Source organism: Psychroserpens sp. Hel_I_66, assembly GCF_000799465.1.
GTDB lineage: Bacteria > Bacteroidota > Bacteroidia > Flavobacteriales > Flavobacteriaceae > Psychroserpens.
In genome coordinates this window covers 1,211,100-1,268,770 of sequence record NZ_JUGU01000001.1, presented here as the reverse complement: position 1 = coordinate 1,268,770, position 57,671 = coordinate 1,211,100, and the positions used below count along the sequence as shown (strand labels likewise).

At 33.9% G+C, this 57,671-nt stretch carries 60 protein-coding genes and 2 tRNA genes (2 of these 62 cut by a window edge); 26 read left to right on the top strand and 36 right to left on the bottom strand.

Annotated features, from left to right (window positions below; all coding sequences use genetic code 11):
• The 10 genes from GQ40_RS05750 to recF form a co-directional block, all read right to left on the bottom strand.
• Positions 1-15, bottom strand: partial view of an NAD(P)H-binding protein gene (locus GQ40_RS05750; protein ID WP_047546563.1) — the 5' end (the start) only. Its footprint begins 885 nt before the window's first position; only the first 15 of its 900 coding nucleotides appear in the window; it begins with the start codon at positions 13-15; its stop codon lies beyond the left edge, outside the window.
• 289 nt (positions 16-304) lie between these two features.
• The gene (locus GQ40_RS05745) at positions 305-1,186 is read right to left on the bottom strand and encodes a T9SS type A sorting domain-containing protein (protein WP_047546561.1); all 882 of its coding nucleotides are present in this window, start codon (positions 1,184-1,186) and stop codon (positions 305-307) included.
• 154 nt (positions 1,187-1,340) lie between these two features.
• Positions 1,341-1,895, bottom strand: coding sequence for a hypothetical protein (locus tag GQ40_RS05740; protein ID WP_156115523.1), 555 nt, complete (start codon positions 1,893-1,895; stop codon positions 1,341-1,343).
• Between the two features lie 137 nt (positions 1,896-2,032).
• Positions 2,033-2,758 (bottom strand): hypothetical protein, encoded by a 726-nt coding sequence (locus GQ40_RS05735; protein WP_156115522.1) that lies wholly within the window; start codon positions 2,756-2,758, stop codon positions 2,033-2,035.
• A 111-nt stretch (positions 2,759-2,869) separates the two neighbouring features.
• The gene (locus tag GQ40_RS05730) at positions 2,870-3,223 is read right to left on the bottom strand and encodes a hypothetical protein (protein WP_047546555.1); all 354 of its coding nucleotides are present in this window, start codon (positions 3,221-3,223) and stop codon (positions 2,870-2,872) included.
• A gap of 1 nt (position 3,224) precedes the next feature.
• Complete coding sequence (locus GQ40_RS05725; protein WP_047546553.1) at positions 3,225-5,639, bottom strand: penicillin acylase family protein; 2,415 nt, start codon at positions 5,637-5,639, stop codon at positions 3,225-3,227.
• A gap of 57 nt (positions 5,640-5,696) precedes the next feature.
• Complete coding sequence (locus GQ40_RS05720) at positions 5,697-6,509, bottom strand: metallophosphoesterase (RefSeq protein WP_047546551.1); 813 nt, start codon at positions 6,507-6,509, stop codon at positions 5,697-5,699.
• 189 nt (positions 6,510-6,698) lie between these two features.
• The gene (locus GQ40_RS05715; RefSeq protein WP_047546549.1) at positions 6,699-6,995 is read right to left on the bottom strand and encodes a DUF721 domain-containing protein; all 297 of its coding nucleotides are present in this window, start codon (positions 6,993-6,995) and stop codon (positions 6,699-6,701) included.
• 54 nt (positions 6,996-7,049) lie between these two features.
• Positions 7,050-7,487: a hypothetical protein gene (locus GQ40_RS05710; protein WP_047546547.1), complete on the bottom strand. Its 438-nt coding sequence runs from the start codon at positions 7,485-7,487 to the stop codon at positions 7,050-7,052.
• Entirely contained in the window at positions 7,484-8,563 is a 1,080-nt protein-coding gene (gene recF / locus GQ40_RS05705; protein ID WP_047546545.1) for a DNA replication/repair protein RecF, read from the bottom strand. Before recF ends, GQ40_RS05710 begins: the two co-directional genes overlap by 4 nt.
• A 120-nt stretch (positions 8,564-8,683) precedes the next feature.
• Here recF and GQ40_RS05700 point away from each other — a divergent pair, with 120 nt between their 5' ends.
• The 8 genes from GQ40_RS05700 (at position 8,684) to GQ40_RS05670 (ending at position 15,275) form a co-directional block, all read left to right on the top strand.
• Complete coding sequence (locus GQ40_RS05700; RefSeq protein WP_047546543.1) at positions 8,684-9,463, top strand: tetratricopeptide repeat protein; 780 nt, start codon at positions 8,684-8,686, stop codon at positions 9,461-9,463.
• A 24-nt stretch (positions 9,464-9,487) separates the two neighbouring features.
• Entirely contained in the window at positions 9,488-9,970 is a 483-nt protein-coding gene (gene ribH / locus GQ40_RS05695) for a 6,7-dimethyl-8-ribityllumazine synthase (protein ID WP_047546541.1), read from the top strand.
• Between the two features lie 260 nt (positions 9,971-10,230).
• Positions 10,231-10,443 (top strand): hypothetical protein, encoded by a 213-nt coding sequence (locus GQ40_RS17570; protein WP_156115521.1) that lies wholly within the window; start codon positions 10,231-10,233, stop codon positions 10,441-10,443.
• Positions 10,444-10,447: 4 nt separating this feature from the next.
• On the top strand, positions 10,448-10,735 hold the full coding sequence (locus tag GQ40_RS05690) for a hypothetical protein (protein WP_047546539.1): 288 nt from the start codon (positions 10,448-10,450) through the stop codon (positions 10,733-10,735).
• Positions 10,735-12,594, top strand: a complete 1,860-nt coding sequence (gene mutL / locus GQ40_RS05685; RefSeq protein ID WP_047546537.1) for a DNA mismatch repair endonuclease MutL — start codon at positions 10,735-10,737, stop codon at positions 12,592-12,594. The genes GQ40_RS05690 and mutL overlap by 1 nt, the downstream gene beginning before the upstream one ends.
• Before the next feature lie 6 nt (positions 12,595-12,600).
• Positions 12,601-13,353 carry a rhomboid family intramembrane serine protease gene (locus tag GQ40_RS05680; protein WP_047551538.1) on the top strand — a complete coding sequence of 251 codons (753 nt, stop codon included), beginning with the start codon at positions 12,601-12,603 and terminating at the stop codon, positions 13,351-13,353.
• Positions 13,350-14,237 (top strand): rhomboid family intramembrane serine protease, encoded by an 888-nt coding sequence (locus GQ40_RS05675; protein ID WP_047546535.1) that lies wholly within the window; start codon positions 13,350-13,352, stop codon positions 14,235-14,237. Before GQ40_RS05680 ends, GQ40_RS05675 begins: the two co-directional genes overlap by 4 nt.
• Before the next feature lie 9 nt (positions 14,238-14,246).
• Positions 14,247-15,275 (top strand): endonuclease/exonuclease/phosphatase family protein, encoded by a 1,029-nt coding sequence (locus GQ40_RS05670; RefSeq protein ID WP_047546533.1) that lies wholly within the window; start codon positions 14,247-14,249, stop codon positions 15,273-15,275.
• A 13-nt stretch (positions 15,276-15,288) separates the two neighbouring features.
• On the opposite strand, the gene GQ40_RS05665 is transcribed toward GQ40_RS05670, so the two are convergent.
• The 18 genes from GQ40_RS05665 to GQ40_RS05580 all read right to left on the bottom strand — a co-directional run bounded on the left by GQ40_RS05665 (position 15,289) and on the right by GQ40_RS05580 (position 33,738).
• The gene (locus GQ40_RS05665) at positions 15,289-15,597 is read right to left on the bottom strand and encodes a DUF6122 family protein (RefSeq protein WP_047546532.1); all 309 of its coding nucleotides are present in this window, start codon (positions 15,595-15,597) and stop codon (positions 15,289-15,291) included.
• Entirely contained in the window at positions 15,597-16,217 is a 621-nt protein-coding gene (locus GQ40_RS05660; protein WP_047546530.1) for a WbqC family protein, read from the bottom strand. The genes GQ40_RS05665 and GQ40_RS05660 overlap by 1 nt, the downstream gene beginning before the upstream one ends.
• Positions 16,214-17,446, bottom strand: coding sequence for a tetratricopeptide repeat protein (locus GQ40_RS05655; protein WP_047546528.1), 1,233 nt, complete (start codon positions 17,444-17,446; stop codon positions 16,214-16,216). The genes GQ40_RS05660 and GQ40_RS05655 overlap by 4 nt, the downstream gene beginning before the upstream one ends.
• Position 17,447: 1 nt before the next feature.
• On the bottom strand, positions 17,448-18,755 hold the full coding sequence (locus GQ40_RS05650; protein ID WP_047546526.1) for an AAA family ATPase: 1,308 nt from the start codon (positions 18,753-18,755) through the stop codon (positions 17,448-17,450).
• 15 nt (positions 18,756-18,770) lie between these two features.
• The gene (gene lepB / locus GQ40_RS05645; protein ID WP_047546524.1) at positions 18,771-20,351 is read right to left on the bottom strand and encodes a signal peptidase I; all 1,581 of its coding nucleotides are present in this window, start codon (positions 20,349-20,351) and stop codon (positions 18,771-18,773) included.
• 62 nt (positions 20,352-20,413) lie between these two features.
• Positions 20,414-21,115, bottom strand: a complete 702-nt coding sequence (dapB, locus tag GQ40_RS05640) for a 4-hydroxy-tetrahydrodipicolinate reductase (RefSeq protein WP_047546522.1) — start codon at positions 21,113-21,115, stop codon at positions 20,414-20,416.
• 2 nt (positions 21,116-21,117) lie between these two features.
• Positions 21,118-21,717: a DUF5683 domain-containing protein gene (locus GQ40_RS05635; RefSeq protein ID WP_047546520.1), complete on the bottom strand. Its 600-nt coding sequence runs from the start codon at positions 21,715-21,717 to the stop codon at positions 21,118-21,120.
• On the bottom strand, positions 21,707-22,606 hold the full coding sequence (locus GQ40_RS05630; protein ID WP_047546517.1) for a ParB/RepB/Spo0J family partition protein: 900 nt from the start codon (positions 22,604-22,606) through the stop codon (positions 21,707-21,709). Before GQ40_RS05630 ends, GQ40_RS05635 begins: the two co-directional genes overlap by 11 nt.
• Positions 22,606-23,370, bottom strand: coding sequence for a ParA family protein (locus GQ40_RS05625; RefSeq protein WP_047546514.1), 765 nt, complete (start codon positions 23,368-23,370; stop codon positions 22,606-22,608). The genes GQ40_RS05630 and GQ40_RS05625 overlap by 1 nt, the downstream gene beginning before the upstream one ends.
• Positions 23,371-23,532: 162 nt before the next feature.
• Entirely contained in the window at positions 23,533-26,376 is a 2,844-nt protein-coding gene (locus GQ40_RS05620; RefSeq protein ID WP_052184160.1) for a M16 family metallopeptidase, read from the bottom strand.
• Between the two features lie 187 nt (positions 26,377-26,563).
• Positions 26,564-27,058, bottom strand: a complete 495-nt coding sequence (locus GQ40_RS05615; RefSeq protein ID WP_156115520.1) for a hypothetical protein — start codon at positions 27,056-27,058, stop codon at positions 26,564-26,566.
• A 7-nt stretch (positions 27,059-27,065) separates the two neighbouring features.
• On the bottom strand, positions 27,066-29,180 hold the full coding sequence (gene scpA / locus GQ40_RS05610) for a methylmalonyl-CoA mutase (protein WP_047546510.1): 2,115 nt from the start codon (positions 29,178-29,180) through the stop codon (positions 27,066-27,068).
• Positions 29,181-29,185: 5 nt separating this feature from the next.
• Positions 29,186-29,848, bottom strand: a complete 663-nt coding sequence (locus tag GQ40_RS05605; RefSeq protein WP_047546508.1) for a hypothetical protein — start codon at positions 29,846-29,848, stop codon at positions 29,186-29,188.
• A gap of 12 nt (positions 29,849-29,860) precedes the next feature.
• Positions 29,861-31,222 (bottom strand): methylmalonyl-CoA mutase subunit beta, encoded by a 1,362-nt coding sequence (locus GQ40_RS05600; RefSeq protein WP_047546506.1) that lies wholly within the window; start codon positions 31,220-31,222, stop codon positions 29,861-29,863.
• Positions 31,215-31,484: an FtsB family cell division protein gene (locus tag GQ40_RS05595; RefSeq protein ID WP_262501133.1), complete on the bottom strand. Its 270-nt coding sequence runs from the start codon at positions 31,482-31,484 to the stop codon at positions 31,215-31,217. The genes GQ40_RS05600 and GQ40_RS05595 overlap by 8 nt, the downstream gene beginning before the upstream one ends.
• 35 nt (positions 31,485-31,519) lie before the next feature.
• A complete protein-coding gene (gene udk, locus GQ40_RS05590) occupies positions 31,520-32,128 on the bottom strand; it encodes a uridine kinase (RefSeq protein ID WP_047546502.1) in 609 nt (202 codons plus the stop codon).
• A gap of 51 nt (positions 32,129-32,179) precedes the next feature.
• Positions 32,180-32,635, bottom strand: a complete 456-nt coding sequence (locus GQ40_RS05585; RefSeq protein WP_047546500.1) for a c-type cytochrome — start codon at positions 32,633-32,635, stop codon at positions 32,180-32,182.
• Positions 32,632-33,738 (bottom strand): PQQ-dependent sugar dehydrogenase, encoded by a 1,107-nt coding sequence (locus GQ40_RS05580; RefSeq protein WP_047546498.1) that lies wholly within the window; start codon positions 33,736-33,738, stop codon positions 32,632-32,634. Before GQ40_RS05580 ends, GQ40_RS05585 begins: the two co-directional genes overlap by 4 nt.
• Positions 33,739-33,860: 122 nt before the next feature.
• On the opposite strand from GQ40_RS05580, the gene GQ40_RS05575 reads away from it, so the two are divergent.
• From GQ40_RS05575 to GQ40_RS05565, 3 genes are all read left to right on the top strand, one after another.
• Positions 33,861-33,935 (top strand) — tRNA-Pro (locus GQ40_RS05575).
• Between the two features lie 10 nt (positions 33,936-33,945).
• A tRNA-Arg gene (locus GQ40_RS05570) sits at positions 33,946-34,019 on the top strand.
• A 219-nt stretch (positions 34,020-34,238) separates the two neighbouring features.
• Complete coding sequence (locus GQ40_RS05565; RefSeq protein ID WP_047546497.1) at positions 34,239-34,661, top strand: hypothetical protein; 423 nt, start codon at positions 34,239-34,241, stop codon at positions 34,659-34,661.
• Positions 34,662-34,671: 10 nt separating this feature from the next.
• Here the strand turns inward: GQ40_RS05565 and GQ40_RS05560 are convergent, their stop codons facing one another.
• From GQ40_RS05560 to GQ40_RS05540, 4 genes are all read right to left on the bottom strand, one after another.
• A complete protein-coding gene (locus GQ40_RS05560; RefSeq protein WP_047546495.1) occupies positions 34,672-35,853 on the bottom strand; it encodes a THUMP-like domain-containing protein in 1,182 nt (393 codons plus the stop codon).
• A 7-nt stretch (positions 35,854-35,860) separates the two neighbouring features.
• Complete coding sequence (locus GQ40_RS05555) at positions 35,861-36,949, bottom strand: AI-2E family transporter (RefSeq protein WP_047546493.1); 1,089 nt, start codon at positions 36,947-36,949, stop codon at positions 35,861-35,863.
• Between the two features lie 20 nt (positions 36,950-36,969).
• Positions 36,970-37,470, bottom strand: a complete 501-nt coding sequence (locus GQ40_RS05550; RefSeq protein WP_047546491.1) for a TrmH family RNA methyltransferase — start codon at positions 37,468-37,470, stop codon at positions 36,970-36,972.
• A 221-nt stretch (positions 37,471-37,691) separates the two neighbouring features.
• The gene (locus GQ40_RS05540; RefSeq protein ID WP_047546487.1) at positions 37,692-38,363 is read right to left on the bottom strand and encodes a DUF4159 domain-containing protein; all 672 of its coding nucleotides are present in this window, start codon (positions 38,361-38,363) and stop codon (positions 37,692-37,694) included.
• A gap of 25 nt (positions 38,364-38,388) precedes the next feature.
• Between GQ40_RS05540 and GQ40_RS05535 the strand changes: the two genes are divergently transcribed.
• Positions 38,389-39,120 (top strand): DUF1223 domain-containing protein, encoded by a 732-nt coding sequence (locus GQ40_RS05535; protein WP_081990178.1) that lies wholly within the window; start codon positions 38,389-38,391, stop codon positions 39,118-39,120.
• On the opposite strand, the gene GQ40_RS05530 is transcribed toward GQ40_RS05535, so the two are convergent.
• The 4 genes from GQ40_RS05530 to GQ40_RS05515 all read right to left on the bottom strand — a co-directional run bounded on the left by GQ40_RS05530 (position 39,115) and on the right by GQ40_RS05515 (position 43,737).
• Positions 39,115-39,822 (bottom strand): 16S rRNA (uracil(1498)-N(3))-methyltransferase, encoded by a 708-nt coding sequence (locus GQ40_RS05530; protein WP_047546483.1) that lies wholly within the window; start codon positions 39,820-39,822, stop codon positions 39,115-39,117. The two genes, GQ40_RS05535 and GQ40_RS05530, sit on opposite strands and share 6 nt — an antisense overlap.
• On the bottom strand, positions 39,822-40,460 hold the full coding sequence (locus tag GQ40_RS05525) for a peptidylprolyl isomerase (protein ID WP_047546481.1): 639 nt from the start codon (positions 40,458-40,460) through the stop codon (positions 39,822-39,824). The genes GQ40_RS05530 and GQ40_RS05525 overlap by 1 nt, the downstream gene beginning before the upstream one ends.
• A gap of 108 nt (positions 40,461-40,568) precedes the next feature.
• Positions 40,569-40,949, bottom strand: coding sequence for a Rid family detoxifying hydrolase (locus GQ40_RS05520; protein WP_047546479.1), 381 nt, complete (start codon positions 40,947-40,949; stop codon positions 40,569-40,571).
• A 10-nt stretch (positions 40,950-40,959) separates the two neighbouring features.
• Positions 40,960-43,737, bottom strand: a complete 2,778-nt coding sequence (locus GQ40_RS05515) for a putative LPS assembly protein LptD (protein WP_047546477.1) — start codon at positions 43,735-43,737, stop codon at positions 40,960-40,962.
• A 119-nt stretch (positions 43,738-43,856) separates the two neighbouring features.
• Here GQ40_RS05515 and GQ40_RS05510 point away from each other — a divergent pair, with 119 nt between their 5' ends.
• The 14 genes from GQ40_RS05510 to bshA form a co-directional block, all read left to right on the top strand.
• On the top strand, positions 43,857-44,975 hold the full coding sequence (locus GQ40_RS05510; protein WP_047546475.1) for an N-acetylmuramoyl-L-alanine amidase: 1,119 nt from the start codon (positions 43,857-43,859) through the stop codon (positions 44,973-44,975).
• 54 nt (positions 44,976-45,029) lie between these two features.
• On the top strand, positions 45,030-45,983 hold the full coding sequence (locus GQ40_RS05505) for an MlaD family protein (RefSeq protein ID WP_047546473.1): 954 nt from the start codon (positions 45,030-45,032) through the stop codon (positions 45,981-45,983).
• Between the two features lie 14 nt (positions 45,984-45,997).
• Positions 45,998-47,326, top strand: coding sequence for a 4Fe-4S dicluster domain-containing protein (locus tag GQ40_RS05500; RefSeq protein ID WP_047546471.1), 1,329 nt, complete (start codon positions 45,998-46,000; stop codon positions 47,324-47,326).
• 40 nt (positions 47,327-47,366) lie between these two features.
• Positions 47,367-47,669, top strand: coding sequence for a hypothetical protein (locus GQ40_RS05495; RefSeq protein WP_052184159.1), 303 nt, complete (start codon positions 47,367-47,369; stop codon positions 47,667-47,669).
• A gap of 64 nt (positions 47,670-47,733) precedes the next feature.
• Positions 47,734-48,525: a (Fe-S)-binding protein gene (locus GQ40_RS05490; RefSeq protein WP_047546470.1), complete on the top strand. Its 792-nt coding sequence runs from the start codon at positions 47,734-47,736 to the stop codon at positions 48,523-48,525.
• Positions 48,509-48,730, top strand: a complete 222-nt coding sequence (locus GQ40_RS17565) for a hypothetical protein (RefSeq protein WP_156115519.1) — start codon at positions 48,509-48,511, stop codon at positions 48,728-48,730. Before GQ40_RS05490 ends, GQ40_RS17565 begins: the two co-directional genes overlap by 17 nt.
• On the top strand, positions 48,723-49,397 hold the full coding sequence (locus tag GQ40_RS05485; RefSeq protein WP_047546468.1) for a hypothetical protein: 675 nt from the start codon (positions 48,723-48,725) through the stop codon (positions 49,395-49,397). Before GQ40_RS17565 ends, GQ40_RS05485 begins: the two co-directional genes overlap by 8 nt.
• Before the next feature lie 32 nt (positions 49,398-49,429).
• Positions 49,430-49,945: a PH domain-containing protein gene (locus GQ40_RS05480; RefSeq protein WP_047546467.1), complete on the top strand. Its 516-nt coding sequence runs from the start codon at positions 49,430-49,432 to the stop codon at positions 49,943-49,945.
• Complete coding sequence (locus tag GQ40_RS05475) at positions 49,932-51,440, top strand: PH domain-containing protein (protein WP_047546464.1); 1,509 nt, start codon at positions 49,932-49,934, stop codon at positions 51,438-51,440. The genes GQ40_RS05480 and GQ40_RS05475 overlap by 14 nt, the downstream gene beginning before the upstream one ends.
• A gap of 34 nt (positions 51,441-51,474) precedes the next feature.
• Positions 51,475-51,960 (top strand): hypothetical protein, encoded by a 486-nt coding sequence (locus GQ40_RS05470; RefSeq protein WP_047546462.1) that lies wholly within the window; start codon positions 51,475-51,477, stop codon positions 51,958-51,960.
• Between the two features lie 66 nt (positions 51,961-52,026).
• The gene (serB, locus tag GQ40_RS05465) at positions 52,027-53,250 is read left to right on the top strand and encodes a phosphoserine phosphatase SerB (protein ID WP_047551529.1); all 1,224 of its coding nucleotides are present in this window, start codon (positions 52,027-52,029) and stop codon (positions 53,248-53,250) included.
• A gap of 9 nt (positions 53,251-53,259) precedes the next feature.
• Positions 53,260-53,916, top strand: a complete 657-nt coding sequence (locus tag GQ40_RS05460; RefSeq protein ID WP_047546461.1) for a hypothetical protein — start codon at positions 53,260-53,262, stop codon at positions 53,914-53,916.
• Between the two features lie 136 nt (positions 53,917-54,052).
• The gene (locus GQ40_RS05455; protein WP_047546459.1) at positions 54,053-57,004 is read left to right on the top strand and encodes a glycoside hydrolase family 3 N-terminal domain-containing protein; all 2,952 of its coding nucleotides are present in this window, start codon (positions 54,053-54,055) and stop codon (positions 57,002-57,004) included.
• Positions 57,005-57,022: 18 nt separating this feature from the next.
• Positions 57,023-57,671 carry the 5' portion of an N-acetyl-alpha-D-glucosaminyl L-malate synthase BshA gene (gene bshA, locus GQ40_RS05450; RefSeq protein WP_047546457.1) on the top strand. Its footprint extends 476 nt past the window's final position, so 649 of the gene's 1,125 nt are visible here — the first part of the coding sequence; its start codon is at positions 57,023-57,025; its stop codon lies beyond the right edge, outside the window.

Sequence of the window (57,671 nt, the reverse complement as noted above, 5' to 3'; positions counted from 1 at the left end):
AAGTGTGATTTTCATTTTTCTGTTTTATTTATTGCAGAATTGCACTGCAAAATTGTTAAATAACAGAAAAACTTTTGAAGTCAAATATACTTTTGTTGTACGCTAATGTAAGGTTCAATTTTATAGTTTGTTGTTTAGCACAATGTTTTTTCCATTACCGCTATAATGTTTTTGTGAATGGTTAGTTGCGTGTTTAAACAACTAATTTGATAAACAAAAACGAACGCGAGAAAATTCCGAAGGAATTATCCAAATAGGCAACGACCAAATCAATGAATTATTCACGTCTTAAGTTAGCATGTCGTTATTTTTTAATAATCCTTTTCAATAAAGTATTTCCATTTTTAAATATTAAGCGAACGAAATAAACTCCATTTTCAAATTTCTCCAAATTGATTGAGTCATTGTCAAGCTTAATTTTTGAAACTTTTCCAGTAATGTCAAATAATTCAACATGTTCAATTTCCAGACTAGTTGTATTAATATCAAATGTTACTTTACTATCTGTTGGATTTGGATAGATTGATAGTTTGGGTAAATTGTATTCTTCAACGTTTAATAATAACGACTCATTACCAAAAGTGAACCAAAAAACAGATACAACAGTATTGTCATCAGTTAAATAAGCATAATTTTCATTGTTTGCATATTCTGGGTATTCAGTATTATCGTCAAAAGTCACACTGTTTTCATTAAAAAGTTGGACTCTGTAAAAGCCACTGGAAAATTCACTTGGGCTTCCTGTGTCCCACCATCCTCCTGGATTAATACTTGTGAAAACTGATCCATTTCTACATTCATCATCAAATAATAAATTATTCCAAGTGACTGAAACTGGCCAATTATTAGTTACTATATCAATGGATTGGATAGAAAAGTTTGTTGGGCAGTTTTTTTGAAATATTTGTGTTTTAGTATGATATGTAGCTGGAATTGGATTGGGATAAGTAGTTCGAGCTTGTAGTTCATCGCTAATTCTAACATCTAAGCCAGAATTGTAAGGAATTGTGATTATATTAGTTTCATTAAATGAATTATCTATATCATCGGTTGCATTATCATCATAACCAAGAATAATGCTGTCTTGATTCCCTGCAGAATCTTCAAAAAACAATTCAATGCTAAATTCTTGTCCAAATGAAAAAGAGAAAAAGCTTAATGTAATAAACAGTAGAGAGTTTTTCATGGGTTTGTTTTTTTAATTCATGCCAACTTTAATGTGTAAGGGACGTTGCGTGCTTGCTTGCGAGGATTTTCCGCAGGAAAATCGGAAGCTGGCAAACACACAATGCCCAAACGATTGAACTAAAATAAGCAATGTTTTTTACACGGTGTTAGGCTTAGTAATTTTCTTCAATTTCTGTATATCTAAATGTTATTAAATTTTTTCCGCTTAATTGTGGTTCAACATAAACTTTGAAATCATTCGCATTATATCCAATCTTAAATTTTGTTTTAGAAAATTCGTGTTCTAACAATTCGAAACGTACAATTATTTCTTCTATTTCTTGAAAATCTTCAAGTTTTGTATTTCCATCGCCTCGACTCCATTTTAGCGATTTCGGTTCGGTTTCTTTTTGGGTTATTTTTACTTTTCCATTAGTAAACTTAAATATCAAATCAAAGAAAAGTTCTACTGCTTGATTCTCATCTTTTGTAACGTATTCAATTCTTTTCCGCCATCCTCTATTTCCAGACAAAGTTTTTCCAATTGCTCCAGTCAACCAAGTATCAAAATACACCAAACTCATTCCATTTGGGAAAATTTCCTCATTGGATTCCGATGCAGTTTCGTAGCCATAAATGAAAGCTTCTAAATGAGCTAAAGTTAGCTGTTCCTGAAAGTACATTTTAGGTCGTTTCTTGATATGTTCTAATGATTCGAAGAGTGTCATTTTCTTATTAAGCCTAACGATTATGTATAAGGAAAGTTGCGTGTTTGTGTGCGAGGATTTTCCGAAGGAAAATCAGAAGCTAGAAAACAAGCAACTAACTTTGGTTTAGCTAAAACTAGCAATTTTTTTATACGGTGTTACCCAACGTTTTTATTTTTTAATATTAATTCAACTGCTTTTAACGCTTCTTTTTGATAATTTGATTTGTTTGTCAAAATTTCGTTCAATTCCGTTTCAGATTTTGATTCAAATTTTTCCACAAACTTTTTCGTTAGACTTTTTTCTTTTTGCCTTTCGAATTCTTGTTTTAAAGTTAAAGCTTCTTTAGAATCGGATTTGTTAATGTATTGAAACATTCTAAATCTATACTTTGTATTCTCTACAATTGGTTCGTCGTGCAGAAAATCCACAATTAAGTTTGAAATATAATATCTGTCTCCATTATTAAATTCTAAATCCCAGTATGCAAGGTCAGAGTTTATCATTTTCCAGCGCATTGCGTTGTCAATCCGATTTTTGTAATAAATTCCTAAATGATAAATTGAAGATTTTATTTCCGTTATTTCATATTGTTTTGATACTCCGTTTTTGACAATTTCGATGCTGTTGTTTTCTGTGTCAATCTTAATTTTCGTATTCTTATTTTCTTTGTAATAGTTAAAATAAATAATGAAATTCGGTAGATTATAGATTAAGAAAATCACAGACATTATTTTGACAAATAAAAAGTCCAAAACAAATTGCTCTCCTTTTTTCAGATAATAATAAATAGGTGTTATAATTATCAAACCAATAACAAAATAAATATTCTCCCTTAAGAGGATTTTTAGAAGTTTGTTGTTATGTTCAAAGGTCTTTCTCAAATGTTGGGTAACACTTGTATATAAGTAATTACGTATATCCACAATATAACGCTAAAATAGTAAATCCTTAACCTCTAGTAGTGATATTTAACTGCATGAAATTGTAGTAACTTATTTCCTGACCAAAACACCTAAAACATTCCCAAACATACCAGCCACACCAGCAGAAATGCCACCAACTAATCCAGTGACTAAAATTAAGAGATAAGGGTTTCCGCCAAGTGGTAGGAGGACAGCGATTTTTTTAGCCAATGTAAAATCGTTACCGCTACTCATAATAAAGGCATAAACTGCCCAAAAACAAAAGATGGCAAGAAAAGGCACGAGAAATATTGCAGCACGTTTCAGTCTAAAAAAAAGAGCAGACACAAAGCCTGCGACCATCACAGACCACCAAGGTAAAAACTGGGATAAAATGAGCGCGATTATGATAGTGACTACAAAGTTGATGATATGTTGCTTCATGCTAGTTGGTTGGTGTTAGGGTTTGTGTTGCGATGATCTTTTTAGTTACGGTTTTGTCTTGCATAAAATGTAATTCATGGTACTTGCCAATTGCCCAATCATCAATAAAATTATCATAATAGACACTCCCGGGATTTCCAGATTGTCCGCCAGGATAAATCCCTAAAGCCTTAGGTGGTGAACTCATTTCTACAATCATTCTCCAAGAAGGACCATGCGTTGCAGAGGTTGCATTTACGATATTTCGATCACCACCTATAGGCAAGTCAAATCTCGAAAATGCTGGTAAAGCTTGTAGTAAATGACCAACACGAGTGCCTTTGTAGGCTTGCCAATTGTACTCACCATTTTCTGTTTGCCAGTCTAAAAGTTCTTTTGCGGTGTCCTTAAATGTAATGAGAAACAAATCTTGAGCGGTTTCCTGTTCTGGAGTTTCTAGAATATCCATAAACTCGTTATCGGGATTGTTTTTCATCAAATAAATGGTTTGATAGGTATATGGCGAGGTGAGTGCTTCTTCTTCGCTTTCAAACTCATCCCAAGTAATAGTATATAATTTAGAATACCATTTTGACCAAATGCTCGGTCCTAATTTTTCAATATCGTTGCTAAAATCCCAATCTTTGATTTGGTTGTAAATTTTTATTTCTTCCGAAGATAAATCACTAGAATCCATCGTTTCAAAAATATAGGGCAATAATTCCGCAGCTTTTAAATTGTAATTGTTATTATGAAGTGCTTTAAAATCGTCAACGCTAATATTATTATTACTTTGTAAAAAGTTATTGATTACGCGGTTTCTATACGTTTCATAACCGTCATTAAATACATAAAAAGGATAGCTTTCATCAACAGGATGCTGATTGGCAGAACTTACGAAACCACGATCTGGATTTTTGACATGTGCATTAAATTCCTGCGGAATAAAGCTTTGCCAATCGTGTTCGGGGTTTGATCCATCCATTAAGAATTTCCCTTGACCATCCCATTTGTTAGGAAACAGACCTTGTATCCAAATGGCGATATCACCTTCAGTAGAAGCAAATACAAAATTTTGGGCAGGCGCAGTATATTGTTTGAGTGCATTAACGTAATCGTCATAATTTTTTGCGCGGTTTAAATCTAAAAATGGTCGCTGGTTATTGCCACCTTCGTGACCTATCCATCTCATAGCGTAACCTGCTTTTTCGTTATTTCCCATAAAATTCGAGTCGTAAGTTACTGGTCCATGATGGGTGTAAATTACCGAATCTATAACGGTTTCACCACCATTAACCTTAATTTCCTCAACACGAACGGTAGTGTCTCTCCAACCTTCACCATATTTATATTGCGTTCTTTTATCGTCTTTAAATTCAATTTTATACCAATCCAAAACATCACGTGTCGCATTGGTTTCTCCCCAAGAAATGTGCTCATTAAACCCTGAAATTATGCCCAATGCACCAGGCAATGTGGCTCCCATTGTATTATACTCTGGAGTGCTCAATTGCATTACAAACCAAATGGAAGGGAGGTTCAATCCCAAATGAGGATCGTTGGCTAAAATAGCATTTCCGGTCGCAGATTTTTCTCCCGAAACTGCCCAGTTGTTACTGCCATTATCTGGGTTTGGTTTTTCTATAGTTTGCGAAATGGTATCTAAAGGCAATTCAATTTGAGGTGTTTCGGTTTTTTTGACGTTGATGTAGCTCCAGTCGGTTTCCTTCGGAATAATAGGATCGTTCACATCAAAAAAGTCTGGAAATAGCAGGTCAAAACGGTCTTTGCCAAACTTGCGCAGCATATTGGTATATTCTAAATCATCATCTCCACCAGCGAGCATTTTGGTCATATACATTAATAATAATGCTGTTTTTTTTGTGGTCCATTCTTCGGGTTTGTAGTCGAGTAATTTATATTCTACAGGCAAACTTTTGTCATTCAATGAAGCTATAAAACTGTTTACACCATCGCGATAGGCTTCAAGTAATGTGATCATTTCAGGATCTTCCTGCATTTTTTTAATGACTTGCTCTGCGCCATAACCCATGCCACGTCTACGTTCCGTACGATCGTAGTTGAGTGCGTCGCTTCCCACAATTTCTGAAATACGACCTGCAGCTGCATGCGTTTGAAATTCCATTTGCCACAACCGATGTTTTGCTGTAATGTAACCTTGAGCTTTATACAAATCAAGGTCGTTTTGTGCAAAAATATGCGGAATCAATTGTTCGTCATAATAAATGGTTACTGGAGCAGATAGTCCTTGGATGTTGATATTTCCGTCGATAACATCGTCTCGATCATTTTGCCAAACACCACCAACAGGATCCAAAAATTTACCAATTGGAGGGATGGAACCCAATTTTGTATTGAGTACATAAAAAACAACGATGGTGAGTACAAACGCTGTGAGGAGTTTGATGTATTTCATAAAAGGTTAGTTTTTGATTTGGAAGTTACTAAAATATATTGTTTTAATAAATGCAAATTATAAATCTATCTCAACCATTTCTGCCCGAGCACCAAAACGAATTGGATAAAAACTGGTACCTATACCTTTTGAGACATACATTTTTGGTTTGGTATCTGTGTACCAGCCCCTCACATATTTACCGCTTCCTATGGGTGTGAAAGGTACGTAGCCTAGAAATGTTACTTGTCCGCCATGGGTATGACCGCACAACACCAAATCAATTTTTAAATCTCCTTGTTGATTGGCTATGGTGTCACGATATTGCGGACAATGATTTAAAACAATATTGGTTTTGGAGGGTTTTAAATTTTCAACAGACTTCAAGAAATTTGGTCTACCATCAACTAAATCATCAATTCCAATAATATTAATATCACGATTTTTTAGAGTGATGTTTCGATTCTCGTTGATGAGGAGTTCGCAATTATTTTCCGAATAAATAGATTTTAATTGTTCGAGATCAACTTTGCCAGCATATTCCCAGTTACCCATAATGGCAAATTTGACAATATCCTTATTGATGAGTTTTAAAAATGAGTTTAGAGCACTAAGTTCGCCTGTGCTATTGACAGCATCTCCCGTGAAAAATATTAAATCTGGATTGATGTTATTGATTTTTTCTGCGATTGATTTATGAACAGATCGCAGGGAACCAAAATGTAAATCTGATATTTGAATGGTTTTTATCTTATTGTTTTGGCTTTTGGAAATGTCAAAATAATTCCAATCAATAACGTTTTTTTCAAACCAAAAGGCATCAAATATTACTAAACCCACACTGGCTAAAATGGTTCTTTTGATAAATTTTCTTCTGGATAATTTGGGCATTCGTTGAAATTGATTTTGTGTATTTGGGATTTTAAAAGTGCGAAGGTATAAATGATTATATACATTATAGAGCCCTAACTATTTTAGTTTGAACTTTTTTTATTATTTGAATATGGAGGTATCAGTGGGTTTTTATTCCGAAGAAAATCAGAATTATAGGCTTATTTTTGACTCAGTTATTTTATTACTCTAACGCAGCACCAATTTGCTAACCACTTTTTTGCCAATAGACTCGTTGAGCATATCTACGATTTTTTGTCTTCCGTAGCTTAATTCCTCACGAAGTACGCTAGAGCTCAAAGCTACATACAGCACGTCTTTATCTAAAGTAACATCTGTTGTATAGTTATTTACGCCATTTCCCATCATTTTTGCCCAAGCGTCTCTCACATCTACTTTATCCAAACCAGATTGGAGCTTATTGGCTTCAACAAATTCTTTAAGAATGTCGCTAATTGGTAAATTGTCGTTGTGTCGTTTTGCCATTTTGTTTTATGAGAATATTGATGAATCAATTCGCAATATTTACGAAAACTAGGTTTATTCGGTTTCCAGATCCAAATCAAGAGATTCGTAACGTTTATAAAGATACACATCTTTATTGGTATTGTTGCGAATAAGAAGTTGGTTTTCGTTGGCATTTAAAACCGTTTCCTTCCAACTTGCATAAGGCGTTGTATAATAAATATTTAAACTATCGTCTTCTATTTTAATGCTGAAATTCTCCTCACTTTGAGACGTTTCAAATGTTCCAAACAGGTTTGGTTTTAGTTTTCTTCGGAAACCAGAAACCGAATCTGTAATTTCAATATAATCTATCGTGTCATTAAAATTGTACTCTTTTTTTGTGCCATCGCTTAAGGTCACCTCGTCAATTTCCCAATAACCGGAAATATGAGGCAAAAACTCATTTGGATCTTTTGAGCAACTGAAGAGCAACAATGTAATTATTAATATAACTAATCTTTTATAAATCATAATTTAAATATCTTGTAAGATTGGTGAATTTGCTTTACCACATTTTCAGTACGTTCTGCGTGTGTATCGCTTATGAATAGTTGACCGAAATCATCATTATCAACCAAACTTATAATTTGAGCAACACGATTTTCGTCTAATTTATCAAAAATATCATCCAATAATAGGAGAGGAGTCACGTGACTTTTTTGTTTTATAAAATCAAACTGAGCCAGTTTGAGAGCAATTAAAAATGATTTTTGCTGGCCTTGGCTTCCAAACTTTTTAATGGGATACGTTTCAATTTCAAAAATCAAATCATCTTTATGTATCCCTACACTTGTATATTGTATGGCTTTGTCCTTATTTATATTTTGCGCTAATAGGGTTTTAAGTTCATTCTCAAAAAGATCACTTTTATAACTTAGATTGACATCTTCATTATTATTACTAATAGCTTTGTAACGTTCCTTAAATATTGGGATGAATACCTCTAAGAATGATGCTCTGGTTTTAAAAATCTCATTTCCGTAGGTATCTAATTGCTCATTATAAACCTCAAGCGTTTGAGAGTTAAAGGTATTGTTGAGCGCAAAATATTTGAGTAAAGCGTTACGTTGCGAGAGTATTTTATTGTAATTGATCAAGTTATTGAGATAGGTCTTATCACTCTGTGAAATGACACTATCAATAAATTTGCGACGTGTGTCACTACCTTCTATAATCAAATCACGATCTGCGGGAGAAATAATGACTAAAGGTATAAAGCCAATATGATCACTAAATTTATCATAGGCTTTCCCGTTGCGCTTGATCATTTTCTTTTGTCCGCGTTTTAAGGAAACCACAACTTTTTCGGTTTTATCGTTTTTCTCAAAAATACCGTCTACAACAAAAAAGTCTTCATCGTGCTTAATGTTTTGTGATGCGATAGGGTTGAAGTAACTTTTTCCGAAGGATAAATGATAGATTGCATCAAGCGCATTCGTTTTTCCAACACCGTTAGAACCCACAAAACAGTTAATTTTAGTATCAAATTGGAAATCCTGTTGTTCAAAATTTTTATAATTAACTAAGCTTAACGTGTTTAAAATCATAAAACTAAAAGGGAATATTGGTGTTTGGTCGACATTATTATATGCGGAAGTAAAAATAACAAATAATTTACCTTTTAAATCCCAATAAAAATTTTATTTTTGCGCCACAAATAATCAATTATGGCAACGTACAAGAAAAGAGGATATAAACCAAAGCCTATCAAGGAAAAAGGCGAAACGATTGAAGTTTCAGAGCAAGATTCTACAACAGCAGAAGTATTTAATTCACTTGATGAAGGCGCTAATAAGGCTGAAGATTTTGTAGCAAGAAACCAAAAAGGGATTTTTATACTCATTGGTGTGGTTGCTTTAATTGTGCTAGGTTATTTAGGTTATCAAAAATTAATTGCAGAGCCAAAAGGTGATGAGGCAATGAATGAAATGTACTCCGCTCAAAAATCTTTTGATGAGGCTGTGACTGGAACAAACAAAGATTCTTTATACACATTGGCACTTAATGGTGTTGGAGGAAAATTGGGTCTAACAGATATCGTTGACCAATATGGCTCGACTCCTGCAGGAAATTTAGCGAACTACTATGCAGGTATGGCTTATCTAAACCTTCAGGATTATTCAAACGCTGTAAAATACTTAGGTGATTTTGAAACAGAGGATGCTGTTCTTGGACCAATTGCTAAAGGTGGTATGGGTGATGCATTCGTGCAATTAAATCAATTACCAGAAGCACTTGAGTACTACGAGAAAGCAATCAATGCTTCAACAAACGATTATACAACACCAATGTACCTTTTAAAGGCTGCAAACGTTGCGCAATCTATTGGTAAAAAAGATAAAGCACTAGAATATTACAAGAGAATAAAATCTGATTTTTCTACATCAGATCAAGCAAAAAATATTGATGTATTTATTGGTAGAGCAGAAGCAAGTAGTAAATCATAATTAATTTTTCTTCGGAAATAGAACATGGCAACTGCAAACCATAATTTATCAAACTACGATAAAACAACAATCCCAAACGCGAAGGACTTTCGGTTTGGGATTGTTGTTTCAGAGTGGAATGACAAGTTCACTAACGGACTATTTAAAGGGGCTTACGATGCGCTTATAGATTGTGGCGCACAACCTGAAAACATAATCAAATGGGATGTGCCAGGAAGTTTTGAGCTTATCTACGGAAGCAAGAAAATGATCGAGCAAAACGTAGATGTTGTCATTGCTATAGGTTGTGTCATTCAAGGCGAGACCAAACATTTTGATTTTGTCTGTGAAGGTGTGACCCAGGGCATCAAAGATTTAAACGTCACTTCAAACACACCAGTTATCTTTTGTTTACTTACCGATAATAATGAGCAACAATCCATAGATCGGTCTGGCGGAAAGCATGGTAACAAAGGTACCGAAGCAGCTATAGCAGCCATTAAAATGGCGGAGTTAAGTAAAAGGTAACTCCCTTTAGATCATCCAATATTTGTGAATTGTATTTATGGTTTTAAACTGTATTGCGGTTTGTTTTACTTCGGAAACCCTTAATCTTCTAAATTTTTAGTATCCATTTCAATATTTATAATTCCGTAGAAAAACCAATAACAAACAACATCGGTACTTCGTATTTAAAGTAAAATGTTAACAATTTTTAGGAGTTAAAAGCTCGATTTCACTAGTAAATTCTGTACTTTTGATATTATACATTAGATAAAAAATAGAGTTTGTTTCAGCAACGAAAATATAAGCGATTTAACTATGTTCCCAGAAGTTTAAGACAATCTAAAGATGATAATACTATCAAAACACAATGGGAATCTGTAAGAGGAGAAAGCAAGTATCGTAAAACACGAGGAAAATCACTAACATTACTTTTAGTGATTTTAGGTATGATAATTGCGATATGGTTTATATTAACTCATTACGAAACACCTTAAGACCATGGGAATTTTAAACACAAGAAAAAACAAGAGATACAGTTATCAACCTAGATATTACAAAGGAGAAGGTAGCCCATTTGAATTAAAACACAAATTTGACGACTATAGAGTTACAGTGGGCAGTAATAAAGGTTTAAAGACCAAATTAACCAATGCTGTTGAAGATTATAAATATAATGAAGACAAAAGCGGAGCTAACCGTCGAGTCATGATTATAATTGGTGTTCTAATTTTGGTTTTCTTATTTGTGATAGATTTTGATTTATCGATATTCTCGATTGAACGCTAATGGCAGACATTATTCAATTGTTACCAGATCATGTTGCGAACCAAATTGCAGCAGGTGAAGTTGTACAGCGACCAGCATCGGTTGTAAAAGAATTACTTGAAAATTCTATTGATGCAGGAGGACACACAATCAAGCTCATTATTAAAGATGCTGGTAAAACCCTAATCCAAGTGATAGATAATGGTAAAGGTATGAGTGCTACAGATGCTCGCCTGAGTTTTGAGCGCCATGCGACGTCTAAAATACGTTCTGCAGAAGATTTGTTCAGTCTCAACACTAAGGGCTTTAGAGGTGAAGCCTTGGCAAGTATTGCAGCCATTGCACACGTTGAATTAAAAACAAAGCAAGAGCACGATGAGCTTGGCACCATTATAGAAATTGAAGGTAGCGATATCAAAAAACAAGAAGTTACGGTAACCCCAACAGGAACATCGCTTTGCGTAAAGAATTTATTTTTCAATATTCCTGCACGACGTAACTTTTTAAAATCAAACAACGTCGAGCTTCGTCATATCATTGATGAGTTTCATCGTGTTGCTCTGGCACATCCAGATATAGAATTTTCGATGTACCACAACGGGAGTGAAAGTTTCAATCTCCCAAAAAGCAATTATAGGCAACGCGTTGTCAATATCTTCGGAAATAAAACCAACGAGAAACTGGTCCCTGTTGAAGAAGAAACCGAGGTATTGAAAATCTCAGGATTTGTTGGCAAACCAGAATTTGCTAAACGTACAAAATCTGAACAGTTTTTCTTCGTCAACAATAGATTTATCAAAAGTGCTTATCTCAATCATGCTATAAGTTCAGCATTTGAAGGTTTGATAAAAGATGGCAGTCATCCAAGTTATTTTTTAAACCTTACTGTAGATCCAAAATCTATAGATATTAATATACATCCTACAAAAACCGAAATTAAATTTGACGATGAGCATACCCTTTATGCCATTTTGAGGTCTGCTGTAAAACATAGTCTTGGTCAATTTAATATTGCGCCAGTTTTAGATTTTGATCGCGATAGAAATCTGGACACACCATATGATTTCGAGAATAAAAACGCATCTTCACCTACGGTAGAAGTGGATCGTTCTTTTAATCCATTTCAAGATGAAATGTCTTATAGAAAATCAAACAGAGGTAATGTATCTTATAAAAGGGAACCTGCAACCCAATGGGAAAGTCTATATGTGGGATTAGAATCTAAGGGCACCAAATCAAGTCAAAATTTCACAGAATTACAATTTGAAAGTGAGCCAGAACACAAATCTCTTTTTAATGATGGTAATCAACTTGAAACGACTCAAACCACTTACCAATTACACAATAAATATATTATAAGCACCATAAAATCTGGGATGATGATTTTAGATCAACATCGTGCGCACCAGAGAATTCTTTACGAAGGCTTTTTAAAACATTTAACCGTTAAAGAAGCTGTGAGCCAGCAATTACTATTTCCTTTGAGTTTAGATTTTTCTTCTACGGAAATGGATATTCTCCAAAATTTAAAGGAAGATTTAGAGCACACAGGATTTGTGTTTTCGTCTTTCAGTAAAAAACAAATTGAAATTACAGGAGTACCTATCAATGTGCCAGAAAGTGAGGTTTCGATCATTTTAGAACAACTCATAAGTGATGTGGAGCAAGAAGTGCCAGATAGTAATTTTAGCGCAACAGACTTATTGGCAAAATCCATGTCAAAAAGTTTGGCCATAAAAACAGGTCAACGCTTATCGAGACAAGAACAAGAGCACATGGTAAATAGTTTATTTGGATGTAAAGAACCAACGGTTTCACCAACTAATAAAGTCACGTTCATCACCATGAGTGTTGATGATTTTGATAAAAAATTCATATAAGTTATGATGAGAGGTATTACAGATACTGTAAAACATTTAATAATTATAAATGTGATCATTTTTATTGGTAGAATGACGCTTGGAGGAGGAAACTTATTCATGCAGTGGCTAGCTCTATATTTTCCAGAAAATGATTTATTCTACCCATGGCAGATTTTTACCCATATGTTTATGCATGCCAATTTGATGCATATTGGATTTAACATGTTTGCACTGTGGATGTTTGGGACTGCTGTAGAAACACAATTAGGCTCAAAAAAGTTTTTGTTTCTATATTTATCTGCTGGACTTGGTGCAGTTTTATTTCAGTTGGGCTATTATTATTTTAATTATTTACCATTATATTCTGAGTTATTATCATCGGGTTTGACAAGTAATGAAATTGTTGGGATGTTTACTTCAAACGAGACAATCGGAAACATTAGCAAAGAACAATTAATGTTGCTAAAAGAGGCATATCCAATATTCAATGCTTCTATGGTTGGAGCGTCGGGCTGTATTATGGGTATACTCGCAGCCTTTGGGATTATGAATCCAGAAGCTAAATTGATGCTTATTTTTCTACCAATTCCCATTAAGGCAAAGTATTTTATTCCGGGAATTATATTGCTAGATGTGATATCAGCAATAACGGGACAATCCTTTTTTAGTCCTAGTAATACAGCGTTTATGGCTCACGTTGGTGGAGCTGTTGTTGGAGCACTAATTATGTGGTATTGGAAAAAAACACAGTTTAATAAAAATCGTTGGGATAGATGAGTTTGGTTAAAGAGTTTAAAAATAGATATAAATTATCTGCGATTAATGAAAAATATATCTTCATAAACGTAATCGTATTTGGAGTTATAGCCTTAATAGGTGCTATTTATTTTCTAGGTACAAAAGGTAGTTTTAATGTGTTTGTGGCAGATTATTTTGCACTTCCTTCAAATTTTAAGGAAATGATCTTTAAGCCTTGGACGTTTTTTACCTACTTTTTTCTACATTTTGGATTTATGCATTTGTTTGGAAATATGTTAGGTTTATATTTCTTCGGAAGAGTTTTTCTAACATTTTTCAACGTCAGGCAATTTGTTGCATACTATATTTTAGGCGGACTCTTCGCAGGATTAATATTTGCAATATCCTACAATTTGTTCCCAGCTTTAAAAGGAACAGATTCTTATTTAGTTGGTGCCAGCGCATCGGTATTTTCAATACTTTTTGGAGCTACAGCAAAGTCACCGAGCTATACGTTTAATCTATTTGGTGTACTTAGAATTCCGCTATGGGTTATTGCAGGTTTATATACCTTACTATTTATATCCTCAATCCCAATGAATAACACGGGAGGGGAATTAGCACATTTAGGTGGTGCTTTTTTTGGTTACTTTATGACTTGGCAATTAGAAAAAGGAAAAGACTGGAGTATAGGTTTTCAAGATTTATTAGATAGAATAACTGGTTTGTTCAAAACTAAATCATCTTTAAAGACAGTACATAAAAGCAAAAAGAGAACTTATGCTGGTCACGATAAAAAAGAATTCAATGAATTTAATAGCCAAAAGAAAATAGATATCATTCTCGATAAGATTAGTAAAAGTGGTTATGAGAGCTTAACAAAAGAAGAGAAAGCATTTTTATTTAAAGCGGGAAAGAACTAAGACCACTCCATGGGTAAGCTTAAGGTTTTTGAGAAGTTTATATTCGTCATCAATTCATTGATGGCATTTGCATTGCTTTTATCTTACATCTTACCTTATGCTGAGCCAAATAAGTTTGCATTTTTATCGGTTCTTAGTTTGGCAGTACCTTTTTTGATCATTATAAATATCCTGTTTGTTATTTATTGGTTGCTTAAAGTGAAAAAGCAAATGTTGGTGTCTCTTGTTGTACTTGCATTAGGTTATAACTACGTGTTTTCACTGTATAAACTAACAACATCTAAAAATGTAGTTGATACAGAGAATATTTCGGTGATGAATTATAACGTTCGTTTGTTTAATGCTTTTGATTGGATAAAAGATCCCAATCTAAAAGATCATATATCTAAATTTATTTCTGAAAAAAATCCCGATATACTCTGCATGCAAGAATATAGACCCGATGAAAACATAGATTTATCAGCACTTCCGTACAAGCATATTGAACTCTCGGGTAATAAAGTAAAGAATGGTCAAGCGATATATACCAAATTTCCTATTATCAATTCTGGATCCATAGAGTTTCCGAATACATCAAACAATGCCATTTTTGCTGACGTTGTAAAAGGAGCAGACACGATTAGAATTTACAATGTGCATTTACAATCGTTAGGAATTGATCCTACAGCAGAGGAATTATCTACCGAGAATTCTGAAAATTTATTCAAGCGCGTGAGTTCAACATTTAAAATGCAACAGTCGCAGGCAGAGCAATTTTTAGAACACAAAAAGAAATGTTCGTATAAAATGATTATCTCAGGAGATTTCAATAATACTGCGTATTCTTACGTCTATAAAGAGATAAAAGGAGACATGAAAGATGCTTTTAAACAAGCAGGAAATGGTTTTGGACGTACTTTTGATTTTAAATTTTTCCCTGTTCGCATTGATTTTGTATTTGTAGATGACGCTTTTCAAATCAATGCTTTTAAGACTTACGATGTCAAATATTCCGACCATTATCCTGTGATGGCAAAAGTGAAATTGAAATCAAATTAGAGGATTTGTAATTTTAAATCATGGCACAATCTACCAAATCTGCCAAAATATGAATGAGTAACCCCAACCCAATGACCCTCGTTTTTTTAATGATTGTTAGTAGTACATAAATGCCAATGGCATAGTAGGAGTGAAGTGGGTGAAAATTTATACTACATCGTGTTGGATCAAAAATAGGATTTGCCAAAAGATGGTCAAGATCTATGGCAATTGCAGAGAGCATAATTAGTGATGCCATCTTCCAGTTTTTTCTGAAAAACAGAAGCGCTACAATAACTGGAACTAGAAAATGAATCCCGTAATGAATAGACGTTCGAAGCATTACAAATTTAGATTTTGAGACTGAAGATACAACTCTGTATTTGGACCTTCGTTAAATAATAGATCTAAGATGCTCAAATTGGATAAAAAACCATGTTTATCATCGAAAACTTGTGCGTAGGGTATCATTGACTGCGGAATTTCCTTTCTACAATTCACCAAAGAACGTGCATCAATCACACCTTCTGGTTCAAGTTCAAAACTAACAGTAGTTTCGTATTTAAACGGAAGTTGTAAACATTCAAATATTAATTCTAAACATTTAAAGTTATAGTCCATGATTGTTTTTGCTTCCGAAGTAAAAAGAGGCATCAAATCATCGATGTAAAATTCAAAAAAAGGAGATGTACGATAGGCAGATTCTAAAGATTTGAGATGTTGTGATTGCCAATTTTCGGTATTAAAAATCTGAACATCCTTATAAAGTTGCCTATTTTTTTGCGAATACACAACAGGTACGTTTAAGTCTATCTTACCGTTAGCTCCATAAATAGAGGTACGGTTACGATAGGTTTGTTTTTGGTAATTGTCACAAACTTCAAATACAATGCCATCTGCTTTAATCATAGCTACAAAATGCGCCACGTTTGGAAAGAAAACTGGATGTAAAAGAGTTGTCATAAACTGCTAATAAAATTGCCAATCCAGGTATAGGCAATAAACATGATTCCAACCGCTAGACCTATATCGCCTAAAGGCATTCCAATAGCAGTGCCAACAATTGCTATAAGTATCATGATCGATCCATAGGCAATATTGATTAATCTTGGATTCTTTTTTTCCGAAGAACAACCTCTTGTCAACGGTAATATTGCAGCTAAAAATGTTAAGCACAAAATGGTAAAGCTTTCGTTTTTAGTGATTAATGATCCTACTAGCATTAGTAATGATGCACAAAGTAGCCCAAACATAACTTGACCCGTTAATTTCTCTCTTTTGTCAAGTAAAAATTTACCAAATTTATCAAATAATAAAAGCATATTTGACAATGGATCCATAATCCAGCTACCCAATGCAAATAATAAATAAACGATGATTAACGGTATAGCAAGGTAGGTCATACCTGTTGCAGATAGCATTTTTACTGAAAACCTATAAACTAAATATATACCGATGATGAAAATCCATTGGTTTTTTTCAGATTTATTACCCATCCAAAATGCGTAGCGCAAATACAAATTGTAAATTTTGTTTTTAGATTTTACTGCAGTTAGCATACCGCTTCTCGCGTGTTCTAAATTTGGATTTAATTTTAAAGCTTCTTTGAAATGAATTAGAGCTTGCGGAGTATTATTGTTTTCTAAATAACTCCAGCCTGCATTCGCATGAGAATATGCGTTTTCTGGATCGTCACCAAGTAGATTACTTATAGTACTTGTAACATCGTCTTTTCGTTTTAGCTTAGTCAAAGCTGTCGTTCTTGCATTTAAGCAAAAAATGCTCTTTGCGTTGACTCTTAGGCCTTCATTTGCAAAATCTAAAGCTTCTGCATATTTTTTTTGATATAATAGAACGTAAGATTTTTGTCCGAAATAATTCTCATTATAAGGATCCATCTCTATGGCCTTGTTGATTTGAATAAGTGCCTCTTTATCATTTTCCTTGTGCAAATACAATTGGGAAAGTAGGAAATAAATACCAGGATCATTGGGTTGATCTTGTCTTAAATCTAAAGTTAAAGAGAATGCTTTTTCAATATTGTCAACTTGAAAAAAGCAATTGGCCAGTAAAAATTTAGCGGTATAGTTATCTATGTTTTCTGAAATTGCCGATTGAAAGTAAGGTATAGCATCTTTGTAGCGACCAATCTCGAATAGCTGAATACCTCTTTCTAAATTTGGGCTTTCCATACTATTTTTTGATTTTTAAATAGCTTAGAATATCATCATAAAGTCCAGAATCATTGGCGTATAGCGCATAGTTTTTTGCAGATGTAAACCACTCCTTTGTGGACGGTTTCATTTTTGAAAATGCCTTAACGATGTCTTTTGTAGCAAGTGGTTTAGGGATTCCATCTTTAAACGATTCCATTAATTTTTGCTCAATGGCGATGTCGATACTCGCTTTGATATCTGCTCCAGAATATTCAGCACTTTTTTTAGCCAAAGTACCAAGATCAATATCCTTTACCGGTTTCTCCTTTAACTGAATTTCAAAAATAGATTTACGAGCTTCAGCATCTGGAGGAGCAACAAAAATAATACGATCAAAACGACCAGGTCTTCTAAAAGCAGGATCTATGTACCAAGGTGCGTTTGTGGCACCTAATACTAAAATTCCGTCGTTATCAGAATCAATACCGTCCAGCTCAGATAAAAACTGGTTAATGACCGTTCTGCCTGTAGTTTTATTAATATCATTTCTATTTGCGCCAAGTGCATCTATTTCATCTATAAAAATAACACAAGGCTTATTTTCTCTAGCTGTTTCAAATATTTCGTGTAGGTTCTTTTCAGAATTACCCATCCACATATCTAAAATATCATTAATCCCAACATTGATAAAATTGGCATTTATTTCTCCTGCTGTAGCTTTTGCAATGTGGGTTTTTCCGCATCCTGGAGGACCATATAAAAGGATACCTCCTCCAATTTTTTTACCATAGGCTTTGTACAGATCTTTGTGGAGCAGAGGTTTAATGATTTTTAAGTCTATTTCCTCTTTTACTTTTTCCATACCACCAACATCTCCAAAGTTTATTGTTGGTTTTTTTAAAAAAGTCATGGCATCATCATCTATAAAATCATCATCATTGTAGGATGATGTTGCCACTTTGAAAATACTGTCGAATTCTTGATTATAATAGGTAGGTTCGTTTTCTAAAATGGATTTGTAAATTTCTAATGCCTCAGAATGATTATTTAGTTTTATCAAGCAATTACAGTAGAGTTCTAAATATTTTATATTGTTACTTTTTTCTATAAGTTCCTCTAAAATGACTTCGGTTAAATTATATTTAGATTGCTCATAATAGCATTTGGCCAATAAATATTTATTTGCATAACTATCATCTTTATCTAAAACTTTAACGAGATGTGATTCTGCTTCATCGTAATTAAAGTTATTCATGTAAATCTTTGCAACCTGAATTCTTAAAGGCACATTGTCTGGTGAAAACTCTAAAGCCTGTAATAAGCTTTCTAAAAGTGAATTATCCATTGAAATCGTATTTAATTAGTTGGCTTTTTTCTTTTTTCTCCATGCATTAAATCCAAACCAAGCAGCCAATAAAATTAAAAAAGGAATTAAATAAGATACAGGATTTCCAGATCCTCCTACAGTTGTAAACCAACGTTCCCACCGCGGATTTTTTAATCCGTCCCAACTCATCCAAATAAATACAGGTTTTCCAACCACATGATCAAAAGGTACATAGCCCCAAGCACGAGCATCAACAGAGTTATTTCTATTATCACCCATCATCCAATAATAATCTTGCTTAAAAGTATAAGAGGTCGCTGGTTTGTCATTGATGATAATTTGATTACCTCGCGTTACAATAGTATTTCTTTCGTATTCTCCGATAAGACGTTTGTAGAGAGGAAGGACTTCCATGGTTAATTCTACGGTTTCTCCTTTCTTCGGAATATAAATAGGCCCAAAGTTGTCATAGTTCCAAGGATATTGAGCCACTCGAGGAAATAAATTACCGTTTTCCCCTTTTGGAGCAATACGTCTTGTTATACTTGCAATATTAGGATGGTTTTTTGCTTTATTTGCAGCCTCTTCAGTCGCTTGAATAACAAATATACCTTCCTCAACTTGATAAGGATTATCTGTGATATCATAAGTTTTCAAGATTTCCATGAGTCTTGCATAATTGTTAACATTACCCTTAAGCGTAATATCATAAGCAAACTGTAATTTCGCACGATCTGGCAACTCATTTAATTTTCCATTGATATAAACATATCCATTTCTAACTTCTAAAGAATCTCCTGGAATACCAACACATCGTTTAACTAAATTTGTTTTTTTGTCGATAGGCTTATAATAATTACGGTCTGGTGTAAAAATATTCATGTTTAAAAGCGTATCTGCTGGCTGATTGAAAACTACAATATCATTACGCTCAATGTTTTCAAAGCCTGGAAGTCGCATATATGGTAATTGCAACTTATTTTTCCAAGAGGTATTTCTTTCTTCATAATTATCATTAAATAAGTATGATTTTACATTTAAACCCGGAATGGTATCGTGTACCATAGGCATAGCAACGGTTGTCATTGGTACTCTCGCACCATAATGAAATTTACTTACAAACAAGAAATCACCTACTAACAGGGACTTTTCTAAAGACGAACTCGGTATTGTAAATGGTTGTATAAAATACGTATGAACTATGGTTGCTGCTACAATAGCAAATAATATAGAACTCGTCCAATCTCCAGAACTTGATTTTGGATGGATATCTCTATTCTCAACATATTGAACATCTGCAACATAATTAAGATAATAATTGTAAAACCCTAAAGTTATAACCGCCAAAAATGTATCTAAAAATTCATTTTTACCAAAGCTTCTAGCGGTTTCAACCCAAACTACAGGCAGCATAATTAAATTAACGATGGGTACAAAAAGTAAAATCGTCCACCACCAAGGGCGTTTAATGATTTTCATCAAAATCACCGAATTATATACAGGTACGAATGCTTCCCAAGCCTGTCTTCCGGCTTTGATATACAGTTTCCAAGTCCCTAAACCGTGAATGATTTGAATGACCAGAATAAAAATTAACCACTGTGTAATTGACATATCTATAAGTTGATTTTGTAAATGATTTAAACTATTTATTATCCTAACAATAATAACGCAAGTTAATTAATATTTAGGACGTCTTTCATAGTGAATACGCCTTTTTTGTCATGAATAAATTCCGCAGCAATTACAGCTCCCAAAGCAAAACCCTTTCTGCTATGAGCGGTGTGCGTTATTTGAATACTATCAACTTCAGACTTATAATTGATATCATGGGTACCTGGCACATGTTCAATACGTTTAGCTGTAATGCCAATTTCGTTTGGCTTTGGGGTATCTAGCGTCCAGTTTTCGTAATTGGTTGATTCAATAATGTCCTTGGCTAACGTGATTGCTGTTCCGCTGGGAGCATCTAATTTTTGAGTGTGGTGAATTTCTTCGACATCTACCTTGTACTGCGGAAGCTTCGCCATCAACTTTGCCAATGTTTTGTTCAGTTCGAAAAAAATATTAACACCTAAGCTGAAATTGGAAGCATACAAAAAAGTTCCGTTTTTGGAATTACAGAGTGAAATAACGTTATCATAATCATCGAGCCATCCTGTAGTGCCAGAAATTATTGGAACTCCAGATTCTAAACATTTAGAGATATTTGCTACAGCAGAGGACGGAAGGCTGAAATCTATGGCAACATCACAATTTTGGAGTGTATAATTTTCCGAAGCACTGGAAATTTTCAAAACAATCTCGTGGTCACGTTCAATGGCAATAGCTTCAATTGCTTTTCCCATTTTTCCGTAACCCAATAATGCAATTTTCATAGTTAGAACTTAAAATTTAGTGTAAGGCCAAGATTGGTGTTGTTTTCCATTTCATTGTATTTAAAATGCGGTCGTAATGATAGATCCTCATCAACATTAAATTGCAATAAATGGGCGTCTACATTGGCGTCTACGATATTTAGGGCATACATGCCAATAGTGAATAGCAAAGCAAGTTCCTTGTTTCTTCTAAGGGTTTGTTGTGCTCTTATAAGTCCGTCATTAGATACATTTGGAAATGGATCACCCTCAGAATTTTGAGGAAATCCAGCCAACCTACGTTTATAAGCATCACGATATAAATCGTAATCCTTATCGTTTTTAATGTATAAATAAGCAGGAATCCCAATAGCAGCATAAACGAGTGGAATTTTCCAGTATTTTTTGTTGTAAGCTTGTCCCAATCCTGGGAGAACAGCAGAGTAGAAGGCAGCTTTTGATGGTGCAAGAACATTGAGCGGTTCTCTTTTTTTTGCTGTAACAGAATCTTGAACGACCATTAAACTTGTGTCAACTTCATCGGCTTTTTCATCATCTTGAGCAAAAGCGATATTACCAAAAATGAGAAAGAAAAGACAGCTATAGACTAATTTATTTAGCACTTTGGACTAGTTTTTTTATACGATTGAAATCTTCTTCGGAATGAAACGGGATCGTAATTTGACCTTTACCATTCTTAGACACTTTAACGCCTATTTTATGACCAAAGTATTCTGAAAATTCTTTTATGCCTTTTTTAACAAATTTAGGCAGTTCGGTTGATTCTATAGGCTTTTTCTCCGTAGGACTGTTATAGTTTTTAACCAACTGTTCTGTTGCTCTTACCGATAGTTTTTCAGTAATAATCTTTTCGTAAATATCTAATTGGTCATTTTGGTTTTCAATATTGATCATAGCGCGACCATGACCCATAGAAATAAAACCATCACGCATTCCCGTTTGAATGATAGGGTCTAATTTTAATAAACGTAAATAGTTGGCAATAGTAGATCGCTTTTTACCAACTCGTTCACTCATTTGCTCTTGTGTGAGTGCAATTTCATCAATTAAACGTTGATAGGAAAGTGCGATTTCAATAGGATCTAAATCTTGACGTTGGATATTTTCTACCAAAGCCATTTCTAAAGATTCTTGGTCATTGGCAATTCTAATATAGGCAGGAATAGTAGTTAACCCAATCAATTTAGATGCTCTAAAACGTCGCTCACCAGATACCAGTTGAAATTTATTAAACTCAAGTTTTCTAACCGTAATAGGCTGTATGACCCCTAACTCTTTAATAGAGGAAGCCAATTCCCTTAGCGTTTCTTCATTAAAGTTTGTACGTGGTTGAAACGGATTAATGTCTATGGAATCAATATCCAGCTCAACGATGTTGCCAATAATAGTATCGGCATTTTTATCTTGAGCAGATTTTATATCATTTGAAGGGTCTTTCAGCAATGCCGACAAACCTCTGCCTAATGCTTGTTTTTTTGTAGCCTTCGCCATTAGTTATTCTTATTTATAATTTCTTTGGCCAAACTTAAATAGTTTGTCGCACCTTTACTGCTCACATCGTATTTTATAATGCTTTCGCCATAACTAGGTGCTTCGCCAAGTCTCACATTTCTTTGAATGATCGTATCAAAAACCATATCGCTAAAGTGTTTTTGTACTTCTTCTACCACTTGGTTTGATAAGCGTAAACGTTGGTCAAACATGGTAAGCAACATACCTTCAATATCAAGGTTTTGATTATGTATTTTTTGAACACTTTTTACGGTATTCAATAATTTGCCTAAACCTTCTAACGCAAAATATTCGCATTGTATTGGAATGATTACTGAGTCTGCTGCGGTTAGTGCATTTAAGGTTAATAATCCCAAAGATGGAGCGCAATCAATCAAAATATAATCGTAAGAAGATTTGAGATGTGAAATCGCTTTTTTGAGCATATATTCACGTTCGTCCTTATCTACAAGTTCAATTTCAATAGCTACCAAATCTATATGTGCAGGGATAATATCAACGTTTGGAGAATCTGCAGCTATAATACATTGTTCTGCAGATGCTGTATGCTCTAATAATTGATAGGTACCTGTTTCAACTTGTTCTACATCAATTCCCAGACCAGATGTTGCGTTGGCTTGGGGATCTGCGTCGATAAGTAATACTTTTTTTTCCAGAACACCTAATGATGCTGCTAAATTTACTGAAGTTGTCGTTTTACCTACGCCTCCTTTTTGATTGGCTATTGCAATGATTTTACCCATTAAATGATTTGGTTTTGTTAGATAGAGATTTAAAATTTCTCCAGCGTAAAAATACGATTATTTATCTCTTTTGAAAATGGAAGTTGTTAATAGTTAACAACAGATTTTAACAAAAAATGCAGCTTATATAAGCTGCATTTGAATTTTGATAAATATCTTGAATCAAGACTCTGGGTTGTGAATTCCAACTATATAATCTCCATTTAAATATTTTTTAGCTACTTCTTGTAGATATTCAACTGATAATTTTTGAACATTTTCTTCGAAATCTAAAATTTTATTTGGATCATTTTTTTGATAATCTGCATTTTTAAGTGCTTGTAACCACATACGATTAGTTTTCATATCTTCTTTGTGATCTAAAATGTAAGACTCCTTCACTTTGTCTAAATCTTTTTGCGTTGGTCCATCTGTAACCAACTTTTCTACTTCTGCCAATGCAGCATTTTTGAGCTTATCAACATTTTCTGGTCCACATGGAAAACTAATATTAAAATTATACCACCCGTAAGGCATTTTGCTAATATTACCTCTTGCTCCAGCTCCATAAACGCCACCTTCTTCTTCACGCAATTGCTCTATGAGTTTGATTGTTAAAATCTCTCCTAATGTTTCCATCGCAAAATCTTCTTTAGCACTATACTCTGTTGGGCCATGAAATGTAATGCGTACAGAGCTTTTTGGATCTTCACCTTTTTCAATGATTTTTTCGTGCTGTCCTGTGAGTGGTCTAAACTCTGGGACTTCATACATTTCATTGGAGTTTTTTCCTGGTAGACTTGCCAAATATTGACTTGTAAGGTCGACTAGTTGTTTTTCGTCAATATTTCCGACGAAATAAAAATGGAAATCTCCAGCATCTGCAAAACGCTCTTTGTATTTTTCATAGGCTAAATCGTAATCTGCTTCATCCATTTTTTCTGGAGTAGGGAATCCCGTATATCTTGGGTTATCTCCATACATGAATTCTCCCATTTTTACAGAAAAATATGTTTGTGGATTTGACATCATGTTACCTAAAAAAGATTTTTGTTTCTCCTTAAACGAATTAAATGCTTTTTCATCTTTATTTAACGACGTAAAATACAGATGAATCAATTGAAACATATCCTCAAAATCCTTTGGTGTAGCAGATCCTGACATATTCTCGCTATAGGTACCAATACTCGGTCTAACGAAAACTATTTTACCAGACATCATTTTGTCCATTTGGGTTTTGTCAAAACCGTTTACACCTGCTTCAGCCAAACCACCATTTGCGTTAACTGTTGCCTTGTAATCATCTAAAGAATACAAAGAACTACCACCAAAACTAAAGGCATCAAAGAGGATTTCGTCATTTTTAAAATCGGTGACTTTATAGGTCACTTTTCCACCATTACTTAATGTAAGCGTTGTTGTACCAAGTTTATCATTGGTTTTATAATCTGTAATTGAGCCTGGAGTTGGCATTGATGTCATTAATGACTCTGCAACTTCTTCGTCTTTGTAAGGTTCTAATTTTTTATTTTCTATTTCTTTTAAAACAGTTTTAACTTCGTCTTCAGTAACTTGGTTTAGGCCTTCTTTTTCTGGACCTGTAAGAATGACTACCCGGTTTTCCTCTTTAATATAATCGCTTATAAGTGCATTAACTTCATCTAAAGAAATTGTTGGAAGTTGATTAACATAAAAATCATATTCCCATTCAATGCCTGGCATTGGTTCGTTTTCTAGAAAATTTCTCACATACTCACCAATGACGCGATTAGATTCCATTTTATCTTTGTCCTTGAATGATTTTTCCATTCTTGCAATGATATCTTTTTTAGCTCTTTCAAATTCTCCTTGGTAGAAACCATATTGTTTTACACGTTCATTTTCTTCCATTAAAGTTTTTAGGGCATTGACTTGACCAGTCTCTTTTGTCATTGCTACAGATTGATATGCATCTTTGTTTTTTACGTAAGTTCCACCATGGTAGCTAAAACCATATACAAATGGAGGATTTTCACCATTTGTTAATTCTTGCAATCTATTGTTAAGCATTTGGGAAAATAAACCTTCAACGATAGATTTTCTGTAGTCTTCAAGAGTGATATCTGCGGTTGCATTTTCTTTGTCCTTAAACATGACCTGTACTTGAGAGAATGATGCTTCTTTATCAGATTCTATAGCTATAAACGTTTCTTCGTGATTTGGAAGGTCAAATTCTGGACGAGGTTTAGGGTTTTTTGGAGCAGGAATATTTCCGAAGTGCTCTTTGATTTTTGCTTCAAGAGTCTCTACATCTACATCTCCAACTGCCATTACAGCCATTAAATCTGGTCTGTACCAGTCTTTATAAAAACGTCTTAAACTTTCGTATTCAAAATTTTCTAGATTTTCTTTTGTACCTATCGGAAGACGCTCAGCATATCTCGAGCCATAAAGCATTTTTGGCAAATACTCTTGCATCATGCGCTCATTTGCGCCTTTACCTAATCTGTATTCTTCTAAGACTACGCCACGCTCGTTATCTATTTCTTCATCTGTTAAAAGCGCATTGTGTGCCCAATCTTCAAGAATTTGGAATCCTTTTTCAAGTTTCTCTGGATCTTCACTTGGGATTGGAAGAATATAAACGGTCTCATCAAAACTTGTATAAGCGTTAAGATGGGCTCCAAATTTTACACCTATACTTTGTAGATAATCGACAAGTTCGTTTTTTTTGAAGTTTTTTGTTCCATTAAAATTCATGTGCTCCATAAAATGTGCAAGTCCACGTTGGTCTTCATCTTCAAGAATAGAACCTGCTTTTACTACCAGTCTTAATTCTACTTTGTTTTCTGGTTTTCCATTATTTTTAATGTAATAGGTAAGTCCATTACTTAAAACTCCAGTTTTTACTTCTGGATTAAACGGAATATCGGTTTTTGCAAGAACATCCTTTTTATCCATTTTGACGTCTTGCGCAAAAGAAGTCAATGATACTAATCCTACAAATAACAGGCTTAGTAAGTTTAATTTTGTTGATTGTTTAATCATGTGTTTAGAGTTTGAGATTAATTGTTATGGTTATAAAGTTAACTAAGTTTTTAGTTTAAAAACAGGAAAATGTAATAAAATCCTGCTGTTTTTTCCGAAGATAAAAAAACAAGAGGTTGGTTTATAGAAGTTTAACAGGTTTTAACGACTTTTGTAAATCGAATTGTGAGTCAGGGTATTGAAAATGCTATTGCTCTGGAAATAAAAGTTTTAGATCTTTAATTAGTTGTTCTAATTCTTCTTCCTTCATTTTAGCAACGCACATAATTTCTTGATCAGTATTAAAATCTTCAATCACAAGAGTGTAATTATTGTCTTCTAAATAACCAACGGGATTTTTTGCAAAGTTAATTGTGCTAAATGTTTCCATTTTCACTTTATCTCTAAACCAGCCATAATCTGCAACATAATTGCAAATTTTACCATCGAAATGTATAATTTCTTTTCCGTAGGTATTCCAAAGCGCAACCCGTAATAAATAAAATCCAAAAAGACCAAAAATGAAAATAGCGAAAAAGAAACCTCCTTTAATTCCTTGTCCTTCGGAAATGTAACTTATCATTCCAAATAGAGGTAGCGTAAATAGCATAAAGCTAAATAAGAACATCATAGCTCTTACAAAAAGGGGAGATGGTTTTATATATATTGTGAGTTGATCTTTTCTAAGTTGGTAACTATTCATTTGATGATTAATCAATCAAAATCTCCAAAATTTTGATAGCAGCATCACTAATTTTAGTTCCAGGACCAAAAACAGCTACCGCTCCAGCATCAAATAAATATTGATAATCTTGTTTTGGGATAACGCCTCCAACAATGACCATGATGTCATCACGACCATAATTTTTGAGTTCTTCAATAACTTGAGGCACTAATGTTTTGTGACCTGCAGCTAAAGAGGAAACGCCTAAAATATGGACATCATTTTCTACAGCTTGTTTGGCAGCTTCTTTTGGAGTTTGAAACAACGGACCAATATCTACATCAAAGCCAACGTCTGCATAGCCTGTAGCTACAACCTTTGCACCGCGGTCATGACCATCTTGTCCCATTTTGGCAATCATAATACGAGGTCTACGACCATCTTGCTCAGCAAATTGATCTGCTAGTTCTCTCGCTTTTTTGAAACTTTCGTCGTCTTTGATTTCTTTACTGTACACTCCCGAAAATGATTTTATCTGTGCTTTATAACGACCAAACTCTGCTTCAAGTGCATCACTGATCTCTCCTAAAGTTGCTCGTTCTCTAGCTGCATTCACTGCTAAAGCTAGTAAATTATCTTTTCCTGTGCGTGCTGCTTGGGTTAATTTTGAAAGAGCAGATGCTACAGCCTCTTTATCTCTGGTAGATTTTATATGTTCTAATCGTTTTATTTGACCAGTTCTAACCGTTTGGTTGTCTACTTCTAAAGTTGAGATAGGATCTTCTTGGTCTAAGCGATATTTATTTACACCAACGATGATATCTTGGTTAGAATCAATACGTGCTTGTTTTCTTGCAGCAGCTTCTTCAATTCTTAATTTAGGGATTCCTGCTTCAATGGCTTTTGTCATTCCGCCAAGCTCTTCAACTTCTTCAATTAAGGACCACGCTTTTTGAGCAATATCATGGGTGAGTTTTTCAACGTAGTAGCTTCCTGCCCAAGGATCAACAGTATTTGTAATCCCAGTTTCCTCTTGTAAGAATATTTGTGTATTTCTTGCGATACGTGCAGAAAAATCTGTTGGCAATGCAATAGCTTCATCTAATGCATTGGTGTGTAAACTTTGGGTGCCACCAAAAGCAGCTGCAGCAGCTTCAATAGTTGTTCTGGCTACATTGTTAAAAGGATCTTGTTCGGTAAGGCTCCAACCCGATGTTTGGCAATGCGTTCGTAATGCTAAAGATTTTTGATTTTTAGGATTAAATTGGCTTACCATTTTTGCCCAAAGCATTCTGGCAGCTCGCATTTTTGCGATTTCCATAAAATGGTTCATCCCAATTGCCCAGAAAAAGGAAAGTCTAGGAGCAAAGGAGTCAATATCCATTCCTGCTTCCAATCCTTTTTTAATGTATTCTAGTCCATCAGCCAAAGTGTAAGCTAATTCAATATCACAGGTTGCTCCAGCTTCTTGCATATGATATCCTGAAATACTAATACTATTGAACTTTGGCATATGCTTGCTGGTATATTCAAAAATATCTGAAATAATTTTCATCGATGGTGTAGGAGGGTAGATGTACGTATTTCGCACCATAAACTCCTTTAAAATATCGTTTTGAATGGTTCCAGCCAATTGGTTTGGTGTAACGCCCTGTTCTTCCGCAGCAACAATATAAAACGCCATGATTGGCAAAACAGCGCCATTCATGGTCATGGAAACTGACATTTTATCTAATGGAATTTGATCAAAGAGAATCTTCATATCCTCAACCGAATCTATCGCGACACCAGCTTTTCCAACATCGCCAACGACGCGTTCGTGATCTGAATCATAACCTCTATGTGTTGCTAAATCAAACGCTACAGATAGACCTTTTTGACCTGCTGCGAGATTTCTTCTGTAGAAAGCATTACTGTCTTCCGCAGTAGAAAAACCAGCGTATTGACGAATCGTCCATGGTCTGCGAACATACATTGTTGAGTATGGTCCACGAAGATTTGGCGATATGCCAGCAACAAAATTGAGATGCTCTACATTGGAGAGATCTTCTTTTGAATATGTGGATTTGATGTCAATATCTTCAGCAGTTTTAAATGTTTTACCGCTTGCTGGATTTTGATCCTTGTTCTTTAAAGTAATATGTTGGAGGTTTTTTCGCATAGGTATTAATGATTATGACCATCATGAGAATCATGATCGGTATTATCATTTTGAATTGGTTCTTCTGTGTTTGCTGCATCTTTACTTAGATCCATATCATATAATCTTCCGTAGTACAATTCTAAAGCCACGTAAGTTGCTAAATATTTGTCGTCTTTCATTCCAAAAGTTTTACGTCGCAGTTGATCACCAAACATTCTTAAGCTCATGCTATTGGTATCAACCAAGGCGCTAAATGTTTTGCGCAATGGTTCGTCATTTATTCTATTTGCGATACACTTGAAAATTGGGTGGCTAAAATCTATATTACTGCCATCTTGACCAGGTTTCCAAAGTCCTTTTTCTTGTTTAAGGGCTTCTAAAACTTTTTTGGAATGATCTGAAACAATATTTTTATAATCTGCTTTATTAGCTAGTGCCTGACTTACAAACAAACTATATGCTCGAGATAACACAGGTGTTTCTGGTGTGTAAAAATTAGCCAAATCTTCTTCAAAAGATTGCACTGCCTCTTGGTAAAGACCACTGTTGGTATCTGGACAATCTACCAATTTTTCAACGCTAGGGAATTTATAGTCAAACGCTACGGTTTGTGTCTCTTTTTTTGTTTCAGTTTTACAATTAAATAAGCATAAACATACTGCGATGATTGTAATTTTTAGTTTCATGGTTGTTAGTATTTATTCGGTTTTTAATCGGTTTTGTTCTAAATTTTCAGCCAAGCGTCGCTCTATAATAGGTTCAACCAACGTTTTTACGGGATTGGTTTTTATAAAAGGATAGAGTTCTAATTCGTCTTTCATTTTATCTTCTTTATTGGGATGTTTGTTGGTGCCCAATAATACAAAATCCCCATTATCAAATTGAGACTGCTCCTTAGATGCGCATTCTTTTATTTTTTTCTGAATAGTGCCAGATTTCAACTGTGATAAAAACCCATCATTCTGTTCAATATCCTTGAATAGCTCCAAAGCTTTTTCGCTCAGTTGTGCTGTTATCGACTCGATGTAATAGGCACCATCTGCGGGATTATCAACTTTATCAAAATAGCTTTCATGTTTTAATACCAACAATTGATTTCTAGAAATACGCTCTCCAAATTCATTGTCCTTATGATAAATAGCGTCATACGCTAAATTTGTAATTACGTTTGCTCCGCCTAAAATAGCACTCATACATTCCGTTGTAGTGCGCAACATATTGGTGTTATAATCGTAAATGGTTTTATTTCTTTTGGTGGGCTTGACGTGGATTTCGCAATCTTCGTTGAAACCATATTCGCTAGCGAGTGCTTGATACAAGTTGCGAAGTGCTCTTAATTTTGCTATTTCAAAAAAGTAATTGGTACCTACGGAAATTTTAAAAATGACTCTAAATGTCTTTTTGTTTAAAGCAGTTAAAACCGCATCTAAGTGGTTAAAATATTCGTTTGCGTGCGCTAATGCATATGCTAATTGCTGAACCATATTTGCACCAGCGTTTTGATATAAAGCGACGTCAATGCTAAAAGAATTTGTTGTTTTTACGATAGCCTCAAAATGCTCATGATCGCTTTTTAGGTTGCTGTACCAATTTCCGGTTCTTGCAAGATTACCAATAATATCCGTTTGAATGGTTACGTTTTTATCTTTTGGGATTTGATTGATATATTCCGAAGAAAGAAATAATAGTTTAAATTTTATTGGAGTAGAAGCGAGGTCTATATTTGCAGTAAGGTCTTGGATCGAGACATTTTCCGAAGGGATAATGAACTCAATACATTCTGCGCCTCTAGAAATGGTATCCAACGCCTTTTCGTTTGACATTTTAACATTGGAAACAAAAATAGACTGGCAAATTTTGAATTCACTAGCTTTTGATGCCGAAATTGGTGGTTTGGATTCAAATTCATCTGCATGGTAAAAGGGCTTGACATCAATACCTTGGTTTGTGTGCCAAATTAGGGTATCGTTATAATCCAGACCTTTTAAATCGACTTGAATTTTTTGTTTCCACTGTTTAGAAGAGACCTCAGGAAAATCGTTAAATAGTTTTTTACTCATTCTTCTTTTCTATTTTTAGGCTGTCTTCATATTCTATTATAAAAATATCTTCATCATCTTTTTTCATATAGTATTTTTCTCTGGCCAGTTTTTCTATTCCGTCTTCTGTACTTAATTCCTTAATTGCTTTTTTGTCTTTTTCAATCTCATTTCTATAATATTCCTTTTCATTTTCAAGATCACTGATATCTTCGTTGAGTTCGCTATGAATTATCAACGAATTAGAGTCAAAAAACAGCATCCAAACTGCGAAAATGACCAAAACGATTACAAATATGTTTCTAAAGATTTTGATTTTTAATTCAATTTTTCGTTAATAATTGTTTTTACAATATCCACCGCAACAGTGTTGTATTTGTTGTTAGGGATTATGAGATCTGCATACTCCTTCATAGGTTCTATAAACTGCTGGTGCATTGGTTTTAGTGTGGTTTGGTATCGTGTCAATACTTCATCAATGTCTCTACCACGCTCGGTAATATCGCGTTTTAATCGTCTTATTAACCGCTCGTCACTATCTGCATGAACAAAAATCTTAATGTCAAACATTTTTCTTAACTCTGGGTTTGTGAGTATTAATATGCCCTCAACAATCATCACCTTTCTTGGATTGGTCTTTATGCTATCGCCAGTTCTATTATGTTTAACGAACGAATACACTGGTTGCTCTATTGCTTCTCCCTTTTTTAACTGTTTTAAATGCTTTTCCAACAGTTCAAAATCAATAGATCGCGGATGGTCAAAATTAATCTTTACTCGTTCTTCATAGCTCAAGTGTGAGGTATCCATATAATATGAATCTTGGGAAATAATCCCAACTTCACCTTCAGGCAATTCGTTAAGTATTTGGTTCACCACAGTGGTTTTACCACAACCTGTTCCGCCAGCAATTCCTATAATAAGCATACTTTAGAGTCTATATTTGAGTATGGCAAATTTAGTAATTATGATATAATTTTAGCGCTCAATTGCCGAAACTTCAGATTTAGTAACCAACTTATCATTAGAATTTCCCCAACTGTTTGTTATATAGTTCATAACATCTGCAACTTCATCATCATTAAGCCCTAAAGGGGACATCACACTATTATATGTTTTGCCATTAACAACTATTTTTCCAGATTGACCATATTTTATGGCCTTTATGCTTTCTTCTCGTTTGTTCATCAAATAATCTGATTTTGCCAAAGGTGGAAACGCTCTTGGCACACCTTCGCCATTTGGCATATGGCAACTCACGCAAAAACCTGTATAAATGTCCTTACCGCGATCCATACTTTTCTTAAGTTCTGGGTCCTGCTGTTTTGAATTCACTTCGGAAATATTAGCTTCTGAATATTCGCGCTTTTTTTCCGAAGAATTGCAAGATACAAGCATTGAAACAGCTATTAATAATGTGATATTTAATTTCATTTTGTTTTTATAAGTTTAACGATTCCTAAATTTTCAATTCCTACATAAATATATCCATCTGGTCCTTGGTTTATTGATCTTACACGTCCTAAACCATCTAAAAGACGTTCTTCTTTTATAACTTTTCCATCCTTAATATAGCAGAGATCCAAATATTGAAATTTTAAAGAACCAACCAGTAAATTGTTTTCCCAGCCTTTGTATTTATCGCTTGAAATAAACTCCATGCCACTTGGTGCAATAGAAGGTACCCAATAGTGGAGTGGTTGCTCCATACCAGGTTTTGAGGTTTCATCTGTAATTTTTGTACCAATATAGTTAACACCATAAGTGATGACTGGCCAGCCATAATTTTTACCAGCTTTAATGATATTGATTTCATCACCACCTTTAGGACCATGTTCATGCGTCCATATTTCTCTTGTGACCGGGTGGATGACCATACCTTGCGGATTTCTATGACCGTAAGAATATATAGCATTTTTAGCATTATCGGTATCCACAAAAGGATTATCTTCTGGAATAGTTCCATCATCGTTTAACCGATAGACCTTGCCACCATCACGAGTTATATCTTGTGGATTTTCATCGCGGTTTCCACGTTCTCCAATCGTAAAAAATAAATACCCTTCGTCATCAAAAACGATTCTAGAACCAAAATGTTGACCTTTTGTGGTATTTGGGGTTGCTTTGTACAACACTTCTTTATCAACTAAAGAATCATTTTTAAGTTTAGCGCGCATTAAGGCAGTATGACCGCCATCTTCTTCGCCTTCACTAGAGGAGTATGTTAGGTAAATCCATCCGTTATCGTCGTATTTAGGATGAAGTTTGATATCCAACAAACCACCTTGTCCTCGATTATAAACATTTGGAACACCTTTAATTTCTGTTTTGTCACCCTTTTCATACTTGATAATACGCCCATCTTTTTCATTAATTAGCATCGCGCCATTTGTTAAAAAGGTAAAAGCCCAAGGGTTAACCAATTCTGATACAATGACTTCGTGAGAATGCTCCTTGTTTATTGGGTTTTTGTCTTGTGGGCATGCTACAAAACTTAATAAGCTAGTAATAATTAAAGAATGTATTAAAATTTTCATGAAAATAAATTTATGCTTAAATTTAATAATAAAAGTTGTCAATTTTTAAAGAAAAGATATATATTTGCACCTCGAAATTTTAGGAGATATTCATTTCTTTTAAAATTAGAGATAACCAATTTCGGGGTGTAGCGTAGCCCGGTTATCGCGCCGCGTTTGGGACGCGGAGGTCGCAGGTTCGAATCCTGCCACCCCGACTTTTATTGAGGGCTCTTAGCTCAGCTGGATAGAGCACCTCCCTTCTAAGGAGGCGGTCGAAGGTTCGAATCCTTCAGGGCTCACGAAAAGTCTCACCTTAATTGGTGAGACTTTTTTGTTTTACTTTTTTAAAGATGAACTAATTTTAAATTATCTTAATAAAAAACGTTGCTTTTTAACCGATTTAAATAGGTGTTATTGTATTTCATCGAATATTTTATATATTTTATCGATAAAGTAGTTTGATATAAACATTTTTAGAATTACATTTGTCCCCATAATTTTCATTAAACCCCAAAACGATGAAAAACCTACTTAACAATACAATTGCATGCGCGATTGTTATGACTACTTGTTTTAATTGTTCTTACGAAACAATTGAAAACGAGCCATTAGAAGAATCTCTTTTAATAATTGCTGAAGCACAAGCTGAATGTGTTGAGCAAGATCCACAAGCAAGAATCACAAATAACGGAACAATTACTATTTCTTTACAAATTGCATCAATTGATGGTACGATTTTGCACAATATTGGTAATATTGCTCCTGGTGATGCTTCAGGGTTTTTAACATTTGCTCCAGATGACATTATTTTTAATGTATCTAAAAACACAACTGGAGTTAGTGATGAAAAGGTTTCTTACACTATGGGCCAATGTATGAGTTTTGATATGGAACTTGGAGCTGATAATGCTTTGGTCCCTAGTTCACCAGAGGATTTATAGTTTAGGCAGTTTAGGATAATTTAGTACAGATAATTACTATTTTATTATTAAGATAGTTGGTTGTAAAAAAAATGTAGGTCTCTCCTCCATCTTTGATACTGTATTTTTTGCGTAATTGTTGAACTGTTTCTGAGAAATTTCTAGTTGTGATATTGGCTTTGCTATTAGCTAAAGGCTTGATGTTTTTTTTATTATAGTCAAGTACTTTATCAATTTTAAAACATCTTCCAGGAAACTCTATTATTTCTTTACTTGTGTAAAGATGGGAGTTTTGGTGGAGTTTGTTTAAGTTGTAAACATTTGATACGCTTTTGAATCCGCCAGATTTTAAAATGGCTGAGTTAGGCTCGTATAAATAATTTGAAGGTAAAGCGTAATTTATGGGTGCTGAGATTTCCGAAGATAACTTATATGAGAATAGTTCTTTTTTGCCATCGACTAAATTTGCTGTATTTATAGTGATATCATTTTTGAAGTCTTTTTCTAAAATCCAAATGAGCTCTTTAACTTCATTTTTTATGGCTATAACATGAATGTGCTTAACATGCTTTAATTCCTTTATACCTATTGACAAATCTAGTAAGGGCGATGTTTTTATTGCAATATTTTTTGCGTAATTAAAAAGTGTCTTTAGATTATTAGGAACATCTGGTAGGCAGTCTTTTAAAAAGAAAACCTTGCCTTTACTTTCGTGTCTTCTTGAAGGGTCTACATAAATCCAATCGTAGCTTTTATTATTTGTGATTAAATAATCCAATCCGTTTTTAGGTATCGTAGTTATTTTGTAGCTACCTAATTGTTGGTAATTGTGTTGTACTATTTGAGATAGATTCTCGTCTATTTCACAGTGTACTACATTTTCAAAATATTTAGAAAAATAGTAAGAGTCAACTCCAAAACCACCTGTTAGATCTATTATTGACTTTCCCGAAATTAGTTGCGATTTGTAATTTGCGGTAATTTCAGAAGAGGTTTGTTCAATATTAAGCTTGTTTGGGTAGTAGATTTTTTCCGAAGAAAACCAAGTTGGCAACTTTTTTTTACATTTTAATTTAGCTTCAATTTGCTCAACGATTTCCGTAGTTGTGACATTTGAGAAAGAAGTTCCTTTTAGGAGTATCTTAGACATGTCTTTATTGAGATTTTGATCTATAAATGCTTGGATTTCGGTATTTAAAATTTCAGAATTCAAACTAATATTATAAACCTTGGGTTAATTTTTTCACCATTTTATTCTCAGATAAAAATTCTTTTAAAATCACCTTTATGGCAGTGTAAACGGGTACTGCAACAATCATCCCTACAACTCCAAATAGTAATCCTGCAATAATGATTATTAAGAATATCTCTAATGGGTGAGACTTCACACTTTTTGAAAAAATAAATGGCTGGCTAAAGAAATTATCAATAAGCTGGGCAAAAGTAATCACCAAAAGCGTATAAAACAATTTTGGTAATATGACATCCATAAAACTTTCACCAAGATTATTGGTCATCACTAAAAACATCATGAGCGCACCACCAATTAATGGGCCTAAATATGGAATTATATTTATTAGTGCGCATAAAAATGCTATGACTATTGCGTTTTTGATACCTATGATCAATAATCCTATCGTATAAATAATGAACAGGATAAATAACTGCAAAAAGAGTCCTACGAAATATCGAGATAGTAAATCTGATATTTTACTTATAGACCGTTTTGTGTTTGATTCTTTATTTTCGGGAATAAATGTCATAATACCTTGTTTGAACAAATTACTGTCTTTTAAAAAAAAGAAAGCAATAAAAAGCACAGACATTAAACCTATACTAAAACTTCCAATTCCAGAAATAAAGCTATTTAAAAAATTGGGAATGATGCTATAATCTAGATTTGACAAAATCTTAGAGTCGTTAATGGCCTGTTCAGCATCAACAACGCTTACATCCAAATAAGTAATGGCTTCTTTATAAATAGATTCTATGTTGGTTTTTAGCTGATCAATATCTAAAAGGGCTAGATTTTGTCCTTGCTCAATAATTAGTGGTATGAGTAAACTAATAATCCCAAAAAATACTCCAACTATAATAAGCATCGTTGCAATTACAGCTAACGTATTATTAAACTTTAAACGCCTTCTCAAAAAAATAACAATGGGTCTACCAATAAGTGAAATCACACCAGCAATAACGATATAAAATATAACGGACTGAATTTTATATAAAAAAAATAAAACCAAAACTACAGCGACAATGATGCCTACAGCTCGTAAAATTCCGTTTGCTATAATTTTAGATTTCATACAGTAAATATATAAAGACTTTAGCGAAGTTGTTTTGTGATTTCATAAAGAGTTATACTCGTTGCCTGTACAACGTTCATGCTACTGTTTTGCCCAAACATATCAATATTAATAACTGCATCACTTAGATTTAGTATGGCTTCGTCAATTCCAAAGTTCTCATCACCAATAATCAGTGCAATAGGTTTTTGCTTCGGAAATTTAAAGTCTACCAATCTCTCGCTATTGTTAGTGATTTCAAGCGAAATTATAAAAAAGCCTTTATCTTTTAATTCTGAAATAACGTCGAGTGAATCTTTTTGAATTTGGTGGTTTACAAATTTTTCAGTCGCTCGAGAAGTCTTGGCCATTTTTCTGCCCAAATTTATATTCTCACCACAAAATATGATGCTCTCCACTCCAAAAGCGTCTGCTGTTCTAAACAAACTACCAATATTTGGTGCGTTTGTTACATTCTCACAAATTAACGTAATCGGGAAAGTGCGTTTTTTAAAGTTTGTGGAGTAGTGGTCTAGTTGCAAAAGAAATACGTAGTTTATATTTAATAATTACAGTTAAAATCTTTACAATAATAATCGATGTGAACTGGAATTCTATTTAGACAATTGAAATCCTGATGAATATTTGCAACACCAATATCATAAGTGTGCCCATTTATTTCAGGCAGAGGAATAAATAAAAAAACAGCAACCATAATTACGGTTAACAGTTTGAAAATAGTGGTTTTTTTATTAATCATATTTTAATTCTCAAACGCATATTTTACAATATTCGCACCCATTCTCAGGGCTTTTTCTCTAACATCTGCAGGATCATTGTGTACTTCTGGATCTTCCCAACCATCTCCAAGGTCGCTTTCAAATGTAAACAGCAATACAAGTCTGTCTTGATAAAAAACACCTAAAGCTTGCGGTCGTTTACCGTCATGCTCATGAATTTTAGGTAAACCCTCTGGGAACTTATATGCAATATTAAAAATTTCATGGTTTTTTGGGAGCTCTAACAATTCAAGGTCAGGAAACACTTTTTGCAATTCTTTTTTAATATATGGCTCCATCCCATAATTATCATCAATGTGTAAAAACCCACCCGAGATTAAATATTTTCTTAAATTCTCTGCATCTTCATCTGTAAAAAAAACATTCCCATGACCGGTCATGTGCAATAAAGGGAATTGAAAAATATCAATACTGCCAACCTCGACCACCTGAGGTTTTGTATTCATTTTAGTTTTGATATTTGCATTGCAATAATTAATAAGATTAGGAAGTGCGGTAGGATTACTGTACCAATCGCCACCACCTTTATATTTCACCATTGCCAGATCCTGTGCATCACTTGTGAATCCTGTTAAACTTATCACAAGTGCAGTGAATACTGTAAGATTTCTTAAAAATTTCGAACTAAAAATCATATTTCAAAAATAGAAATTAAATAAGATGAAACATATCCTTTTAACGTTATTTGTGATGTCAATATTCTTTTCTTCGGAAAATAACCCTGAAAATAATTCAATCAATCCACCAATAACTGTATTAGAGCTCTTTACCTCACAAGGCTGTTCAAGCTGTCCGCCAGCAGACGAATTGCTGTCTAAAGTCCAAAAAAGGGAACATGTTATTGCACTTTCTTACCATGTTGATTATTGGAATTATATTGGATGGAAAGATCCCTTTAGCCAAGAAGCGTTTAGTAATAAACAGCGAAAATATTCACAAAAATTTAATAGTAGCTCCATTTACACACCACAGGTTGTGGTTAATGGGAGAGAGCACTTTGTGGGTTCAGATGCAAGTAAAATGAATTCTAAACTTGATTTCTACGGAAATATCCTAGCGGAGAATATCGTGAAAATTTCCGAAGTAAATAAAAAGGAAGATGTGATTTCATTTCAATATGATGTGGAAGGTGATTTAAAAGGGAAATCTATTAGAATAGTTTTGGTTATAAAGGAGCGAACTACAAAAATCGGGCGTGGCGAAAATAGAAACCGAACATTGAAAAATGCCAATATTGTTGTTTCAGAAAAAGTGATGTCTTTAAATGCTTCTAGAGAAAATCATTCGATTGCTATACCTAATCTAGTGAATGAGCAAGATGATTTAAAATTAATTGCCATTGTTGAAAATGAGAATTTGGATATTGTTGGAGCAAAAGAAATAGACCTATAGCTCGTTTGCGAAAGCTATTGAATGACAGGCTACGATTGCTGCAGTTTCGGTACGTAATCTAGTGTTTCCCAGTGTGACCGGTTTGTAATTTTGTTTTATGGCAAGTTCAATTTCCGAAGTGGAAAAATCACCCTCTGGACCAATGAGAATCAAAACATCCTCATTTAATTTTAGGGATTGTTTTAAGGATTGTTTTTGTGTTTCTTCACAATGTGCAATAAAAATTTGAGATTCAAATTTTTGTTCTATAAAGTCTTTAAAGGTTATGGCTTCATTAAGTTTTGGCATATAGCAGTTCAATGATTGTTTCATTGCCGATTGTAGAATTTTTTCAAAACGCTCTGGCTTGATAACTTTACGCTCGCTGTTTTCACAAATTATAGGTGTGATTTGGTCGATGCCAATTTCGGTAGCTTTTTCTAAAAACCATTCGTAGCGATCGTTCATTTTTGTAGGTGCAACAGCGAGATGCACTTGATAACTACGTTTTGGCTGTTCTTCTAAAGATAGAATTTTGGCAACACAGTTTTTGAGGTCTGCGAGGATAATTTCCGCAGAAAATAAAAATCCCTTACCATTTGTAATATGCAAGATGTCTCCTAAAGATTTACGCAGCACTTTAACGATATGTCTGCTTTCGTCTTTTGAAAAGCGAATTTCGGTATCGTTTTGAGTTAAATCCTTATTATAGAACAGTTGCATTATTTTCTTGGCATTGTCACTTTTAAAACTTTGGACTCTTTAATGAGTTTTCTGTTTTGTGTCATTAATACTACATAATATGACTGTGTCTCTGGGATATCAATTGTAAAAATATCTCCCACACTGTAATTTCCTTCAATAATAGGTATTTCAAAATCTGGATGTAAATCACCGTTTGTGAACCAACCTAAGTCACCACCTTGTTTTGCAGAACTATCCATAGAATATTGTTTGGCAAGGTTTGAGAACTCGTAACCTTCTTTATATTTTGAGATGACTTGATTTCTAATAATATTGATGTCTTTTAAAGAGTGTTTAGTACCGTCTAAATACACGCAACTTACTTTGTAATATGGAATTTCATTTTTTTCAATAATCTTAAAATAGGTTCGTTGGGGATTGTCCTTATCGTATTTTTTAGCGCCAACACTCATTTTTAAAATGTCTGTAGCCATGCGGGTTTTATGTTTTTCTTCGTTAAATACAATTACTTTTCCTTTAACTTTTTTATTCTTCTGAAAAAATAAATTAACGTCGTCAAGGGTTTGTAGTGAGTCTAAAGATTGTTCAAATTCATCTTGTGCGAAAACAATTGAACAACAAAAAAGAGTGATAGATAGGAGTACAGATTTAAGCATAGTTAGGTTTTTATATGATTTATTTCAAAAGTAATAGCTTGAGACTATTATAGAACAATTGAGGAATGAAGTTTTTAAGAAATGATTGTTTATAACTCTAAAAACCCCTTATTTAATAGCGATCATGCTAATTTCTACATTTACGAATTTTGGTAAATTAGCAACTTCTACTGTTTCGCGAGCAGGAGCAGTTTCTGCATTAAAATACTTACCATAAACCTCGTTGATGCTTCCAAAGTTATTCATGTCGCTTATGAAAATTGAGGATTTGATAACATTTTCAAAGGTCATATCTGCAGCTTTTAAAACAGCTTCTAGATTTTTCATGACCTGTTCCGTTTCCGAAGTAATAGAGTCCATTACCAATTCACCCGTTTTGACATTAATTGCAATTTGTCCAGAAGTGTACAATGTGTTACCTGTTAAAATGGCTTGGTTGTAAGGCCCAATTGGAGCTGGAGCATTGGGAGTGTTTATAATTTTTTTCATTTTTAAGATTTTAAAGTTGTTGGTCTCGTTGTTTACGTTTGTCGTATTTAAGATCTTTAAGTAGGCTGGATTTGATACCTATAAAGAAATTCCATGAGTTATATCTACCAAAAGGGACCCAAGTAAAATTCATACGCCAACTCAATAGGTCTCTTTCAAAACGTAATTGGGTTTGTGTGAAACCTTTATTTACAAAATCATAACCAGATGATCCACCAACAGACCATCGTGGAGAGAGTTCTATATCTCCAGAAAACATTAGCGAGTTACTGGAAATCATACTTTGCCTAGCAGAGTTTGAATAGTTTACAGCATATGCCAACCGAAGACTCCAAGGGATTTTATAATTATAAAGTTCACTAGGTTCTTCCTTTTCCTGCTTAGGGTTTTCTTCATCTGACAAACGTTGATCTGAAAAATCCTGAGGTTTCCCAAAGAGATCATCTGCTCGTCCACCACTTCTTAAATTTTGCTGTATGGCTGCATCATCTTCTTGTCCTGTGCCTTCAAAATCATTACTGGATATGGAGTAGCTCAAGTTAAGGTTTGCAGATGTCATTCTAAATAAACTCCCACCATTATCAATGTTGAATTTATCAATTTTACGGTTATTATTATCAAGAGCATAAGGATCTAGAACCATCCCGAAATTAACATTCATTTTGTCCTTTAAAAGTGTTGTACCTCCAGAAACCCTTAATGGGCTCCATTGTAAAGAATCGCCAGCAAAATTGTAAGATGTTTGGAAGTTAAGATTATTAAGCAATTTAATTTTCTTTGGTTCTGTTGCTGTACTGTCCTTGTCTCGAACCTTCGCCTCAAAATTATTGCCCAAGGAGATGCCCATGGAGCTAGAAAAATTCTTATTTGGAGTGCCAAAAATAGAGCCCTCAAATCTTGTGTATTCCTGTCTTTCTATCTCATCTACAGTTACTCCATCTGCATTTACTATTTCAAAGGTGTCATAATATTGATCAAACGCAGGATTGATATTGTAACTAATAGATGGACGCATAACATGTCTAATCTGTTGTATTTTAGGGTCTTTTCCTTCTTTTCTGAAATCAAACATACCATAAATTGTTGTCCCGATACTGGTACTAAAGTTATAGGTTAAGAAACGATCGAATTGATTTAAGTCTTCAGTTACAATCTCTTCGTTTTCTTGATCGTAAAATCTATTTATCGTATTTAAAGTCCACGTTTCTTCAAGATTCGCACTCGCGCTCATACTAAAATAATCAAACACTTTAAAGTTAGTAGAGATTGGGATAGAATGTACAGCGCCAACACGCGCATCATCAAACATTTCAGCCTTAAAAAATAATGAATCTGTTGTTCTAATTCTATTTTCTCCTCTTACGTTGTATTGTAAATTTACATTTTGGATAATTCCTTTTTTAGTTCCGCTCTTTGGTGCGAAAGGGAACACTCTGCCAACACTAGCCTGAACAGTTGGCAAGGTCATATTGATCTCTTGGGTATTCGTATTTTGCGAGTGAGTTGCAGTTACACTCATGTTAACTTGTGGCTCACCTTGAAATGTTTTGGAATAGGATATGGAAGATGCCAACGTGTTATTTTGGGTATTTGATAAATTGAGCTGATTGATAGATTGTCTATAATATTGGCTACTACCCAAGTTTACCGAAGCTGAAAATCTCGAACTAGGATTCGCTTTTCCATCTTGGCTGTGAGACCATCTTATGTTATAAATAGTAGATTTTGCAAAATCAGGAAATCCTGCTTCACTGTTAATTAAGTTTTCATATCTAAAACTTAAATTCCCCCTAAATCTATAGCGCAGCGCATAATTAGTTTCAAAGCGCAATCCATAACTACCGTTCGTGTAATAATCTCCTAAAACAGCTAGATCCACATAATCGCTAATGGCAAAATAATAACCTCCATTTTGCAAGAAGTAGCCTCTGTCGTTAGCTAATTCCTGTCCTGGAGTTGGCATGATCACACCAGAAGTTTGTTTTTTAGACATAGGGAAATACGCAAACGGTAACCCGATAGGAGTAGGTACATCATAAATAAATAAGTTTGTTAGACCAGTAACTACTTTTACTCCAGGTACAACTTTTGCAGATCGCATTAAAAAATAATATTCTGGGTCGTCCAGATTTTCAGATGTCGTATATCTTCCGTTCTGGATGAAAAGCGTAGAGTCATTTTCTCGTTTTGTTTTTTCTGCGATGATCGTTCCGCCACTTTGCTCTGTTTTGGAATTAAAAATGACCGCTTTTTTGGTAACCGTATTAAATATAACAGAGTCTGGTTCAACAACGCTCTGTCCCTGAGTAAATATTGGTGCTTGAGAATAATTTCCCAAACTATCCTTTACGCGTCCAGCATAAACCAAATCCTTACCATGATTAATGACTATAATACCAGCTTTGATATTCATATCCTGGTAGTTTACCTCTGCCTCGTTGTATAATGTTGTCGTATTTTTACGTTGGTCTAATCGCACATAATCTGTAGCTTTATAATCAACGATACCAGTTAAGAATTCTTTTTTCTTCGGAATAGAATCTGTCTTCGTGCTATCAGATTCTTTAATGTTTTTTGGAGTTTCAAGAATTTTTTCTACGTTTATAATTGTAGTATCGTTCTCAATTTTCGGTTTTATGGGTTCTTTAGGATTTGGCAACTCTTGCGCAAAGCAAACCATGTTAATAAACATGGTAAAACTTAGGGTAAAAAGTATGTGAAAGCTTTTTGTACGCAATGCTTTTAAATGTATTTTTGCTAAAGTATGGCTCGGTTTTTGAATTGCCAAAATTACATATATTTTTTATGATTAATTTATAATTCAATCAATTTATAAAAAGTGTTAAGCATTAGAGAATCTATAAGTACACACTTAAAATAACCTAGTTGATTAAACGTTAAACACGTATGAAAACGGTATCACTTTATATAATCGTATTGGTAAGCTTTTTATTTACCAGTATTTTAACATCTGCTCACGCATTTCAAAAAAACAAAGATAAATTCGTTGTGGTCTTGGACGCAGGTCATGGAGGTCATGATTCTGGTAATTTGGGAAATGGGCATAAAGAAAAAGACATTGCTCTTAACATCGTACTAGAGGTTGGTAAAGAGTTAGGGAAAAACAAGGACATTAAAGTCATTTATACAAGAGAAAAGGATGTGTTTGTAACCTTACGTGGGAGAGCAAAAATAGCAAACGATGCCGATGCAGATTTATTTGTATCTGTGCATTGTAACGCTCATCACTCCCAAGCATCTGGTACAGAAACATTTGTATTAGGTGTTGCGAATACAAAAAGGAATATGGAAATCGCTAAAAAAGAGAACGAAGTAATTTTTCTTGAGGCAGATTATGAGAAACACTACGAAGGTTTTGATCCAAACTCACCAGAATCTCTTATCACGCTGAGTTTCCTGCAAGAAGAGTACACAGAGAACAGTATCAAGTTGGCAAGAATGGTAGAAGATAATTTTGAAAAAGAACTCAACCGCAAAAGTAGAGGTTTAAAACAAGCAAGTTTGTGGGTGTTGCATAATACGTATATGCCAAGTGTGCTTATAGAAGTTGGATTCTTAACAAATAATTCAGAAGGTAAATTCTTAAACACTAAAGCAGGTCAATCTAAAATGGCTTCTGGTATAAAAAAAGCAATTTTAGGCTATAAGGGATTTGTTGAGCAAAATGTTGGCGATAATATATATCAAATAAAAGTGGACGACAAAGACATTGTATTAGCAGATGAACCACAAATTATCGAGAATGTAGTATTCAAGGTTCAAATTGCTGCCAGCTCAAAAGAAATAGCGCCAAAATCCTATAATTTCAAAGGTCTTTCAGATGTTTCTAGAGATAAAGTTGGTGAGATCTACAAGTATTTTTATGGCTACACTTCAGACTATACTAAAATAAAACAATTTCAAGCAGAAGCTCTGTCTAAAGGATATAAAGACTGTTTTGTTGTCGCTTACAAGGACGGAAAAAAAATAGATGTTTCCGAAGCATTAAAATCATCATCTAATTAGAAGCATTCTTTACATTATTATTCTTAATTTTGTTATAACCCAAAATTGTAAAATTTGAAAATTTCAAGAGAAGTAAAAACAGCCATACTCGTACTTTCGGGTATTTTACTAATGGTTTTTTTGATTAATTACCTGAATGGTAAAAATCTATTTGAGACTGACGATACATATTATACAGAATTTGATTACAACGCACTTAGCAAGTCGTCTCCAGTTACCGTAAAAGGTAATAGCGTTGGTAAAATTCAAGAAATCATTTATAATTTTGATACAGGCAAAACCCGTGTATCCTTTACTGTAGATGACCAGCTTTCTTTTTCTAAGGAAACAAAAGTGAAGCTTTACAAAACCGGGTTGATGGGAGGAAATGCACTGGAGATCATGGTAAGTGAACAAGGAGCACCAGCAAAACCAGGTGATTTTTTAGCTTCGGAAGTTGAAGAAGACCTCGTATCTAACCTCACTGAAACATTTTCAGATGTTAGCAATAATTTAGACACGACACTTTCCTCTGCAGACTCATTGCTGTTAAACCTCAATAGACTCGTCATAGATGATACTGAAGCTGGTTTGAAAAACGCTATCAAAGAGCTAAACGAAACTATGAAATCGTTTAAAGCGGTATCTTATTCCGTAAATAATTTAATAAAGAAAAATGACGAGAAGCTAAGTTCTGTACTTACAAACTTTGATTCTATAACTCAAGGATTAGCTGTGATAACAAATGACCTTAAAGATGTTCAGTTATCAAAAACAGTCGAAAAATTGGACAATACAATTAATACCGTTAACAACTTGATGGTGAGTATTGAAAACGGTGAAGGCTCTGTTGGCAAGCTATTAAAAGACGAAGGATTGTATCAAAATCTAGAAGGTGCAGCATTGCAAATGGAACAACTTTTAGAGGATATGAAATTGAATCCTAAACGATATGTACATTTTTCTATCTTCGGAAAAAAACCCAAACGTTACGACGCAGACGGAAACGAAATAGAAGATAAAGACTAATAAACCAACCCAATATGAGCTTTTTACCACAAATCATATTCGCCATAGCACTAGTTATTGGCATTGGATATTTTGCAAATAATGTTAGAAAACTTTGGCGTAATATTAAATTAGGTCGAGATGTAGATGTGAGTGATGATAAGCCTCAACGCTGGAGAAACATGGCGAGAATAGCTTTGGGTCAAAGCAAAATGGTAAAAAGACCAATTGCTGGTTTTCTTCACATTATAGTATATGTTGGTTTTGTGGTTATTAATATAGAAGTCCTTGAGATTATTATTGATGGACTTACGGGAGAACACCGTATTTTTTCTGGAGCAGGACAAATTTATGATATTTTAATAGGTTCTTTTGAGCTGTTGGCATTTGGCGTTTTAGTATCTGTAATTATCTTTTTGATTAGACGAAATATTATAAAGCTCAAGCGTTTTATGGCTAGGGAAATGACAGGTTGGCCAAAAAATGATGCCAACATCATTTTATACTTTGAGGTCGTATTAATGTGCTTGTTCTTAATTATGAATGGTGCTGATCTTCAACTTCAACTCAATGGAGCTGAAGGCTATCATACAGCAGGTTCGTTCCCAATCAGTCAATGGTTGTTACCTCTTTTCGACGGACTTTCAAATGCTACATTAATCATAATAGAAAGAACAGCCTGGTGGTTACACATACTTGGTATTATAATATTTTTGAACTATTTATATTTCTCGAAACATTTACACATCCTTTTAGCGTTTCCAAATACTTACTACGGAAAATTAAATCTTAAAGGACAGTTCGATAATTTAGAAGCAGTCACCAACGAGGTAAAAATGATGATGGATCCAAACGTAGATCCATTTGCTGCAGCTCCAGAAGGTGAAGATGATGCAGTTCCAGCAAAATTTGGAGCAAGTGACGTGCAGGATTTAAGTTGGGTTAATTTGTTAAATGCATATACGTGTACAGAGTGTGGACGTTGCACTAGCGAATGTCCAGCAAATATGACAGGAAAAAAATTATCACCTCGAAAAATCATGATGGACACACGTGATCGTCTTGAGGAGGTAGGAAAAAACATCGATGCCAATAAAGGAGAATTTAAAGATGACGGTAAACAGCTATTGGGAGATTATATTTTAAAAGAAGAACTTTGGGCATGTACAAGTTGTAATGCCTGCGTAGAAGCCTGTCCTGTGAGTATTGATCCGTTGAATATCATCATGCAGATGCGTCAATATTTAGTGATGGAGCAGAGTGCAGCACCAATGGAACTCAACAACATGATGGGTAACATTGAAAATAATGGAGCACCTTGGCCATATAATCAAATGGATCGCTTAAACTGGAAAAACGAATAATTTGGATTTTTTTCTTCGGAAATATAAACCCATTATTCTAATGAGCTTTTTACTTAATAGCATGCTTCTAAGCGCGCAGTCTTATAGAAAAGATTCTTTACAAATAAAATCTTATACACGTATTGAGTTTCGTAATAATGAAATCAAGGATATTAAATTGATTAATGTATTATGTGACTATTGTACAGACCTCCAAAAAGAAGTCATCGGTGAAGAAGCCATGAGAAGAGCTAAAACAGAAAGCTACGATCCAAAAAACAGAGTTAAAGAAGGCGATAAAAAGCTCGCTATTTATATAAGAATTGCTAAAAAGGATTTTGCAGCAATAAAAGAAGAAGAATAAATTTAACCAATTAAAAATCTATATTGTTTAGATAAAAATATTGGTCAAATAACACATAAAAATTATGAGCGAATTACTCAAAGTGCCAACAATGGCAGAATTTATGGCAGCTGGTAAACAACCCGAAGTATTATTTTGGGTAGGATGCGCAGGAAGCTTTGATGACAGAGCAAAAAAAATCACTAAGGCTTTTGTGAAAATATTAAACAAGGCTAATGTAGAATTTGCAGTTTTGGGAACCGAAGAAAGCTGTACAGGAGATCCTGCAAAAAGAGCAGGTAATGAATTTTTGTTTCAAATGCAGGCTGTCACTAATATAGAGGTCATGAACGCTTATGAGATAAAAAAAATTGTGACTGCTTGTCCGCACTGTTTCAATACTATAAAAAACGAATATCCAGGACTAGGCGGTAGTTACGAAGTTATGCACCACACACAATTTTTAAAATCGTTGCTAACTGAAGGTCGATTAACCATAGAAGGTGGTCAATATAAAGGAAAGCGAATCACATTTCATGACCCTTGTTATTTAGGTCGTGCAAATAATGTTTATGAGGCACCAAGAGATTTAATAAGAAAATTGGATGCAGAATTGGTTGAAATGAAAAGTTGCAAATCTCGCGGATTATGTTGTGGAGCAGGAGGAGCGCAAATGTTTAAGGATGCTGAGCCAGGTGATAAAGAAGTTAATATTGAGCGTACAGAGCAAGCTCTGGAAGTGAAACCTCAAATCATAGCAGCAGGTTGTCCGTTTTGTAACACGATGATGACAGATGGCGTAAAAAACAAAGAAAAAGAAGCGGAAATTGAGGTTATGGATATTGCAGAATTGATTGCTAATGCCCAAGATCTATAATATGCCAGAAATAAGTAAAAAGAGAGTTATAACCGCAGGATTGATTGGAGGTATTATATTTTCAATTGTGGTCACCTTATTTGATCATTTCTTCGGAAAAGAATTCTCTTGGACCAGACCAGTATTTTACTTCATTTTCGGTTTTGTAATGTACAGTTTTCTTACCTACCGAAATTTCAAAAAACATAATAAGAGGCATGAATAAATACATCCTAACGCTAGTTTCGTTTTTCTTGGTTGCCATAAATTACGGTCAAGATTTATCTAAAGATGAAGTATTACAACTTATTACCGATGACACCTGTACGTGCATAAAAGAGGATAAAACACTTTTAAGCCCAGAAAAATCATTAGATCATAAAAAAATGGGATTAGGCTTATGCTTGATCAAAAGTTATAATAACCATAAAAGTAAATCAAAAGCTTTTGCAGATAAAGGATTTGGAGATTTCGAAGCTATAGGTGAAGAAGTAGGGCTATTAATGATTTCAACATGCTATAGTGATTTTATGTCGCTATTTTCCGAAGGACAACTTGAAGAATTTATTATGGAAGATGATGACGAATATGATTATGGCAATATTCCACCACCACCACCCCCAGCACCAAAAAATGAGAATGATTTAAATATTGAAGGTAAAATAGTGTCTATAAATAATGATGTTATTTCTTATGTAGAAGTTGTTGATGCCTTTGATAAAAAACATACTTTGATTGTATCAACACAATTTGAAGGTGCCCAATTATTGAAAAAATCCAATTTAAAGAAAGATTTTAGGATTTATTTTAGAGAAGGAGACTATTATGACCTCAGTGAGAGTCGTTATGTCAAAAAGAAAGTGATTATCTACTTAGAAATTATAGAAGATTAAATTTTAATAAAAAAACTTACAGCACAGATCTTATGTTTGAAAACCAACAAATAGAAGTTGATTTATTACCAAAAATAGATGCTGTACAACTAAAGCCAATTTCAGAACACTATTTAAAGATTATCATTTTAAATAAACTGTTACTCTATACATTTCTTATAGGTGTTGTGGTAGCAGGTAAATTTATGGTTCAAAAAGAGTCCTATCAAGCTATTTTTCCGTTTGCACTTGGCTTTGTTTTATTTTTCTGTATCATAAATTTTGTTTTGGCCTTATTAGCTTTTAAAAAAAGAAAATATGCCATTAGAGAACAAGATGTTATTTACGCAAAGGGGCTTTTGGTAAATTCTATAACAACAGTTCCTATTTCTAGAATTCAACATATTGAAGAGTCAAGAAGTTGGCTCGCAAGAAAATTCAATCTTTCTACACTTAAGATTTTTACTGCGGGAGAATCTGGAAGTGATTTGAGTATTGATGGTTTACCTCATGAAGAAGCCAAGAAAATTAATGACTACTTAAGTGAGAAAGTAAATGAAGACAATTGATTTTTCACAACCAATCAGGCAATCTTCAAAAGGAATCATTATCATTTTCGCATTCAATGCCTACAAATTTGTAAAACGTTTTTTTGTTCTATTTATAGCTTTTGGTCTATCATTAGTTAGAAAAAAATCGTTTGCTAATTTAAGCACTGAGACCATTGTGCTTATATTCGCAGGAATTTTAATTGTACTATTTATTGTTGCGGTCTTAAAGTATTTAAATTTTAAATTTTATTTGAGTAAAGACGATTTTCATCTTTCTACAGGTATTTTTAATAAGGACAATACTGTAATTCCGAAGTCAAAAATTCAAAATGTTTACATCAAACAGAATTTTTTGCAACAAATCATAAACGTTGTATCCTTAAATATAGAAACAGCAGGAGATAGTAAGTCCGAAATTTCAATTAAGGCCTTAGATAAATCAACAGCTCTACAATTAAAAAAAGAACTGTTTACTAAGACTGCCAAACAAATTTTAAATAATGAGTTTGAGGATACTGAAGAAGAAGAAAAGAGCAATATTTTCTTTAAAGTATCTTTGAAACGACTATTATTAGAGGGTATTTCTCAAAATCATTTTAAAAGCTTTATAATTATAACCTCCTTTGTTTTTGGATTGTATTACGAGTTTAGGGATTACACTCAAAACTTAAGACTTAGAGAACGTATCGAGGAAAACATTCATTTAGATGAAAAAAGTATCCTTAATATCATAATCCTCAATCTTGCGGTTATCATTCTGGCAATTCTTATTTCAATGCTTTTTTCAGTGATTAAAACGGTGATTACCAATTTTAATTTAGAAGTTGTAGAAAACCAAAAAACGATAGAGATCAATAAAGGTTTGTTTAATAAAATGTCACTTAGTTTAACACCGAGCCGAATTCAGAATATTGTCATAAAAACCAACAGAATCAAACGTTATTTTGGACTTCATACGCTATCTGTAAAACAGGCAATGGTTAACGCTAAGCAGCGTAAAAACTTTGTGATCATTGCCTTAGAAAAAGATCAGGTTTCGCATTTGGTTGATAAACTTATACCAAATTACAGGAGTAATAGTGAATCAAAAAAACCTAGACCATACTACAAACGGTTGTTAGCACTAAAAATGTTGGTTTTAGGTGTTATTATAAATATTCCCAGTTATTTTATCTTCGGAAATTGGATATGGATCAGTAATCTCGCTTTTATTTTATTTGCGATAATTTTTGTTCAAATAACTTTCAAAAAAGCCTATTACAAAATAGATGACGAGTGTATTACGATTGGTAGCGGATTTATAGATACCATAACAAATATTCTGGAAATTCATAAAATACAAGCTGTAGAAATCAAACAGTCCATTTTTCAGAAGAAAAAACAAATAGCATCGGTTTACATTTCTACAGCATCAAAAAAAATTAAAATACCCTATATTTTAGAAACCGATGCCAAAACAATTTGCGATTACTTATTATTTAAGGTAGAATCCCAAGACAGGGATTGGATGTAAAATTGTATTTTCGCAACTAGGAAAACTTAAAATTATGTTAGTAGATTTCAATACACTTCCCGAAGAATCACGCGTTTGGATTTATCAAGCCAACAGGTCATTTTCGGAAGAAGAACTTATAGAAATAAAAGAAAAATTAAACATGTTTATAGAAACTTGGACTGCTCACGGTAGCAATTTGCAGTCTGGTTATACTATTGAATATAAGCGATTTATAGTAATAGCGTTAAATCAAAATTTAAATAATGCAACAGGCTGCAGTATTGATGCTTCTGTTCATTTTATCCAACAATTAGAAAAAGATTACAATGTAGATTTGATGGATAAAATGAATGTGTCATATAAGCAAGGTGACTATATAGCCCATAAAACGTTACTTGATTTTAAAAAAATGGCAAAGGAAAAAGCGGTTTCAAAAAACACGATTGTTTTTAATAATCTGGTAAATAACATTGCAGAGTTTAGAGAAAACTGGGAGGTTCCAGCAAGTGAAAGCTGGCACAGTAGGTTTTTAAAATAAAAATTAGAAACGCTTATAATGAATAAAAGTAAAGAGCCTGTTTTAAAAGATTTAGAGGAAAACATAATGTCTAACGAGATATTTTTAATGAATATCTCCGGACAGGATAAACCGGGATTAACCTCTAGTTTAACCAGTGTTTTGGCACAATACGATGCCAATATTTTAGATATTGGTCAGGCAAATATTCACGATACATTATCTTTAGGGATGTTATTTGAGGTGAAGTCTGGAGCAAATTCTGCCTCTGTATTAAAGGAACTGCTATTTAAATCTTACGAATTGGGAATTACTGCAAAGTTTAGCCCAATTACTTTAGAGAATTATGAGAACTGGGTAAATCAACAAGGTAAGGATAAATATATCATCACTGTTTTAGGCGAAAAATTATCTGCTGTTCAAATTTCCGAAGTGACAAAAGTAATTTCAGAAATCAATTTGAATATTGATGCTATTAAAAGATTAACTGGTCGTATTTCACTTGCAAACCACATAGATTATCCACGTTCTTCGATCCAATTATCAGTTAGAGGTAAAATTGATGATAAAGAAAAAGTCACTAAAAAATTCTTGCAGATTTCTAGAGATTTAGATGTTGATATCGCATTTCAAGAAGATAATATTTACCGACGAAACCGTCGTTTGGTTTGTTTTGATATGGATTCTACATTAATCCAGGCAGAAGTGATTGATAAATTGGCAGAGCTTGCTGGTGTTGGAGATGAAGTAAAGGCCATTACAGAGTCTGCCATGCAAGGTGAAATAGATTTTAATGAGAGTTTCAAAAAACGAATGAAACTGCTTAAAGGCTTGAGAGAAGAAGTGCTTCATGATGTTGCAATAAACTTACCAATTACCAAAGGAGCTAAACGTTTGATAGACACATTAAAGACTTATGGTTTTAAAACTGCCATCTTATCTGGTGGTTTTACATATTTTGGTCATTATCTCCAAAAGGAATTAGGGATAGATTACGTATACGCTAATCAATTAGAAATAAAAGATGGTATTTTAACTGGTGGTTATCTTGGCGATATTGTTGACGGAAATAAAAAAGCAGAATACCTCAAAGAAATAGCTAAAAAAGAAGGTATCCATATTGACCAAACCATTGCAGTTGGTGATGGTGCAAACGATTTGCCAATGCTTAATCTTGCAGGTTTAGGGATTGCTTTTCATGCAAAACCAACCGTTAAGGACAATGCGCAGAGTTCAATTTCGAGTATAGGATTGGATGGTGTTTTGTATCTTTTAGGTTATCATGATCGCCATATTGATTTGATGGAATAAATAAATGTTATGGATATTATAGAACAATTAAAATTCCACGAAAAAGACCAACTTAGCAAATGGATAGCTTCGGAAGAAAAAACTAATAGACGTTTTTCTAAGGATTTGGTGAATTTCGCGAATGAGAATCCCGATAAAATCAAACAATACTGTATCAATACTTTACCTAAAGAGTTTTCTAGTTTAAGTATTGTTTATGAAGCATTATCTGAGTTTTCTGTTGCTCATAATACATTATTATTAGAGGAAGTGAAGCGAGTGATCACTTTAGCAAAAGCAAAGAAAATCAAAGCAGAATATATTGAGGTTTTAGAGGATATTGAGACCGAGGATATCTATTCTAAAGATGAAACAATATATATTGAAATCATAGATTACATTACATCTGAGCTGCATATTGACAATGAAGAAAAACTGAATCTCCAACTTTTGAATTTAATCGATTGGTTTTTAATAGAATACGATGAAGATGATGATATTAAAGAAGTAAGTGTTTGGATCTCTCGCATGAAGCATTTGGCAGAAAACGCAAAACAACCCGAAGTTAGAGAAGAAGCTAGAGATGCATTAGAAAATTTAGATGAAAATCTATCTTATAACGAGAATCCTCTAAATCTTGAATCTTCATCAATATTAAACAAAATCTCAAGTTTTTTTAAACGATAGATTGCTATAATTTCCTTTGTTTACAAACTTCTTTATAAATCTATCTTAAAGTATTTTATTCTTCATCCCAAAAATACTAATTTGGCATAGTTTTTAGTTCTTATCATATAGAACAACTCTCAAAGACCTTTATTTTATGCGATATATATTGTCCCTTATTTTATGTTTCACTTTTATCTCTTATGGATTCTCTCAAACAGCAGATCATCCGTTAGCACATAAAAATCTTCAGGCCCAAAAAAAATGGGTAGATAGTACGTACAATGCGATGTCACTTGAGGAAAAAGTTGGGCAATTGTTTATGGTTAGAGCGTTTTCCGACGAAAAAAAATCAAATCAAAATGAAGTTGCGAAACTTATAAACGATTACCATATTGGCGGATTGATCTTTTCTACAGGAGGTCCCGTTGCCCAAGCTAAACAAAATAATTTGTATCAAGCTATTTCCAAAACGCCTTTGTTGATTGGTATGGATGCGGAATGGGGTTTAAGCATGCGTTTGGATTCTACCTACGCATTTCCTTGGAATATGACTTTAGGCGCTATAAACGACAATACTTTAGTAGAAAGAACGGGTTATTATATTGGTGAGCATTGTAAACGTATTGGAGTACATTTTAATTTTGCTCCAGTTGTAGATATCAATACCAATCCAAAAAATCCGATAATTGGAAACCGTTCTTTTGGGGAAGATCGTGATAATGTTACAGATAAGGCTTCTGCGTTTATGAAAGGGATGCAAGATGCTGGAGTATTGGCTAATGCCAAGCATTTTCCCGGTCATGGTGATACAGATAGTGACTCACATAAAACGTTGCCAACCATTAATTTTAATGAAAAACGAATAGATTCTATTGAGTTATATCCTTACAAAAAACTGATTAAAGAAGGATTGTCCAGTGTTATGGTTGCTCATTTAAATGTGCCAAGTCTGGAGCCAAGAGATGGTTTTCCGTCATCTTTGTCAAAGCATATTGTAACAGATATTTTAAAAGACACGTTAGGTTTTAAAGGTCTTATTTTTACTGATGCTTTAGAAATGAAAGGTGTTTCTAATTATAGTACTCCCGGAGATATCGATTTGGCTGCATTAAAGTCTGGAAATGATGTTTTGCTCATTTCCGAAGATGTACCAAAAGGGATTGAAAAAATCATTGAAGCTTATAACAATAAAGATATTACTGAAGATCGCTTAGCACATTCAGTAAAGAAAATATTGATGGCAAAATATAAGGTAGGTCTTAACAACTATGAACCTATCGGAACTGCTACTTTAATGGAGGATTTAAATCGTTTAAGTGATGATCTACTGTATGAGGAACTTATGGAGGCTTCAATTACGGTACTGAAAAATAAATCTAATATTTTACCACTTCGGAATTTAGAAACCAAGAAAATAGCCTATGTGGAGCTTGGTGATAGTGATGGTTCGGTTTTTTTCGATGAACTTAAAAAGTATACCAAAGTTCATATGATCAAAGCAGATCTTTTGGATGAACTTATTACAAAACTTCAAAATTATAACACTGTTATTGTTGGATTCCATAAAAAAAACGACAATCCGTGGCAAGACTATCAATTTACAGACAAGGAGCTGGTTTGGCTTTATGAGATTGCAAGAACAAACAATGTGATTTTAGATGTGTTTGCAAGACCTTATGCCATGATAGATATGTTGAGTATAGAAAACATAGAAGGTATTGTCATGAGTTATCAAAACAGTGATATTTCACAGCAAAAATCTGCACAGGTCCTATTTGGCGGTATTGCAGCAAAAGGAAATATCCCGGTATCAATTGGAGAACATTTTGAAGCAGGAGAAGGGATTAAATATACAGCAGATCAATCACTAAGTTATGGTTTGGCAGAAAGCGTTGGGATGAGCACTGCAAAATTAAATAAGCTGGACTCTATAGCTCAATACGCAGTAGATAAAAAAATGACGCCAGGTATTCAACTTTTGGTGGCTAGAAAAGGAAAGGTAGTCTATAGTAAAAACTTTGGAAAACACACGTATGAGGGATCAGATCCTGTGAAATTTGATGACATGTATGATGTCGCTTCACTCACAAAAATTTTAGCAACATTGCCTTTGTTAATGGAGCTTGAAGAAAAGAAAGCACTGTCATTAGATACCAAGTTATCTAAGATTTTACCAGAATTTGCTGGCACCAACAAAAAAAATGTTACGATAAAACAAATGTTATCTCATTATGCGAGACTTCGACCTTGGATTCCTTTTTATGTGGCAACGCTAGATAGCGCAACAAAAAAACCAGATCCAAAATATTACAGACGAAGTGAAACGCCTAACTTTAATATAAAGATTACTGATCAAATGTTTCTTCGGAATGATTATCCAGATTCCATCCAAAAAATCATAAAAGAAACCGACTTGTTATCAACCCAGCGTTATAGGTACAGCGATTTGCCATATTATATTCTGAAAAAATATATAGAAGGCTATTATAAAAAACCTTTAGATGAGTTGGTGCAAGATCACTTTTACAAATCTTTGGGAGCTAATTATACCACCTATAATCCTGCATCACAATTCTCTGATAAAAACCTTGTTCCTACGGAAATTGACGATTATTACAGATACAAGGAAGTGCATGGTTATGTGCATGACATGGGCGCTGCAATGCAAAATGGAGTAGGTGGTCATGCAGGCGTCTTTAGTAATGCAAATGACGTAGCAAAAATTATGCAAATGTACCTTCAAAAAGGCTATTATGGAGGTAAACGCTATTTAAAGCCAGAAACTGTAGATAAGTTCAACACAACTTATTATAGAAATAAAGGTGTAAGGAGAGGAATTGGTTTCGACAAACCTCAATTAGGAGTAGAGGGTCCAACCTGTGGTTGTGTGTCAATGAAGAGTTTTGGGCATTCTGGTTTTACTGGAACTTATGCCTGGGCAGATCCAGATGAGGAAATTGTGTATGTGTTCTTGGCAAATAGAACATATCCTAAAGCAGAAACAAATCTCTTGTTAAGAGAAAATATAAGAACAGACATACAGCGTTTAATCTACGAAGCGATAATTAAAGAAGACGATATTAAAGATATAGCGCAAAGCAAATAACACAAAATTTAAAAAATAATGCGAATAGGAATAGTATGTTACCCAACATTTGGAGGAAGTGGTGTTGTTGCTACAGAGTTAGGATTAGAATTGTCCAAACGAGGTCATGAAATTCATTTTATCACCTACAGTCAGCCAGTACGCTTAGAATTATTGAGTAACAATGTGCATTATCACGAAGTAACTGTTCCAGAATATCCTTTGTTTTTATACCAGCCTTACGAGCTGGCTTTATCTAGCAAATTGGTAGATATGGTAAAGCTCCACAAAATAGAGGTTTTACATGTACATTACGCAATTCCACATGCTTATGCAGCCTATATGGCTAAAAAAATGTTGCAGGAAGAAGGTATTTACGTACCAATCGTAACCACGCTTCACGGTACAGATATAACCTTAGTTGGGAGTCATCCATTTTACAAACCTGCAGTGACATTTAGTATCAATAAATCAGATGCTGTAACCTCAGTTTCCAAGAGTTTAAAAGAGGATACGATGCGCTTGTTTGATATTAAAAAAGACATTCACGTCGTTCCAAACTTTATAGATTTAGAAAAATACGCACCAAAGTTTACCGATTGTCAACGCGCAATGATGGCAAAGGATGACGAGAAGATCATTACACACATTAGTAATTTTAGAGAGGTCAAGCAAATACCTGATGTCA

What these genes read in the sequence shown, in the direction of transcription:
- GQ40_RS05455 (WP_047546459.1), top strand. Translation starts at nt 54,053, where the DNA reads ATGCGATATATATTGTCCCTTATTTTATGTTTCACTTTTATCTCTTAT.
- GQ40_RS05655 (WP_047546528.1), bottom strand. Translation starts at nt 17,446, where the DNA reads ATGGAAAGCCCAAATTTAGAAAGAGGTATTCAGCTATTCGAGATTGGT.
- ribH (WP_047546541.1), top strand. Translation starts at nt 9,488, where the DNA reads ATGGCAACTGCAAACCATAATTTATCAAACTACGATAAAACAACAATC.
- recF (WP_047546545.1), bottom strand. Translation starts at nt 8,563, where the DNA reads ATGATTTTAAACACGTTAAGCTTAGTTAATTATAAAAATTTTGAACAA.
- dapB (WP_047546522.1), bottom strand. Translation starts at nt 21,115, where the DNA reads ATGAAAATTGCATTATTGGGTTACGGAAAAATGGGAAAAGCAATTGAA.
- scpA (WP_047546510.1), bottom strand. Translation starts at nt 29,180, where the DNA reads ATGCGAAAAAACCTCCAACATATTACTTTAAAGAACAAGGATCAAAAT.
- lepB (WP_047546524.1), bottom strand. Translation starts at nt 20,351, where the DNA reads ATGTCAATTACACAGTGGTTAATTTTTATTCTGGTCATTCAAATCATT.
- GQ40_RS05625 (WP_047546514.1), bottom strand. Translation starts at nt 23,370, where the DNA reads ATGGGTAAAATCATTGCAATAGCCAATCAAAAAGGAGGCGTAGGTAAA.
- GQ40_RS05730 (WP_047546555.1), bottom strand. Translation starts at nt 3,223, where the DNA reads ATGAAGCAACATATCATCAACTTTGTAGTCACTATCATAATCGCGCTC.
- GQ40_RS05470 (WP_047546462.1), top strand. Translation starts at nt 51,475, where the DNA reads ATGTTAGTAGATTTCAATACACTTCCCGAAGAATCACGCGTTTGGATT.
- GQ40_RS05615 (WP_156115520.1), bottom strand. Translation starts at nt 27,058, where the DNA reads ATGAATAGTTACCAACTTAGAAAAGATCAACTCACAATATATATAAAA.
- GQ40_RS05580 (WP_047546498.1), bottom strand. Translation starts at nt 33,738, where the DNA reads ATGAAAATTTTAATACATTCTTTAATTATTACTAGCTTATTAAGTTTT.
- GQ40_RS05500 (WP_047546471.1), top strand. Translation starts at nt 45,998, where the DNA reads ATGAGCTTTTTACCACAAATCATATTCGCCATAGCACTAGTTATTGGC.
- GQ40_RS17565 (WP_156115519.1), top strand. Translation starts at nt 48,509, where the DNA reads ATGCCCAAGATCTATAATATGCCAGAAATAAGTAAAAAGAGAGTTATA.
- GQ40_RS05630 (WP_047546517.1), bottom strand. Translation starts at nt 22,606, where the DNA reads ATGGCGAAGGCTACAAAAAAACAAGCATTAGGCAGAGGTTTGTCGGCA.
- GQ40_RS05530 (WP_047546483.1), bottom strand. Translation starts at nt 39,822, where the DNA reads ATGCAACTGTTCTATAATAAGGATTTAACTCAAAACGATACCGAAATT.
- GQ40_RS05600 (WP_047546506.1), bottom strand. Translation starts at nt 31,222, where the DNA reads ATGAGTAAAAAACTATTTAACGATTTTCCTGAGGTCTCTTCTAAACAG.
- GQ40_RS05725 (WP_047546553.1), bottom strand. Translation starts at nt 5,639, where the DNA reads ATGAAATACATCAAACTCCTCACAGCGTTTGTACTCACCATCGTTGTT.
- GQ40_RS05540 (WP_047546487.1), bottom strand. Translation starts at nt 38,363, where the DNA reads ATGATTTTTAGTTCGAAATTTTTAAGAAATCTTACAGTATTCACTGCA.
- GQ40_RS05510 (WP_047546475.1), top strand. Translation starts at nt 43,857, where the DNA reads ATGAAAACGGTATCACTTTATATAATCGTATTGGTAAGCTTTTTATTT.
- GQ40_RS05495 (WP_052184159.1), top strand. Translation starts at nt 47,367, where the DNA reads ATGAGCTTTTTACTTAATAGCATGCTTCTAAGCGCGCAGTCTTATAGA.
- GQ40_RS05520 (WP_047546479.1), bottom strand. Translation starts at nt 40,949, where the DNA reads ATGAAAAAAATTATAAACACTCCCAATGCTCCAGCTCCAATTGGGCCT.
- GQ40_RS05710 (WP_047546547.1), bottom strand. Translation starts at nt 7,487, where the DNA reads ATGATTTATAAAAGATTAGTTATATTAATAATTACATTGTTGCTCTTC.
- GQ40_RS05720 (WP_047546551.1), bottom strand. Translation starts at nt 6,509, where the DNA reads ATGCCCAAATTATCCAGAAGAAAATTTATCAAAAGAACCATTTTAGCC.
- GQ40_RS05675 (WP_047546535.1), top strand. Translation starts at nt 13,350, where the DNA reads ATGAGTTTGGTTAAAGAGTTTAAAAATAGATATAAATTATCTGCGATT.
- GQ40_RS05555 (WP_047546493.1), bottom strand. Translation starts at nt 36,949, where the DNA reads ATGAAATCTAAAATTATAGCAAACGGAATTTTACGAGCTGTAGGCATC.
- GQ40_RS05605 (WP_047546508.1), bottom strand. Translation starts at nt 29,848, where the DNA reads ATGAAACTAAAAATTACAATCATCGCAGTATGTTTATGCTTATTTAAT.
- GQ40_RS05680 (WP_047551538.1), top strand. Translation starts at nt 12,601, where the DNA reads ATGAGAGGTATTACAGATACTGTAAAACATTTAATAATTATAAATGTG.
- GQ40_RS05665 (WP_047546532.1), bottom strand. Translation starts at nt 15,597, where the DNA reads ATGCTTCGAACGTCTATTCATTACGGGATTCATTTTCTAGTTCCAGTT.
- GQ40_RS05620 (WP_052184160.1), bottom strand. Translation starts at nt 26,376, where the DNA reads ATGATTAAACAATCAACAAAATTAAACTTACTAAGCCTGTTATTTGTA.
- GQ40_RS05715 (WP_047546549.1), bottom strand. Translation starts at nt 6,995, where the DNA reads ATGGCAAAACGACACAACGACAATTTACCAATTAGCGACATTCTTAAA.
- GQ40_RS05535 (WP_081990178.1), top strand. Translation starts at nt 38,389, where the DNA reads ATGAAACATATCCTTTTAACGTTATTTGTGATGTCAATATTCTTTTCT.
- GQ40_RS05480 (WP_047546467.1), top strand. Translation starts at nt 49,430, where the DNA reads ATGTTTGAAAACCAACAAATAGAAGTTGATTTATTACCAAAAATAGAT.
- GQ40_RS05740 (WP_156115523.1), bottom strand. Translation starts at nt 1,895, where the DNA reads ATGACACTCTTCGAATCATTAGAACATATCAAGAAACGACCTAAAATG.
- GQ40_RS05460 (WP_047546461.1), top strand. Translation starts at nt 53,260, where the DNA reads ATGGATATTATAGAACAATTAAAATTCCACGAAAAAGACCAACTTAGC.
- GQ40_RS05565 (WP_047546497.1), top strand. Translation starts at nt 34,239, where the DNA reads ATGAAAAACCTACTTAACAATACAATTGCATGCGCGATTGTTATGACT.
- GQ40_RS05670 (WP_047546533.1), top strand. Translation starts at nt 14,247, where the DNA reads ATGGGTAAGCTTAAGGTTTTTGAGAAGTTTATATTCGTCATCAATTCA.
- GQ40_RS05690 (WP_047546539.1), top strand. Translation starts at nt 10,448, where the DNA reads ATGGGAATTTTAAACACAAGAAAAAACAAGAGATACAGTTATCAACCT.
- GQ40_RS05485 (WP_047546468.1), top strand. Translation starts at nt 48,723, where the DNA reads ATGAATAAATACATCCTAACGCTAGTTTCGTTTTTCTTGGTTGCCATA.
- GQ40_RS05475 (WP_047546464.1), top strand. Translation starts at nt 49,932, where the DNA reads ATGAAGACAATTGATTTTTCACAACCAATCAGGCAATCTTCAAAAGGA.
- serB (WP_047551529.1), top strand. Translation starts at nt 52,027, where the DNA reads ATGTCTAACGAGATATTTTTAATGAATATCTCCGGACAGGATAAACCG.
- GQ40_RS05525 (WP_047546481.1), bottom strand. Translation starts at nt 40,460, where the DNA reads ATGCTTAAATCTGTACTCCTATCTATCACTCTTTTTTGTTGTTCAATT.
- GQ40_RS05700 (WP_047546543.1), top strand. Translation starts at nt 8,684, where the DNA reads ATGGCAACGTACAAGAAAAGAGGATATAAACCAAAGCCTATCAAGGAA.
- mutL (WP_047546537.1), top strand. Translation starts at nt 10,735, where the DNA reads ATGGCAGACATTATTCAATTGTTACCAGATCATGTTGCGAACCAAATT.
- udk (WP_047546502.1), bottom strand. Translation starts at nt 32,128, where the DNA reads ATGCTTATTATAGGAATTGCTGGCGGAACAGGTTGTGGTAAAACCACT.
- GQ40_RS05490 (WP_047546470.1), top strand. Translation starts at nt 47,734, where the DNA reads ATGAGCGAATTACTCAAAGTGCCAACAATGGCAGAATTTATGGCAGCT.
- GQ40_RS05660 (WP_047546530.1), bottom strand. Translation starts at nt 16,217, where the DNA reads ATGACAACTCTTTTACATCCAGTTTTCTTTCCAAACGTGGCGCATTTT.
- GQ40_RS05745 (WP_047546561.1), bottom strand. Translation starts at nt 1,186, where the DNA reads ATGAAAAACTCTCTACTGTTTATTACATTAAGCTTTTTCTCTTTTTCA.
- GQ40_RS05585 (WP_047546500.1), bottom strand. Translation starts at nt 32,635, where the DNA reads ATGAAATTAAATATCACATTATTAATAGCTGTTTCAATGCTTGTATCT.
- GQ40_RS05650 (WP_047546526.1), bottom strand. Translation starts at nt 18,755, where the DNA reads ATGGATAATTCACTTTTAGAAAGCTTATTACAGGCTTTAGAGTTTTCA.